The sequence below is a fragment of the Sphingobacterium faecale genome (assembly GCF_016746095.1).
GTDB classification, from domain to species: domain Bacteria; phylum Bacteroidota; class Bacteroidia; order Sphingobacteriales; family Sphingobacteriaceae; genus Sphingobacterium; species Sphingobacterium faecale.
The window spans coordinates 1-57,671 of record NZ_JAERTY010000016.1 but is presented as its reverse complement, the minus strand read 5'-3'; the positions used below and the strand labels follow the sequence as shown (position 1 = coordinate 57,671).

The following is a 57,671-nucleotide window of genomic DNA, read 5'->3' as shown; positions in this document are numbered from 1 at the left end:
CTTGGTATAAAGCAAACTTAATAAAATATGTCGGTTAAATCTAACTAGTTAGTTTTCTCTTTTATAGCCAACTGCCCACATGCGGCATCAATATCCTTTCCTCGGCTCCTCCTTACATTAGTCACGACACCTTGACTCCTTAAATAGCTTGCAAAATCCTCAATTTTATCTGCTTCAGCGTTTACAAAATCAGCTAGGGATATTGGGTTATACTCTATGATATTGACTTTACAGGGCACATGTTTACAAAACTTTGCTAGCTCTTTAGCGTCCTGTAGCTCATCATTAAAATTATGGAATACGATATATTCAAATGTAACAGGGTTTTTCGTCTTAGCATAGTAGTACCTCAGCGCTTCAGCCAAAGCGGTCAACGAATTCTGCTCATTAATGGGCATGATCTCATTTCGCTTTTTATCGTTAGCAGCATGCAACGACAGTGCAAGGTTAAAACGCACCTCGTCATCCCCGAGCTTCTTTATCATCTTAGCAATACCCGCCGTAGATACTGTAATACGTTTTGCGGCCATATTTAACCCATCTGCTGCAGTTATACGTTCCACAGATTTCATCATGTTAGCATAATTAAGTAACGGCTCCCCCATTCCCATATAGACAATATTACTGAGGGGCTGTCCATAATTTTCTTCTGCCTGTTTGCTAATAAGTACCACCTGATCATAGATCTCGTCCGCATTTAGGTTACGCTTACGATCCATATAGCCCGTGGCACAGAACTTACAGGTCAAGCTACACCCCACCTGCGAACTGACACAAGCAGTCATCCGGTCTGGCGTTGGAATCAGCACCCCCTCTATGATATTTCCATCATATAAGGAAAAACTGCTTTTTATTGTTTTGTCACTACTGATTTGTGATTCCTTGACCTTAACATAATTAATGGAAAAACACTCTTTCAATTTTTCTCTGAGGCCTTTACTGAGATTACTCATTTCCTCAAAATCTGTAACGGATTTTTGCCAAATCCACTCATAAATCTGTTTGGCTCGGAATCCCTGCTCGCCCATATCCACTAACCTGGCTTTCAATTGTTCCAATGAAAGGCTCCGTATATCTATCAATTTTGTAGTACTCAACACGATACAAAGATACGTCAATTTTCCCTTTTTCACCATTTTTTGTTTTTTGAATCGAGTCTGTTACAAGATATTCTAAAGTAGTATTCCTATATTGTGCACAAAACAGCTAAACACAATGAAACAACACTTCTTTATCTCAATTATGACTGGAATAGTATTAATGAGCTCATGTGGCTCAAATAAATATTCCGCAACGGAAAAAGTATATAAGAAAAAAGCAAAGGAGTTTGCAATACAGTATAAAGAAGCTCCTGTAAAAGGGCAATTGGAAAAAATAGCGAGCACGGATAAAGAATGGATTGCTTCTATCAATTTCGGGATTCGAAAACCGAATTATGTAATGATTCATCATACGGCACAAGATTCCTTAGCACAAACAGTAAAAACATTTCATAACGCTAAAGCAGGAGTCAGCTCTCATTATGTAATTGGTCGAGATGGCAAAATCGTGCAAATGGTCAATGATCTATATCGTGGCCATCATGCAGGCGCAGGACGCTGGGGCAACGATACAGACTTAAACTCTTCCTCTATCGGCATAGAACTTGATAATAATGGAACTACCGATCCTTGGACAGATAAGCAAATACAAGCCCTTCTTCACCTACTAAGCTCTCTCAAAGAAAGTTACAATATACCACAGGCAAATTTTATCGGACATATGGACTACGCTCCAACACGCAAAAACGACCCTTCACGTTTCCCGTGGAAAATTCTCGCTGATAAAGGCTTCGGATATTGGTACGATGAATACCTAGAAAATGTTCCCTCGGGTTTTGAGCCCAGGTTGGCTCTTAGAATAATTGGTTATGATGTGAAGAATCTAGATGCTGCAATAAAAGCATTCAAACAACATTACATTCAAAAAGACACCAATTCTGCCCAACTGACAGAATACGATCTCAAGGTTCTGTATTCCATCTTTAAGAAATACTTATAAAAAAAGGGCTAAAGCCCCTTTTTTATATAAAATTACTTTACAACCGATCCATACAGATCAAAATCCTCAGCACGCTCTATAGCAACGTTAACAAAATCCCCTATTCGGAGATAGTTGTCTTTTGCGGCGATAACAACCTCATTGTCAACCTCTGGAGAATCATACTCTGTACGTCCTATATAATAGTCCCCATCTATACGATCGACCAATACTTTATAACTATTTCCCACCTTAGATTGATTGATATCGTAAGAAATTCCCTGTTGAACCTCCATGATTGCATCTACTCGCTCTTGCTTAACCTCTTCAGGAATATTATCCTCAAGATTATGAGCATGAGTCTTCTCTTCATGCGAATACGTAAAACAGCCCAATCGATCAAAACGTGTAGTTTCTACCCAAGCTAACATCTCCTCAAAGTCCTGCTCTGTCTCACCAGGATATCCACAGATCAAGGTAGTGCGTAATGCGATATCTGGTACTTTATCCCTTATTCTATTCACGAGGTCAATTTGCTTTTGCTTCGTCGTACCCCTACGCATAGAAGTCAACATATTATCTGTAATATGTTGTAGAGGCATATCCAAATAGTTGCAGATATTGCTTCGCTCATTCATGGCATCCAATATGTCCATAGGAAATCCCGAAGGATAAGCATATTGCAGACGAATCCAATCAATTCCCTCAACATCCGACAAATGTCTTAACAAATCAGAAAGGTTTCTTTTGCCATATATATCCACCCCGTAATACGTAAGATCCTGGGCAATAAGAATAAGCTCCTTCGTACCGTTAGATGCGAGAAATTTAGCTTCTTTTACTAAATCGTCGATAGATTTTGACACATGCTTACCTCTCATCAGCGGTATGGCACAAAACGAACAGGGACGATTACATCCTTCTGCGATCTTAAAATAAGAAAAGTGAGAAGGTGTTGTCAACAATCGCTCACCTAGAAGCTCATGCCTATAATCTGCCCCAATCGATGAAAGCAAATCGGGTAAATCATTCGTCCCAAAATATGCATCTATATTAGGGATCTCCGTCTGCAACTCGGGCTTATACCGCTCAGACAAACATCCCGTTACGATTACCTTATTTACTTTACCTTGATCCTTCAACTCGGAAAATTGTAGGATCGTATCTATAGACTCTTGTTTCGCATTATCAATAAAACCACAGGTATTAATGACCACAATATCATTGGCTTGTATATTATTTGATTCATGCACGACGTCGATCTGATTTCCCTTCAACTGTCCCATCAAGACCTCACTATCGTGGATATTTTTCGAACAGCCTAAGGTCACCACGTTAACCCTTGGCTTTGCTTTCAGAATAGTAGCTTTTGTTTGCTTTGTTTTCATTATGTCGTATTGAACAGAGATACAAGAATATTCAAATAGATCTCTTGCCCTCGTTGAAAAAGGTAAACTAATCCTGAAACTGGGATTAGTCAATTGTCCATATATCTTGGACGGATGTGCTATTTAAATAAAGAATCTACAAAATCCTTTTTATTGAAGAGCTGCAAATCACCAATTTTTTCTCCCACACCAATATACTTTACCGGAATTTTAAATTGATCAGATATTCCGATTACAACCCCTCCTTTAGCGGTTCCATCTAACTTAGTGAGGGCTAACGCATTTACATCTGTAGCTTGGGTAAACTGCGTACATTGCTCTATCGCGTTTTGACCCGTAGAGGCATCCAGAACCAACAAAATCTCATGAGGCGCTCCAGGAATGACTTTTTGCATCACATTCTTAATCTTACCAAGCTCATTCATTAGACCCACTTTATTATGCAATCTTCCAGCAGTATCGATAATAGCAACATCGTCCCCATTAGATACAGCAGACTTTATCGTATCAAAAGCCACCGATGCCGGATCCGATCCCATAGCTTGAGCCACCACACGGACGCCAACACGTTCGCCCCATAATTTTATTTGATCCACTGCTGCTGCTCTGAAAGTATCCGCGGCTCCTAAAACAACTTTGTTACCAGATGCTTTCAGTTGGTGTGCAAGCTTTCCGATAGTAGTCGTTTTTCCTACACCATTAACACCAACAACCATAATAACATAAGGTTTGTGATTACCGTATTCAAAGTTTTCAAAATCATTACTATTATTCTCAGCTAATAACGACTGGATTTCCTCTTTTAGTAACCGATTCAGGTCATCCGTACCTACATACTTGTCCTTTGCAACACGTTGTTGAATACGATCGACGATTTTTAGCGTTGTCGTAACCCCTACGTCCGAGGTTACTAGCACCTCCTCGAGATTATCCAGTACTTCGTCATCTATAGTTGTCTTACCGACTACTGCCTTTGTGATCTTTGAAAAGAAACCCTCTTTGGTCTTTTCTAATCCTTTATCCAGAGCCTCTTGTGCTTCAGGAGTTTCTTGCTTCTTCTTAAAAAAATCGAATAAACCCATATTTCAAATTTAAAAAAAGTAAGAAGATCAAAAAACTTTTCTATAGACCAATGGCCTTCCGTTTTTACGTTCTTCTCATGTTTAGGAAGCAAATATACTAAAAAAGCCCTTTCGGCTTATGCACCAAAACGGCTCTTCAACTTTTTAAAGAAAAACTTTAAAAAAGGAATATCTTCTGCTTATTTATTTGCTGCAGCAACGACTTCTTTTACATTGTCATTGTGCACCATGCTCTCTTTGAAAGTATAAGCTCCTGTTTTAGGAGACTTCGTTGTGATGATTACTTTTGTAAACTCTTTACCACCACCTTTTTGTAACGATGCTACCGATTTCTTTGCCATAATTCTATTTTTAAAATGGACAAGTTACAACCTTGACCAAATATGATTTATTTAATTTCTTTATGAACAGTTACTTTTCTCAACACTGGATTGAATTTTTTCAACTCCAAACGCTCAGTCGTGTTCTTTTTGTTCTTCGTTGTGATGTAACGTGACATACCTGGAAGACCGCTTTCTTTATGCTCAGTACATTCTAAAATTACCTGTACTCTATTTCCTTTTTTAGCCATTGTTTTACTTTATTTTAATCCGTCAGCTGACGGATCGATTTCTTGAATATCTTTAATTAACAGGCAGTTATCTATTAAACGTATCCTTTTTTGATAAACTTGCTAATAACAGAAGAAATTCCGTTTTTGTTAATTGTTTTAATAGCAGACGTAGATACTTTCAAAGTAATCCAACGATCTTCTTCAGGAATGTAGAAACGTTTAGTTTGTAGATTAGGATAAAACTTACGTTTGGTTTTAACGTTCGAGTGAGATACGTTATTTCCTTTTAATGCCGTTTTGCCTGTTAAATCACAAATTCTTGACATGATATTTATTTTTAATGTTGTCTATTTACATAAATCGTCTTCGCACTCTCTGCAAAGAGTTTGCAAATATCTATATTTATTTTTGGATTTACAACAATCAAAAGCAGAATTATTTTTGAAAAAACTCTGTTTAACACAGGAATGCTGCAAAGATATATGTTTTAGAACATGATTTTTTCTTTTACCCAACAAAATAGTTTTCAACAATTAACATTATTTTCGTCAATAGGGAAGGGCTTCTAGCGCCAATACATACTATTCCCGTCGACTATTTCAATTATAAAATACTCTCAGAAATACCTAAGTTTGTCTGTTTATAGCGCATGTTACAAAAGACAAAGGGAATAGCACTTAAAATAACATATTACTCAGAAAGTAGTATTGTTGCACATATTTTCACAGAAAACCTTGGTTTGCAATCTTATCTGATAAACGGCGCTCGAAAACCTAGGGCCAAAATACCTATTAACATGTTACAACCCCTTCATATACTAGATATGGTCGTTTATGTAAAAGATGGGGCTATACTACAACGGATAAAAGAAGCATATCCCGCTCCAGCACTGAAGCAAGTACCCTTGGATATTAGGAAAAGTGCTGTCGCCCTATTTCTAAATGAGATATTATACAAAGTACTTAAACATCAACATGCAGACCCACATCTTTTCCATTTCGTTTTTCAATCGATCCTTTGGCTGGATCAGACAGAACTTTCTATACATAACTTTCATCTATGCTTTTTGATGAAACTAAGTCGTTTCTTAGGCTATCTCCCAAGTTCAACCGGCCAATCGAAGCCTTATTTTGACCTCATGGAAGGATGTTTTATAAACAATCTTCCAGCTCACGGCTACGTTTTACAAGAACCGCACACGGGGCTATTCCACTCCATTCTTACCTGTAGTTACGAAGATAGTCCGCATATAAGTATAACACACCGTGACAGAATATACATCCTACAGCAGATTGTCAATTTTTACAGATTGCATACGGAGAATTTCGGAATAGTTAATTCTCTAGAAGTCCTTGAAGAAATATTTCATTAAATTTCGAAGAAAAAAAAATTAGTTTATTTTTGACTTGTAATAGTTTTTTTACATAAATTCACTTAAAACAAAATTTTATTAATAACTACAACTATGGAATGGTATTTAAAGGTCGTAAGAGATAATTACGCAAATTTTAACGGTCGGGCTAGACGAAAAGAGTATTGGATGTTCTTTTTAGTAAACCTTGGAGTCAGTATCGTATTAAACATTATAGACAGTGTTCTAGGATTGAAAATGGGCGGAAACGAATTGGCCGCTTATGGTGGAGGAACAGGTATCCTTAGTGGAATCTATTCTCTAGCGGTATTTATACCGGGCCTTGCAGTAACCGTAAGACGTCTACATGATACAGGAAAATCAGGATGGAACTACCTGTGGGTATTGACCTGTATCGGAGCGCTCTATGTCTTATACTTGGTTATTCAAGAAGGAGACCGTGGTCAAAACCAATATGGAGAAGATCCAAAAGGAGGAGAGAACGAGGATCCATTCGCAGGTCAACGAGATATCAATAACCCTTTCTCTGGCCAGAACAATCCTTTTAGAAACGACAATCAATAATTAGATCCGTCTGTACAACAAGAAAAGCCGAAAATTTTTCAGTTTCCGGGCTTTTTCACAATAAATATATATAGAATCTACTAGATAACTTTTACATTTACCGCGTTAAGACCTTTACGGCCCTGCTCAACTTCGTAAGTGACATCATCACCTTCACGAACTTTGTCGACTAATCCTGAAACGTGAACAAAAATTTCGCTCTCGCCTGACGCAGGGATTATGAAACCGAAACCCTTGGTCTCATTAAAGAATTTTACTTTACCTTCTTGCATTATTTTAATTTGTTAATTTCTCTAAAGATAATGGATAAAAAACAAAAAGTTATCATTTATTTTAAAACTATGTTAAACATTTTAGCTTTTTCTTTGTCTATCGACATATAAAACATTTTTAAGAAAATAGTATTATGAAAAAAATAATAACCTTATTCCTTATAATCGGTTCTATAGCCATGGTAAACGCTCAAACAACAAACATCGAAAGCAGTCGCAAAGTAGCAACCAAAGGATATGCAGAAAAAGAGGTTACCCCAGATATCATTTATCTCTCTGTCAGCCTGAAAGAGTTCTATATGGATGGCAATACCAAGAAAAAAGTAACTATCGAACTTATAGAAAAACAACTATTTGATGGAGCTATCGCGGCCGGAGTAAAGAAGGAAGACATTACAATTCAAAACATTTACAGTTATAACTACGAAAACAAAAAAAAGAACAACGAGTTACTGCAATCCCGTCAATACCGCATTAAAGTAACCAACTTAAATGGCCTCAGCACCATGTTGGACAAGATTGACCCACAAGGTTTACAAAGCACATCTATAAATGGTTATGATCATTCTCAAAAGAGAGAGATTGAAAAGGAATTAAAAACAATTGCGGTAAAAGATGCTCGACAAAATGCAGAAATTCTAGCGGCTGCCGATGGTCAGTCTGTAGGCCGTGTATTGATTATTAATGACAATAGCAGCATCAACTTTAATGACTTCGCACCTGTGCCTCAAATGATGTACGCTAAAGCGTCCCGTATGGACACGTCTGGAGGCACAGAATCAAATGACCTGAACATCGATATTCGCCCTATCAAATTAACCTGTTACATTGATGGCGTTTTTGAGATCAAATAACGTGGAAACATCTTCTAACACAAGGCTTATTGAAAAGCGTAAAAAAGACTTCATTTGGGTCGAGCGCGTTTCCTATCTCTTAGACAATAAATTTAATATCGGGGGGTTCAGGTTTGGCCTGGATCCCTTATTAAATTTAATACCTTATGCCGGCCAAATCATCTCCTTTGCCACCTCTATTTTATTAGTTCTCATCATGCTTCGCAATGGTGCTGGTTCCAAAGTGGCTGTAAAGATGCTACTCAACGTAATTTACGACGCTTTCTTTGGTTCAATTCCCTTCTTTGGGCAAGTATTTGACTTTTTTCATAAAGCAAACCAGAAGAATATAATCCTTCTACGCGAGCACTACTTTGAGGAAAAACACCAGGGTAGCGCAAAGAAGCTATTGATCAGCATATTGATTATATTACTTGTTGTATGTATCGCGTTATTCTATTTCATGTGGTTACTATCCGGGTGGTTTATTCGCCTCCTAGGTACCATATTCTAAGAGTATTCTTGATACTTCTCAAGTTATTAAGTACAATACCTGTGACTTTGTTTAAATTAATTTTAATTTTGCTCCATGTCCAAAACTAGAATATTCGCATTACTAATGCTTGCTTTAATTTTCGCAAGTATTCTGACCAATCCACCCCGTGAGCAGTTTGAAAAAGCACTCACGATCAAGGCAAAAGATCTACTTGAAAAACAACTACATTATAAGGACAAAGATGCTGTGCTTTTAGGTATGACACTATTTGGCGATAAAATCGTTCAGGATTTTATTGATCGAAGTATTATCATCAAAAACTACTACCTCTTCTCCATTGTAAAGTTAAAATGGCAGGACACAGAAACTCCGATAGGAGTGGGGGCATTTAAATCCGTTTGGATTAGTCCAAAAATTGATGAAAAAGCAGATGAAATCATTACAATATTAAAAGATCTGTAATGCTAGAAATCTTATATCAAGATGAGTTCTTAATCGCGATCAACAAACCACACGGTTTACTTGTCCATCGGTCTTCCATAGCAAATGATGCCTCCGAATTTGCATTGCAGATGTTACGTGATCAAATTGGCAGACCTGTTTATCCCGCCCACCGATTGGACCGTAAGACGGGAGGGGTGCTACTCTTTACATTGGACAAAGAGACAGACCGTCTCACGCAACCGCTATTTGCTGAAAACAAAATGGATAAGAGCTATTTAGCTGTCTTAAGAGGTTTCTGCCCTGAGCAGGGCTGTATTGATTATCCGTTATTAAAGGAAAACGGCACTTCACAAAATGCTATAACACATTTTCGTCGTTTAGCGCAAGCGGAGATTGCTATTCCTCTTGGCAAGTTCGATACCTCGAGATACTCTCTAGTAGAGGCCACCCCCCAAACCGGCCGAATGCATCAACTGCGCAGACATTTCGCTCATATATTTCACCCTATTATAGGCGATCGCCCCCATGGTTGCAATAAACAAAATAAACTCTGGAAAGAACGCTTTGACATGGATACCATGCTGCTACATGCAAGCAATCTTTCGTTTCAGCACCCTCGTACTGGACAAAAAATAGAAATAAGGGCCGATCTTCAATCTTCTTTTATAAAAGCATTGGATATCCTTCAAATCAGCTTTAAAGAAGAGGAGAACTAGTCAAATTTTATCAATATTGCAAAATATAAGGTCACAATGTCAACTTTATAAGTATTTTTGTAATAAAACATTTTTATATAGCTAAAGAATGAAAAACACAGCTTTGACAGATTTGCATATATCACTAGGTGCAAAGATGGTTCCTTTTGCAGGCTTCAACATGCCTGTACAATACACTGGTATAAACGATGAGCACGAAACAGTACGTAATGGAGTGGGCGTCTTTGACGTAAGCCACATGGGAGAGTTTATCTTAAAAGGAGAAAAGGCTCTCGATTTGATTCAAAAAGTATCTTCCAATGACGCCACAAAACTATATGACGGCAAGGTACAGTATGCTTACCTTCCAAACAAAAATGGAGGAATCGTTGACGATTTTCTAACGTATAAATTGGATGACGAGACTTATCTTCTAGTTGTCAATGCTTCAAACATTGAGAAAGACTGGAACTGGATAAGCCAGTTTAATACATTTGGAGTAGATATGAAAGACATATCTGATGAAACTGCACTACTTGCAATCCAAGGACCAAAAGCGGCTGAAGCTCTACAATCGCTTACAGAAATAGAACTTGCTTCCATGGAATACTATACATTCCAAAAAGGAAAATTTGCAGGAGTGGATAATGTAATCGTCTCCGCAACAGGATACACAGGAGCAGGAGGGTTTGAAATATATGTTGCTAACGAAGATGTGAAAACTGTTTGGGATGCGATTTTTACGGCTGGAGCCCCTTATGGAATTAAACCGATTGGACTTGGTGCTCGTGATACCTTACGTTTAGAAATGGGCTTTTGCTTGTACGGAAATGATATCGATGACAATACATCTCCTTTAGAAGCTGGATTGGGATGGGTTACCAAATTCACAAAAGATTTCGTAAACTCAGAAAACTTAAAAGCCGAAAAAGAGGCTGGAATTCAAAAAAAGCTTGTTGGTTTTGAGATGATTGATCGCGGAATTCCCCGCCATGATTATGAGATTGTAGACGCAGATGGAAATATTATCGGCCGAGTTACTTCAGGCACGCAATCCCCTACATTGAAAAAATCAGTTGGATTAGGTTATGTCAACAATGCTTTTACTAAAGAAGGTACGGAGATTTACATCAACATAAGAAACCAAAAAGTAAAAGCTGTAATCAAAAAGCCACCTTTTGTAAAGTAATTGGCGAGTAGAAGATATGCGCTCATAAAAAAGGGATAACTAACATTATCCCTTTTTCTTTTTAGTAACCTTACTGTTCTTTTCTTGTTGCTTTTTGACCAAATCACTCTTGACATGCTTCAAAAGAACAATCTTCAAATAGATCAGCACTACGGAAATAGCTATAGCTGCTCCCAGAATCAGCATATTCCCACTTTGATAAGCCGCTACACCACTCATTATCAAAAAGATTATACCTAAATTCAACAATAAGTTTAGTATAAAATGTTTCTTCATCGCTTTTTGTTTTCTTTACCAATTACCCTTTCCCTAATAAATGCAAAATACGCAATCCCTCCTAGAATATTCGTCAAAATCACAAATAGGGCTAACAGTACACGCTCGGACGTGCCAATATTCATTGACAACATTATCTCTCGAAGCACCAATAGTACCCAAATCATAGATATAAGCAGCGATATACTCACCAGTACCACTGCAAACGGCATCTTTAATAGGACTGTACCAATTGCCAATACATAAAAAACCAGACTAAAATAGAACGCCTGTTTAGTCTGGTGATATAAATTTTTCATCCTCCGAAATTACAAAAAAATACTGTTACCTACGGAAAGATTCCCAGTTCTTCATAGGCCACGCCAATTTTATTAATAGCACATATAAACGCGGCAGTTCTCAAATCTTCGACTCCATCCGTATTCTTCCAGACATCTCTGATTTCTTGATAAGATCCCATCATCGTATCTTCCAGACCCGAATGCACTAAATCAATCTCATCAGGTCCTCTCAGAATCATTCTACGTTCCACTTCCGACATTTTTTTATTGGTGAGCTCTTCAACCGAATTCATGATTTCAGCATACCGATTTTCGCTGAATCTTTTTTCCAAACGTCCATACCGAACATGGCTCAAATTCTTCAACCATTCGAAATAAGAAACAGTTACTCCTCCTGCATTGAGATACATGTCTGGAATGACTAACACCCCTTTACTTTGGAGTATAACATCTGCTTCCGGAGTCAACGGTCCATTTGCTGCTTCACCGATTATTTTGGCTTTGATTCTATCAGCATTTCCCCCATGAATGACCGCTTCTAGAGCTGCAGGTATCAAGATATCACATTCCTGTTCCAGCCCCTCAGCTACATCCGGTATATTTACCGCTCCAGGAAAATTTAATAGTGACCCCGTCTGTGACCGATATGCTTGTGCCCCATCTACATCAATGCCCGTATCATTATATATAGCTCCATTATATTCAATCAATCCGACAATGATAGCTCCTGCATTTTGACAAAATTTAGCGGCATGATATCCCACATTTCCAAGCCCTTGCACAATTATTCTCTTTCCCTTTATTCCAATAGATAATCCTATTTTATCCATATCTTCCTCTATAGAACAGGCTTCCCGTATCCCGAAGAACACCCCCAAGCCCGTCGCTTCTACACGACCGCGAACACCCCCTTGAGAAATAGGCTTTCCTGTCACACAAGCCATTGCGTTAACATCATTCGGGTTCAGGGAAGAATACGTATCTACAATCCAACTCATCTCCCTTCCTCCAGTTCCATAATCTGGAGCGGGAACATCGATCCCTGGTCCAATAAAGTTCTTTTTACATAATTCCGATGTATACCGCCTAGTAATCCGCTCGAGGTCTCCGACAGTATATTTAGAAGAGTCTATTTTTATACCACCTTTACCACCTCCAAACGGAACATTGACAATCGCACATTTATAAGTCATCAGTGCCGCCAAAGCCATTACCTCATCCTGATTAACCTCCATACTAAAACGGATGCCTCCTTTACAAGGTAATTTGTGATGCGAGTGCTGTACCCGATACGCTTCGATAACCTCGACTTGGTCTCCTATACGGACCGGGAATTTAACCTGCAAAATAGAATTGCAAACTTTAATCTGCTCTAGAATCCCTTTTGAGAACCGTGTGAATTTTGCTGCTTTATCAAAGCTTCGTTCTACTCCACTAAAAAAGCTATAAGTATTACTTGTTGACATAGTATCCGTAATTAGTTACACATTCAGATACTATAAAATTAAAGAAATTAGAGCGAACGCATTGTATTTCAATAGCTTTATTTTATATAAAAAATACATTTCTAGAAACAAAATGCATTTCGCACAAAAAAAGGTGTCCTAAAACACCCATTCATTACCTTCTTTAAAGAAACTAGAATTAAAACAAAATCTAATACACATCCATTTCCGGATTAATTTCCTCTTTCCACGCTAATATACCTCCTTTAAGGTTTGCCAAATTCGTGAATCCCTGTTGTTCCAATAACATCACTGCTTGTGCACTACGCTTTCCAGAACGACACTGCATGATTACCGGTATATCTTTGGATATTTTATCGGATTCTATCAAAATACCACCTAAAGGAATATTAATACCATTCAAATTAGACACTTCATATTCAAATGTCTCACGAACATCAATCAATTGAAACTCTTCGTTTTGATCTATCATTGATTTTAACTCCTGAACTGTAACCTCTTTCATATGTGTAAATTTTAACTTTTTATTACCTTGTTGATTGATTAAAAGTAACACTTTACTTTCTCGATCGCTATTAAAAGTACTGCAAAACAGACACTTCCTATTTTACTTTTATTACAATCAAACTTAGATAAAATGCATGGCATTCACGAATCCATCATAAAAAAAATTTATGTCAATCCTATTTATTAAATTGTACGCTATATTGAACAAAATCAAAATAATGAAAAAGCTCTTCTTCATCTCTTTACTATTCGTATTTACGAGCGCTGCTTTTTGCCAAAACTCTTCGCACAATATTGTAGATCGCAGCGACATAGAAAGAATTTTAAACGTACTGGCATCCGATGATATGAGAGGTCGACACGCTTTAACAGAAGACGCGGAGCGAGCGGCTGATTTTATAGCAAAAGAATTTAAAGCCGTTGGTCTCACACCCTACACGGAGAACGATTATAGACAACGGTTTGAGATGCAACAGATATCAAAACGTAATAGCTCTGTAACCTGGAATGGAAAAGTTCAAGAACCAAATAATTTTCTGATTTTGGGACATGCTCCCAAAATCCATTGGTCAAAATCCTCTCAAATACCCATATACAGTATAAAGAAAGGAGAAGATTTTGCCCAGAGTTTTAGAAATCATGTACAGTCTGATGAAGATGCAATTATACTTGTCGACCCTAGCTTCTCTGCCTTTATAGCTCGCTACAATAAAATATATTCGCGAGAAGATCTCGTCACCAAAACAAGCCACACTCCCACGAAAGTATTTATAGTTAGCAAAAAAGCATCTGACAAGTATGAGATTATCAGCGAAAATAATATAAAAACGGTGTCTATGTCAAACGTTGCTGCAATCCTCACTGGCAAGTCTAAACCGGGTGAGTATGTTATTTTTTCAGCGCACTACGACCATATTGGTATTATCGATGCTGAAGGACAAGATTCTATTGCCAACGGCGCAGATGATGATGCTTCGGGCACTACCGCCATTATCAGTCTTGCTAAATATTACAAAGAACAAAATAATAATGATCGCACATTAATCTTTGTTGCATTTACAGCAGAAGAAATAGGAATGTTCGGATCAAAATACTTTTCGAACAATATTAATGCAGACAGTGTTATCGCCATGATAAACATAGAAATGATCGGTAAAGATGCCAAGTTTGGTCCTAATTCATTGTATATAACAGGGTATGACCGGTCCGACTTAGGCCAGCTAATGCAGCATAATCTAAGCGGTTCAAACTTTCGGTTCTATCCAGATCCCTACCTACAGCAAAATCTCTTTTACAGAAGTGACAATGCGGTATTGGCAGCACTCGGTGTCCCAGCACACACTTTCTCTACATCACAGATTGACAAAGACAAATTCTATCATACCGTAAGAGATGAAGTCAGCACGCTAAATATTGATAATATCAAATCGAGTATAGAAGCTATTGCTATTGGTGCTTCTGGAATTATTAACGGAAGCCAAACTCCTCGCCGCGTAGAAAAGTTAAAGGACTAAACCTCTTCACCTATACAAACGAATGTTTCAGTATTAAATATCAAACTAAAGAAACCGTCAGTTTCCGTCTCAAAGGATTGCCCTCCAGTAGGACGCAATCCTTCCTGAGATTTTAAAACCCTTGGATCAACAAATATTTTCTCACCTTTCGGTTTCCACTTTTCATAATATCTTTTCACAAAAACATATCTTCTGTTTTCGCAAAAAACAACCATATTAATATCCTCAGCATATTTTATTATCGTATCATCCATCTCTGAGCACAAGATATTCACTGCGGGATAGGATTTGGAGATTAAATAAGGTATTGCTGTATCGAAAAATGATCCCTCAAGCGAAAACAGCATAGTTTCTTCTTGTAGATAAGGAATAGGCATACCCGCAAAAACGATATCTACTTTTATTTCCTCCGAAAGAAAAAAATCCAGGCTATAGGTATCCGTAATTATGGTAGGGGACCATTCTAACAACTGATCTAACAGCTCCTTTTCTAATGCCCGAAAGTCTTGTACTAATAGTGCAGGTTCTTGATTCTCTCTGACAATATGATGTGACGACATTTATCTCGGATTATCGTTTTTATGCTTTGAGCTGTTGAATAGTTATATAAGCCATTAAGCCTATACTTAGCTCTAAAGCATCCTCATCAATATCGAAGGTAGATGTATGAACTGCGGAAGTAATTCCTTTACTAGCATTCCCTGTACCTAGTCTGTAAAAACATGCTGGTATTTCTTGCGAATAATAAGCGAAATCTTCTCCAGCGGGCCAAAGGTCTAACTCCACAACATTTTCCTTTCCAAGGTATTCCTCTGCAAAAGATCGCGATTGATTTGTCAAAGTGGGGTCGTTTGTCAAAAAAGGATATCCTTTACGAACCTCAAACTCACAATGAGCGCCCATTGCCTCGGCAATTCCTTCGGCAATCTGGACCATTCTTTTATGCGCCTCACCTCGCCACTTCTCATCGTAAGTTCTAAACGTTCCTTCTACGATCACCTCATCTGGGATAATGTTCGTAGCTCCACTACCTATAATCTTTCCCCAAGATACCACAGTAGGAATACGAGGGTCAGCGTATCGACTTACGACTTGTTGCAAAGCCGTTATGATTTGTGCAGTGATAGCAATAGGGTCTATATTTTGATGCGGGTGTGCCCCATGTCCTCCTTTGCCTTTGATCGTCATATAGAGTTCATCTGTCGAGGCCATATATTGCCCAGCTCGAAACCCAACCTTTCCAGCCTCAATAAAAGGCATGACATGTTGTCCTAAAATAGCCTCAGGCTTGGGATCTTCTAGAACTCCTTCTTTAATCATTAGGGATGCACCTCCTGGTAACTTTTCTTCTCCAGGTTGAAAAATAAGTTTTACAGTACCTCCAAAAACGGGTCTTAAATGTTGCAATATTTTTGCTACTCCAAGTAGGGAAGAAGTGTGCACATCATGTCCACAAGCATGCATTATGCCTATTCGTTCAGAGCCATATTCACGTCCCTCTACTTCAGTAATAGGAAGCGCATCCATATCTGCACGTAATGCAATAATCTTATTCGACTCCAAATCTCCCTTAACAAGGGCGACGACCCCCGTATTTGCCATGGACTCGTAACGGATTCCTAGCACATCCAATTGTTGCTTTACAAAAGCGGATGTCTCAAATTCTTCAAATGAAAGTTCAGGATTACGGTGTAAATGCCGACGGATATCGACTGTTTCTGAAAAAAAGGCTTTTGCCAATGCCTGTATGTCTCTCTTAAGATTGGCCATTGTGTACATATTACTATTCCCAAACCCAAATGTCTTCTTGGAATACGAAGACTGAACTGTATTGTGAACGCAATACACGCATAAAATTATTTGCTTCAGTTCGGCTAGTAAAATCCCCCACTTTAACCCTATAATTTGGTTCTTCGTAGTTTATATAACTATCCATATCTGTGTATTGGCTTCTAAAACGGCTTTGGGCAGCATAGGCATCGTTCCGGTTGGAACCAGAGTATATCTGCACTCGGAAACCCTTTCTCTTCACCCGGCTTGCTTTACTCTTATCTACCACCTTAGGGCCAAGACTAACCGTCCGTGTTGCTGTGGGATTGATTTCATGCTCTGCTCTGAAGTTTTGCAAAATTGCAATCAAGGTATCTCGAGATACTTCAACTACACCTGTTTGCTGTGCTTTGGCCGACAAGACCATTACTCCTAGAACAAAACCTAAAATCAATCCTTTTCTCAACATTATATTATTTTTTAAGCGTTTTTACCGTGACAGTTCTTGTATTTCAATCCTGATCCACAAGGACATTCGTCATTTCTGCCAACAGTTTGCTCTCTTTTTATTGGCTGCGTTACCTGAACAGTTCTAGTATCCACATCTTCTTCAGATACCCCTGTCGGCGAACTTAGTTCCTCCTTCGTCGCTACGACCTTTGGCTGTACAATTGGTTTTGCTTCTTGTACCTGTTGTGGTTGCTGTCCAGGGATTTCACCTTTGAATAGGAAACTCACAATCTCTTTGTTCATACTTGCCAACATACTCTTGAACAAGTTAAAAGCTTCCATTTTATAAATGATAATTGGATCTTTTTGTTCATAAACCGCATTTTGCACAGACTGTTTTAAGTCGTCCATCTCCCTAAGGTGTTCCTTCCAAGCCTCATCAATCAAGGCCAAAACTATTCCTTTTTCAAAAGAACGGAACACTTCAGCACCTTCCGTCTCGATCGCTTTCTTAAGATTTGTCGCAACTTGTATGCCACGAATGCCATCAGTAAAAGGAACAACGATATTTTCAATCATATCGCCTCGCTCAGCCATTACATTGGTCAATACAGGTAATGTTTGTTCTGCTAGATGCTTCGCCTTATTTTCATAATGTGTAATGACTTGATCAAAAACCTTATCCGTCAATACCTGAATATTACTTGCCGTGAACTCTTCACTACTAATGCTAGGATCTATTGCAAATAAACGTATCACCTCTATTTGGAATTCCTCGTAAGAACCACCTTCTTTCGATTCGGTTACCACATCTTCGACAACATCATAAATCGCATTATTCAAATCTACATCCAAACGCTCACCAAATAATGCATTTTTACGCTTAGTATAGATTACCGTACGCTGTGAGTTCATGACATCATCATATTCCAACAAACGCTTACGAATACCAAAGTTATTTTCTTCCACTTTACGTTGTGCCCGTTCAATAGATTTGGTCAACATGCTGTGCTGCATCACCTCACCATCTTCAACGCCCATCTTCACCATAATGTTTGAAATACGCTCCGAAGCGAACAAACGCATTAATGGGTCTTCTAATGAAACAAAAAATTGGGATGATCCTGGATCTCCTTGACGTCCCGCACGACCTCTCAACTGTCTATCTACACGACGGGATTCATGTCGTTCTGTACCCACAATAGCCAAACCACCAGCATTAATAACCTCTTCCGTAAGCTTAATATCCGTACCACGGCCCGCCATATTGGTCGCTATTGTTACCTGCCCTGGATGTCCAGCTTCGGCAACAATTTCTGCTTCCCTCTGGTGCAACTTCGCATTCAAGACGTTATGCTTAATTCCTCTCAACTTCAACATACGGCTCAATAATTCCGAAATCTCTACCGAGGTAGTACCGACCAATACTGGGCGTCCTTGTTCTGTTAAATTTTGAATCTCTTGTGCTACAGCATTATATTTTTCACGTGCTGTACGGTAGATAAAATCTTGCCTATCGTCACGTTGTATCCCTCTATTTGTTGGAATCTCGACAACATCTAACTTATAGATTTCCCAAAGCTCACCTGCTTCTGTAGAAGCTGTACCCGTCATACCAGACAACTTATGGTACATACGGAAGTAGTTTTGCAGCGTTACTGTCGCATAAGTTTGTGTCGCATCTTCTACTTTTACATTTTCTTTAGCTTCGATTGCTTGGTGCAGACCATCAGAATAGCGACGGCCATCCATGATACGTCCTGTCTGCTCATCTACAATCTTAACCTTACCCTCATCCACGATATATTGATCATCGCGTTCGAACAAAGTATATGCTTTTAATAACTGATTTATAGAGTGAATACGTTCTGCTTTTATAGAATAGTCACGCAATAATTCCTCTTTACGGGCAGCTTTTTCTTCTAATGTAGCTGTTGATTTTTCGATATCAGCAATTTCAGATCCCACATCTGGCAGGATAAAGAAACTTGGATCTTCTCCAGAAGCCGTAATTAGCTCAATACCTTTTTCAGTAAGTTCTACCTGATTATTTTTCTCATCGATAACAAAGAAAAGCTCTTTATCAGCTTTAGGCATGTGGCGATTTTGCTCCTGCATGTAGTAATTTTCTACTTTCTGCAAAATCTGACGGTGATTTCCTTCACTTAAGAACTTGATTAATGCTTTATTCTTAGGTAATCCCCTGAATGAGCGAAACAAAGCCAACCCTCCAGCTTCAGGATCTACATCACCTGCTGTAATAGCTTTTTTAGCTTCATTAAATACCGTATTGATATAGGCTTTCTGTGCATTTACCAAACGCTCTATCCGAGGCTTCAACTGATAGAACTCATGCTGGTCTCCCATAGGGATCGGTCCAGAGATAATCAATGGGGTCCGGGCATCATCGATTAATACCGAGTCGACCTCATCAATCATTGCAAAATGCAATTTACGTTGCACCATAGCGTCTGGTGTTTGCGTCATATTGTCACGCAAATAATCAAAACCAAACTCATTGTTAGTACCGTATACGATGTCACATTTATAGGCATCGCGACGTTGTGGAGAGTTTGGCTGGTGCTTGTCAATACAATCTACGCTCAATCCGTGAAACTCGAAAAGAGGACCGTTCCACTCCGAGTCACGCTTAGCAAGATAATCGTTGACAGTTACAATATGTACACCTTGACCGGACAGTGCATTTAGGTAAGTCGGCAATGTTCCTACCAACGTTTTACCTTCACCCGTGGACATTTCTGCGATTTTACCTTGATGCAGAACTATACCACCGATCAATTGTACATCATAGTGCACCATATTCCACTTCACCTCATTCCCGGCTGCTGTCCAAGAATTACTCCATAAAGCTTTATCTCCTTGAATAGTGACATTTGTTTTACGAGCGGCCAATTCCCGATCAAAATCTGATGCCGTAACTTCCAGTACCGAATTCTCCGTAAGGCGTCGAGCCGTATCTTTTACAACCGCAAAAGCTTCAGGTAATATTTCCAACAATATTTCTTCAAGCTTCTTGTCTCGGTCTTTATTCAATTTATCGATTTTCTCGTAAACTTCCGTTTTGGCCGCCATGTCTGTTTCGGTATTTTCAGACTTGCTTTTTAAATCGGCAATCTCGGCATCGATCTCCTTTAAATAGTCCTGAATACGTGCTTTAAATTCGATTGTTTTGGCACGAAGCTCGTCATTTGATAAATTGGTTAACTTGCTATATTCATCTTTAACCTTATTTACATAAGGTTGGATAGCCTTGATATCACGTTCTGACTTGCTACCAAATAGTTTACTTAAGAATTTTAACATAATTTTTTTTTATCTCTGTCCACATGCACAAAATTGAATCCAAAGACAAAACATAGGACATTTTGGCACTAACCGGGCAAATTTACTTATTCGAAACGATAACTTTCACTCTTACAATGTATTTTTTTTATATCTAGCCAAATCCCTCGTCTTTTTCTATTAAAAAGATATTTTTTTTCATCTCGGGGATCAATTGAAGAGCCTCAGCACGTTCAAACATAGTAGCTATAGCCGCTCTACCTATATCCCCCAAATCAATAGAATAGGAATTTACATACAGCTCTATATGCTTATACATCACCGTTTCCTCCATCTCTTGGGCGTGACTGCGTATATATTCAATTCCGGACTTGGGATTGGCAAACGCAAATTCTACACTATGGCGTACCAAACGGTTAATCTTCTCTTTAATGTCTAGTGGCAAATCGCGACGAATCACAATACCCCCCAAGGGGATAGGACTATTGGTTGTTTTCTCCCAGTAGTCGCCAAGATCCACCACCTTATGTAGCCCCTTCTCCTGATAAGTAAACCTGTTTTCGTGAATAATCAATCCCAAATCAACTCTACCATCCATTACTGCTTCTTCAATATCAGAAAAAACCAACTCTTGCTTATTTTGCAATTGGGGAAAAGCCAAGCCCAACAAAAAGTTTGCAGTTGTATATTTACCTGGTATAGCTATAGTCAGATTCCTAAACTTATCCGGCAGATCCTGACCTACATACTCCATTAGTTCTTCAGCTAACGCCTTATTCTTGGTAATAAGCAAGGGGCCCACACCAAACCCTAGAGCACTACCTGCATCCAACAACTCATAATCCTCGACAGCATACGCAAAGGCATGATAACTCAGCTTTGTAATAGCTAATTCTTTCTTGAAAGCCTTTTGGTTCAGCGTCTCCACATCATGATATTCGACCTCAAACTCCAGCCCGTATGTATCAATCTTTTGATGTATCAAGGCATCAAATATATAGGTGTCATTAGGACATGGAGAAAAACCTAAACTTAATTTCATTATTTTAAAACAGTGTTATACCTTTATTTTGACAGTAATCACCAAAACCAGCATTGCAATAAAAGTTACAAAAACAATCCCTTTAGCCAACGACTCTTTTCCTGCCCGATAGGTAAACCGCACAACAATCAGGTTAATAAAAGCGGCAACCACATACAGTGCAATAGGTTTATCTGAAAAGTAGCTTGTTTGTATGCTGGTATAGTTAGATAGTACGTAGGCTAGAATAGGAGCGAGGGCACCTATTGCTCCTCCAGCCCAAAAAGAATCTTTCATTTAGCTTTTGAAATTAAATGCCCAAGAATTTAATTCTTGAATTGTATGATGTGCAGTCATATCATATTGCGTAGGCACTATAGAAACGTAACCGTTTTTTAAAGCAAATACGTCTGTATCTTCTCCTCTATCACTCCACTCAAACTGTCCTGTCAACCAAAAATATTCCCTGTTATAAGGGTCCAATCGATGTTCAAACTCTTCTATCCAATGACCATTAGCCTGCCTACAGATTTTAATTCCTTTTATCTCCTTATCTATATGCGGAAAATTAACATTTAAGAGTGTGCCTTTAGGTAGTCCATTTGCCAACACTTGCTCCGCTATGGCCGAGATATAAGGTCTACAATGTGAAAAGTCAGCACCATGTGAAAAATCATCTAATGAAAAACCAATTGATGGAATCGCTTCAATAGCGCCTTCTACAGCAGCTGACATCGTGCCAGAGTATAATACATTAATTGAATAGTTCAGTCCATGATTTATTCCCGATACGCATAAATCAGGCTTCTCTCCTTTAAAAATCCGGTTTACCGCCAGTTTGACACAATCCACAGGTGTACCAGAACACTTATACATTTCGACTCCCTCATATAGCTCTATTTTATCCAGTCTCAATGGTTTTCCAATAGTTATTGCATGCCCCATTCCCGATTGAGGCCCATCTGGAGCTACAACGATCACCCGTCCCAACTTTTTCATTTCCTCCAACAAGACCTTTATTCCTGGGGCCGTTATACCATCATCATTCACAACGAGTATAGTAGGTTTCTTCTTTGTCATACTGCTAAGTTAGTAAATAATCTAATCCCGTACCACACGGAATCCGAGATTACTAAAAGAAGCCATTGGCGCTACAGAACCTATAAAAACAGTATTGAACGCGGCACAACTCGTCCTATTACACCACCAAGATCCACCTCGGGCATGAGCTACTTTGCGCCCTTTGTCCTGAGGAATCCGTCCTTCGCAAAACTCGAAGACATTTCCTAATACATCATATAGCCCCCATGGGTTAGCCTTAAAGCTTTTTACAGGTGCTGTATACATATAACCATCCGAAAAATCGGGCTTAAGATGATCGTCTTTATGCCAGATATTTGCATACTCTTCTATTTTTTCTTCAGAAGCGCCCTCAAAGTATTTTCCCGTGGAACCCGCTTTTGCTGCAACTTCCCATTCTTCAAAGGTTGGCAGTCGTACACCTGCCCATTTACAGTATGCAATAGCATCCCGATAAGAAATACACGTGACAGGATGATCCATTTTATTCACTATCCCGCCTCGGGATACGCCGTTGGGAAAACGCCAGCACGCCGTACTATCTTGTATCCACCTAAACTCTTCCAGCCCCGGTTCAAAAACCTGCGCATTACAGTATCTCTCAGCAGTAGTCCTATACCTTGTAGCTTCTACGAATAGTAGAAAAGCGGCATTAGTCAACTCTGTTGTAGCGATATTAAACTCCTTGATAAAAACAGTTCTTCTCGGATTCAGGACAGCCCCGTCTTCCCCCACGGTATATGTCCCTTCTTCAATCCGAACAAAATCCAGATCCTGTGCAAAAGAAGAAACAGTAAAACCTATAGACAACAGAAAAAAAACAATCTTTTGCATCTAATCCACTCTATTTATTATTCCTATCGAATTATTTACCTCCAGCACTTTTTTCTTTAAAGTAACCCATTGCACGTTGTAATATCAACGCTTCATTTGCCTTATTATACTCAATATACGTCTCATAATTATAGGATTGCCCATATAATTTTCGATAGGAGGTAGACTTCAGGAACTCTTCATATTCTCCTTTTTTCATCAGTAAAAGAAGCAAAGTCAATGCATCTTTATCTTTCTTATTACTTTCAAAATAAGTATTGATAAAGGGAATCATTTCCCATCCATTAATTTCGTCAATCACATCCTTATAATTCACACCCATCCGCTTGCTTCGTAAAGTAGACTCCTCTATATAGGACATTACAGAATCTCTATTCTCGCGCAAGAAAACTAGCTGTCGCTGGCTCCAGGTCTGTTCGTTTAATGTAGAAAGCAAATAGCCAAATATCTTTTGTTCTTCATTGGGCAACATAATCCGTATATCACAATTCTGCGAATATACTTCTGGATGAACCATCGTATATGTAAATTTTTCGCGTAGAGTCAACGACTTAAAATCAGCTGTAGATAAGGCCGAGAGTCCCATATCATCGTTATCATCAGACTTGATTTCGATTTTCTTGATCAAGCCCTTCACTTTATCCAGACCGTAGGGCGGAACTGTCATCTTCCTTCGGTACTCCCAATAGTCATAATCCGCTTTTGTGGGTTCATAAAGCGCCAAATCATCTTGTGCATAAGAAAACGCTACTCCACTTATACTGATCAAAACTGTTATTAAATATCTCATAGCAATAGTAAACAAGTGACCAACTTGTCGAAAGTTTTTTCCGAAAATAAAATTAATGATTTCTTCTTATTTTCCACAAAGGAATATGTGGATTAAGCCGAGATCTACAGGGGAAGTATATTCACCATAGATCGAAACGAAAGCGCCTGATAATACTAGAGATACAGGCCCTTCTTATCTATAAATTCTAAAACACGATCAGGGACAAAAAACTTAACATCCTTTCCGCCCTTGATAGCGCTTCTTACAAAAGTAGATGACAACTCCATTTGAGGTGTATCTGTCATTGTCACAGCTGGGTGATTCAACCATTCCCCAGGCTCGTATTTTGGCCTTGGATAGACAAAAATCTGAAAATCTCTTAACAAGATATCTGCATTCTTCCATTTGTGTAACCCCATTAGATTATCTTCTCCCATAATCAACACAAACTCTTTACTCGGATACCGTTCCCTCATGTAGGTCAGCGTATCTATCGTATAAGAAGGCTGTGGAAGTCCGAATTCAATGTCACATGCCTTCAGCTTTTCTGCTCCTTCAATAGCGAGGTTCACCATTTCTAAGCGATCATACATATTGCCCAGACTTTTTTTATCCTTAAAAGGATTCTGAGGTGACACAACAAACCATACCTCAGCTAGGTCTGTATATTGCGCCATATAGTTTGCAATAATCAGATGTCCTATATGTATCGGGTTAAAAGATCCGAAGAAAAGTCCAATCTTATTGCCTGCCATTATTTATCCAGAAAATCCAATACTATTTTTTCCGCATCTTGACATGCTACATCCAGATCGAAGTTATTTAATATCACGTCAAATTTATCCGCGTAACTCAACTCCAATTCCGCTTTTGCAAAGCGCTCCTTCAGTTTCTCTTGTGAATCTGTACCACGTCCAGAAAGTCGTTCTTGTAACACTTCTAGCGACGGTGGGTTTACAAAAATTGCTAACGCTTCCTCTGGGAACTTAGATTTCAATCGTAATCCACCGACTACGTCAATATCAAAAATAACACTCTTTCCTAGAGACCATACACGATCCAATTCGGACCTCAGTGTTCCGTAATAAGTTCCAGAATAAACCTCTTCAAATTCTATAAATTCTTGCTTTGCTACCTTATGTAGAAACTCCTCTTTGGAAATGAAATAATAGTCTTTACCGTTTTCTTCGCTACCCCTTGGCTCTCTGGTGCTCGCCGATATAGAAAACTCCAATTTGTCACTATATTTACTTAACAGATGTCTTACTATCGTTGTTTTTCCTGCTCCAGAAGGAGCAGAGAAGATTATCAATTTTTTATTCATAACTTACAATACATTTAGTAGTTGTTCCTTGATTTTCTCAAGCTCCTCTTTCATACGAACTACAATTTGCTGAATGTTCGCGTTATTAGCCTTCGATCCTAGCGTATTTATCTCTCTCCCCATTTCCTGAGAAATAAACCCTAGTTTTTTACCATTAGAATCCACGGCATTAAGTGCCTCCAAAAAATAGTTACAGTGACTTCTTAAACGAACTTTTTCTTCAGTGATATCAAGTTTGTCGATATAAAAAATTATCTCTTGCTCAAATCGATTTTTATCGATATTCTCTTTTCCTACAGCTTCATCCATATACTGGCTTAAGCGTTCTCTGATCAATGGGATCCGATCACCTTCGACAGCTTCTACCTGCCCTAAATAATCAAGAATCAACTCTACGCGCTTCTCCAAATCGTTTTTCAGAACCTTCCCTTCATCCATTCTAAACCCAGTGAATGATTCTACAGCTTGATAGAAAGCATTCAATAATATTTTACCCTCTTCTTCATCCACTTCGTCTTCATTGTTCGCAATCACTTCAGGCATTGACAACGCTAGATTAAATAAACCCGTTTGATCTTCTCCGAGCTGTGCAGCGATATCTTTAAGTTGATTATAATACTTTTTCAGCAGTTCACGGTTTATAGAAGATGCTTTCGCTGTTTGGTCAGCGTATTCTGATGAAATCAAAACGTTCACTTTTCCTCGTTCTATCAGTTTACTACATTCTCCACGAAGCGTAAGCTCCTTGTCCGAAACAGCCTTAGGCAAACGTATTCCTAACTCTAGAAATTTTGAATTAAGTGATTTTATTTCCACGGTGTATTTAACCTTCGCATTCTCATGCGAACCTACACCATATCCTGTCATTGATTTTATCATATGCAAAGGTAGGAAAACTAATGTTGATTTCTAACAATCTGACTATTGAAAAACCCCAAACTATGTCCTGTTATACGAAATTGACGTTTATAGACAACCATCCTACCAATCATGCTTAGCAATGATTACACATAAATAGGTTTTATAAGTAGATCCGCTCGGTGAATGGACAAAACCGATACCTATATCGACCAGAGAACCATTCCAATCGTCCATACCTAAAACATGTTTCCGATGCATAAGACCTGGAGATCCCTTTCCGATGATAAAAGCATTAATTCCCTCTATGGCCGTGACATGGTTGGCTGCTATCGATTCGAAATTATTCGCTGATTTTTTCTTCGTCCAATCGGGGTTGAGGTGATATCCAGCCTTTACCATGTAATAATTCGGTCCCAAACCTTCTGGTGTCACATGTTCAAAATAATTACGATTAGCCATATCATAAGCCCTAAATTCAGCTACTTTTGCAAGATCATCGTTCCAAATCAACATCGTTCTTTTCACCTTATTCACCGGTGAAATTCCTAATTTCTTAGCGTATTTCTCGGGATGCATACGGATGTCATTGAGTAGGGTATACGCCTCCTTTGCTTGTTGCCGGTCGGTCGTTATCATTTTCTTTTGGGCTACAGCAGAACTGGAAATCAAAATTAAAAGACATAGAATGCGCATATCAAAATTATTTCTTTAATAGACTAGATTTTGGTGTATACGTTTAATTGTAGTCCTTGCAAACGTTAGAAAGACTTCCCTACTGATTGACGACTGATTATTACTAAAATCGAATGTGATCCAATATTAAAACGCACATAATTCGGACTTTACTCGTCTAGATCCGAATGAAGTCCGAATGAAGTCCGTATAATCTCCGAATGAACTTCGGACTAAAAGCTAAGTTAGTATAAATTTGAACATAAGAGAGTCCCTATCTATACCGTACTATAACAAACCTCATCGCATACCTATCATCCTAATTATCCATTCCCTAAACGCAAAAAAGAAAGGGCATCCAAATGATTGAATGCCCTTTCTATTATAACATATATTGCCTTTAGCCTGCTTTACTTCCTTTTAGTTTTTCCTTCACTACTTCAAAAATTATCGGAAGTATAGAAAGGAAAATAATAATCAAAACCACCTTAGAAAAATTATCCCGAATTAAAGGAATGTTCCCTAAGAAATAGCCTGCCAATGTAATTCCGACAACCCAAAGAATTGCTCCAACAATATTATAGGTTATAAACGTACTATATTTCATCCGACCAATTCCTCCCACAAAAGGGGCTAGGGTTCTTACGATAGGAACAAAACGAGCAATAACGATCGTTTTGCTACCATATTTCTCATAGAACGAGTGCGTCTTCTCAAGTTGTGCATCTGTTACCATTTGCTTCCCGAACAGCCTAAACCGAGTAATACGCATTCCAAAATGCTTGCCAATCGCATAATTTAAGGAATCCCCCGTAATAGCGGCAATAAGCAACAGAATAATCATAATCCAGATATTAAGATCATTTGGTTGAGCAGCAAGCATACCTGCTGCAAAAAGCAACGAATCTCCAGGCAAAAAAGGCATTACGACCACACCTGTCTCAACGAATATGATTAGAAACAAAATCAGATACGTCCAGGTCTGATAGTCATTTACAATCTCCACCAGATGATCATCAATGTGAAGAATAAAATCTATCAATGAATATATTAAATCCAATGGAATTCGGTATTAATTAAAACTATTCAGCATTACCGGCATGACCAACATCAGGATTTCTTCGTTATCCTGTTTGATTGCTGGTAATAACAATCCTGCACGATTTGGAGTACTCATTTCCAACACCACTTCTTCACAGTTTAAGTTATTCAGCATCTCTACCAAAAACTTAGCGTTGAATCCTATCTCCATGTCTTCACCTTCAAACTGACAATTAAGACGTTCATGAGCCTCATTAGAGAAATCTAAGTCCTCCGCAGAGATATTCAATTCACTACCATTGATTTTCAAACGAACCTGATGTGTCGTTTTATTTGCAAAAATAACCACACGACGCAATGTGTTTAAAAACAAAGCACGGTCTACTGTAAGTTTATTTGGATTCACCTGAGGGATTACAGCATCATAATCCGGATAACGCTCGTCTACAAGGCGACAGATCAAATGAATGCTACCAAATTGAAAGAATGCATTTGTTGTATTATATTCTACCGCTACCGAAGTCTCATCAGAGGGTAGGGAGGATTTTAACAATGTTAATGCTTTCTTTGGAAGAATGATAGATGTTGCCTTTTCTGCACCGACATCTGTACGGCGGTATCTCACCAAGCGGTGTGCATCTGTTGCTACAAAAGTGATATTCTGTTCTCCCAACTGCACCAACACACCAGACATCGCGGGTCTTAACTCGTCATTACTTACTGCAAATATTGTTTTATTTATAGCCTCCGATAGAATGGAAGCTGTAATTTGAACTGTTGAAACATTATCTACAACAGGTATCTTAGGAAAGTCATCTGCATTTTCTCCACTGAGCTTATATTTTCCATCGCCAGCACTAATCTCTATCGCCAGCGTTTTTGTATCCACCGAAAAAGCAACAGGTTGATCAGGTAACGTCTTCAATGTATCTATCAAAATCTTTGATGGCATTGCTACTCTTCCTTCTTCTTTAGCTTCGATGGCCACAGAAGTTACCATGCTTGTTTGTAAATCCGTCGCAGAAATAGTTAAAGTGTTATCTTTTATTTCAAATAGAAAGTTCTCCAAAATAGGAAGAACAGTACTGCTACTGGATGCCCCGCTTATGGCCTGCAATTGCTTTAATAATACAGATGTGGATACTATAAATCTCATGTCTAGCTTCGATATATTTTTATATGCAATAATACAGAAAAGAATTAAATTTTTACAATCTAAGTACGGGTTTATCTTTCATCACTGACATATTCACTTCGGTTTTTTTGTACTATGTATTCGTGAATACAACGCTTTTTATCTAAGTTTGTGTAGACTTACGATATGCAATTTAAGGAAATAGTAGGACACCAAAGCATTAAAAACCATTTAATCAACTCGGTAAAAAACAATCGGGTCAGCCATGCTCAGCTTTTTTTAGGACCAGAGGGTTCGGGCAGTCTGGCTTTAGCGTTGGCATACGCCCAATACATCAATTGTGAAGACCGACAAGAGGACGATAGTTGTGGACATTGTGCATCTTGCAGAAAATATGAAAAATTAATCCACCCCGATTTACATTTTTCCTATCCCTTCTTTGCTAAAGGCAAGGAAGAAACTGCTACTACCTATATGGACGAGTGGCGCAAAGCTTTTCTTACCAATCCTTATTTAGGTTTAAATTACTGGAGAGAGCAATTAGATTCTGGCAATAAACAAGCTAATATCAATATAGCTGAGGCCCATGATATCATCAAAAAACTGAGTCTTAAATCTTTTGAAGCTGAGTACAAAGTATTGATTATGTGGCTTCCGGAATATCTTGACACCCAAGGGAACGCCCTTCTAAAGCTTATTGAAGAGCCTCCGGCAAAAACTCTTTTCCTTTTAGTTGCCGAAAATCAAGATAAAATAATAAATACGGTAATTTCCCGAACCCAATTGGTCAAAATTAACAAACTTCATCATGACGAGATGAATAGTTATTTAGTTGAGGAGCGAAAGTTAGACCCTAGGCGTGCCAAAGAAATATCCTTTATTGCAGACGGAAATATTCAAGAGGCTCTTAATTTAATCCACCAACATGGTGAAAACGAAACTTTTTCTATTTTGGTTCAATGGTTACGTTTTATAGTCACTGATAATGGGAAAGAATTAATCGGTCTTACTGAGGATAAACTTTCGAAATTAGGTCGGGAAAATCAAAAAAGTTTCTTACTTTATGCCATCAATATGATGAGACAGATCATATTAATGCAACAAGGCTTGAGAAATCTAGTCTTTTTACAAGAAGAAGAATTTGCATTTGTAGAAAAATTTAGTGGTTTATTCCAATTTGAACAATTAGAAGAAGCTATCAATATCCTAGAAAAGACACATTATGGGATTGAACGCAATGGTAACGCCAAAATATTATTTTTAGATTTATCTTTGCAATTGGTTTTATTGTTCAAATATCAAACGTTCCCGAAAAATCGGGACTCAATAATATAAAATAGAAATATGGGATGTGGCAGTTGCTCATCCGGGGGATGTGGTACAGGAAGTAAATTAGGTACAGTACCATCAGGATGCAATAACAATGGTTCTTGCATGACCAGCGGATGTAATAAATTAGATGTATATGACTGGCTTTCCGACATGGATTTGCCTTCAAATTATAAACCCTTTGACATTGTTGAAGTTCGCTTCAAAGGGTCTCGTAAGGATTATTACGTAAACACGGACAACATTTACCTAGAAATGGGCGAAATGATAGCCGTAGAGCCTTCTACAGGTGGATACGATATCGGGCATGTTTCTTTGACAGGAGAGCTCGTCCGTCTTCAATTGAAGAAAAACAATATCGCACCAGACTCCGTTGTCAAGAAAATCTACCGCAAGGCAAACGATGCCGATGTTACAAAGTTCAACATTGCGAAAGAGCTTGAATGGGAGACCATGCATCGAGCGAGAAAGCTTGCTTTAGACCTTGGCCTATCGATGAAAATATCCGATGTAGACTATCAAGGTGATAAAACAAAGGCTACTTTCTATTATACAGCAGAAGGTAGGGTTGACTTTCGCGAGTTAATAAAACGTATGGCCGAATCCTTCCGGATCCGAATAGAGATGCGACAGATTGGAATGCGTCAAGAAGCAAGCCGTTTGGGTGGTATAGGATCCTGTGGCCGTGAACTTTGTTGTTCCACGTGGCTTACCGATTTTAAGACAGTATCAACCTCTGCTGCCCGCTATCAAAATCTATCCCTCAACACACTAAAACTAGCTGGCCAATGCGGTAAATTAAAGTGTTGTTTGAACTATGAATTGGATAGCTATATGGATGCACTAAAGGACATTCCTAACGATGTAGACAGAATAGAGACCAATAGTGGAATGGCCTATCTCCAAAAAACAGATATCTTCAAAAAAACAATGTGGTTCTCTTACCCTGGTGCTGAAAACTGGATTCCATTATCCATCAGCAAGGTAAAAGAACTTGCAGAAATGAATAAGGGAGGAATTAAGCCTGACGCATTAGATTACACCCCTCAAACTGTTGAGACCAAAAAACCAGTTGTTTTTGACTATGAAAATGTCGTTGGCCAAGATAGCTTAACACGTCTGGATGATAAAAACAAAAGACGTAAAAAGAAAAAAAGCAAACCTCGACAAACTCCAACAAATCAAAAAACAGAGGGAAATACAAATCCTAATCAGGCACAAGCTCCAAAGCAAGCCCCCTCAGGTCAAAAAAAGGAAACGAACAGTGCCGTAGAAAGCCGTCCGAATAGACCTGCTCCAAATAAAGACAATAACAAAACTGCGCACCCTGCCAATCAGGGAGATGACACCGCGCAAAAAAATGAGCAGCGAAAAAAACGAAGGTATAATAACAGGAATAGAAAGAAGAATAACGATAAACCAAATAACAGTGGCGAGTAGATACTCGTCACTATTTTTTCAATATGATAAGACCCCTTCTATATGCTTTTGGTATAATTAGTTGTTTGGTTTCGTGTACCAATAGTGCTGTCTATGAAAAGAACCAGACTATCCCAGACCGAGCATGGTCATATGAAAAAACACCTCAGTTTGATGTACACATAGCTGATTCCAAGGCTAGATACAACATCTATATAAACCTACGCCACTCCAATGAATATAGCTTTTCCAATATTTTTGTACTCCTTCATGAAAAAGGCGCAAAATTAGTCGATACAGCTTATCGCAAAGAAATACCTCTTGCTCAGTTGGATGGACGTTGGTTCGGAAATTCAGCGGGATCACTATATGAAGTACAATACCTTGCAAAAGAAAATTTTGTCTTCCCTGATACCGGTGTATATACCTTTGCCGTCGAACAGAACATGCGGGAAAATCCACTCAAGGATATTGTTGATGTAGGTATTAAGGTGGTAAAACAATGATTATTACCCTTATTCGGTGGTTATTATTACCAATAAGTCTAATCTATTGGCTCATTGTATGGGCTAGAAATACACTCTATGACAAAGCTATACTAAAAGGTACTAAATTCTCCATCCCAACAATTGTCATTGGTAATCTTGCCATAGGAGGAACTGGAAAAAGCCCAATGACGGAATACATAATCCGATTGCTAAAAGATGATTACAGGATTGCAACACTTAGTAGGGGATATGGTCGAAAAACAAAAGGTTATAAACTTGTACACAGCGATTCTTTAGCGATCGAAGTAGGAGATGAGCCTTTACAATTCAAAAATAAATTTCCGGAAATTACAGTTGCTGTTTCTGAAAATCGCTGTTACGGAATTCAACAACTTAATAAAGATCATGACCTCATTATTTTAGATGATGCTTATCAGCACAGAAAATTAACTCCAGGTTTCACCATCCTTCTTTTCGACTTTAACTCTCTTTTATCCCCCATAATCCCCCTTCCTACCGGAAACTTTAGGGACAATTTTTCTGCAACAAAAAGAGCCGATCTAATATTAATTACAAAGTGTCCTGACGACATTCTCAATAGAGATAGGAACCGTATAGAACATCAAATAAGAAAACATGCTCTAGCGCCTATATTCTACACGGGAATTGATTATGGGCAACCAAAAGATAGAAATAATCAACTCCTAACAGCCCCTTTGAAAAACCTTGATATTGTTCTTTTTTGTGGTATAGCCAATCCTTTGCCATTACAGTCTTATCTCACTGCTCTGAGAAATATAGTACATATCTTACAATATACAGACCATCACAATTACACGGATAAAGACTTCGATAAAATTGCAGATTATTATCAGTCTCTACCTACTACCAATAAAATTATCATAACGACAGAAAAAGATATGCAAAGGGTCCCCAACTCGGCGTTACAGAATACACCGCTTTATTACATCCCTATCACCCTCAAATCAATGGATAAGCAGCAGGATACCTTTGATCATTTTATATTTAATTACATACAGTCCGCCACAAGTGTTAATTAGCTTTAACGAAAGTTAATCTTCACTAAAGTTAAAGCACCAACTCCCTACTAGTCAAATTATTTAATGAAATTTATGGTGTAAACACATAATTTATTCATCATGAAAACAGTATTTGCATTAGCAATAACCACAGCTTTGTCCATAAGTATTGGCCAGGCACAGCAGAGAGGTAACAGACAGCACCGTAGCCCTGAAGAACAGGCAAAAATAAAAGTTGAACGATTAGCCACAGCTCTTAATCTTCAAGACTCCCAAAAAGACTCTATTTATAACTATCTTTTAATTTTTCAAAAAGAAACAAAACCAGAGAATAGGAGAGAAACCTGGAAACAAAGAGACACTAAAATAAAAACTTTCCTAACCGAGGAACAAGTAATAAAATACGACTCTCTACAAAAAAGCTCCCAAAATAACAGAAACAGGAAAAAAACAGACTAAAACACTAAAATACAGTTACTTAAAAAGGGATAAAACTATTTTATCCCTTTTTAATTTTTGTTAAATGATGTTAAAATGTAACAAACAAGATACAATAAAAGCAATAAAATAGGCGATACGACAGTTATTAATTCAGAAAACGATTTAATAATACATTTCAAAAACTTAAAATTTAAATGCTATGAAAAAATTAATTTTAACTGGACTAAGCTTTTTATTTGCTGTAACGGTATTATTTGCTCAAGAAATAAATCCAGAAAATAAAGCAAAGGAAACGGTTACAGAGCTGACTGAAAAATTAACACTGACTGATGACCAACAGACAGCCGTATATAATATTGTTCTTGAAAAGGTAAATGCAAAAATTGCGATAAAATCAGACACAACATTATCGGCAGATGTAGTAAAAGAACAAATACAAGCTTTGACAGCCACTGCCAATGGCAAGATTAACGACTTATTGACAGACGAACAAAAACCATTATTCGTTCAATACTTGGAAGAAAAGATGGCTAATAAAAAGGAATAAATAGAATCAAATACAATAGTTTTTAATTTCATAATTACCTAGCTGAGGCGGGTCAGATAAAATACTCTGGCTCGCCTTTTTTAATCAAAAAAAGGCTGATTCCTATGAAAGAATCAGCCCTTTTGCTATACGATCTTACGATTACGACTAAGAAGTTTTTAATTTCTTCTGTATGTCCTGTACGTATGTTTTAAATTTCTTATCAGTTTCTATCAAATCCTCTACTGTCTGGCAAGCGTAAATTACAGTAGAGTGATCTCTTCCTCCAAAGAAACTCCCGATCGACTTCAAAGAGGACTTGGTATGATTTTTAGCCAGATACATTGATATTTGGCGAGCCTGTACTATTTCTCTCTTACGTACCTTAGATTTAACCATTTCTACAGGGACTTCAAAATACTCACATACCAATTTCTGAATATACTCCATCGAGATCTCCTTGTGGGTATTTTTCACAAAGTTCTTCAGCATCGATTTTGCCAAATTCAGATCAATCTCTTTCTTGTTTAATGTCGATTGAGCCAATAATGAAACTAGAGCACCTTCTAGTTCACGCACACTATTATCAATCTGTGTTGCTACATATTCTACAACATTCTCAGGCAACTCTATACCATCCGAGTACATTTTCTTTTTTAGAATAGCAATTCTAGTCTCTAAATCCGGAGCTTGTATATCAGCGGATAATCCCCATTTGAAACGGCTTAAAAGACGCTCCTCTAACCCTGAAAGATCTTTTGGGGCCTTGTCCGAAGTCAGAATAATTTGTTTCCCTGACTGGTGTAAATGATTGAACACATGGAAAAATATATCCTGTGTCTTTTCCTTTCCGGCAAAGTTATGGACATCATCCATAATAATAACATCCATTGCCTGATAGAAGTTTACAAAATCATTGATTGTATTATTCTTCAGGGAATCTACAAACTGCTGGCAGAATTTTTCACAGGAAAGATATATAACTAGCTTATCTGGCAGATTTCTCTTTATTTCATTACCAATAGCCTGTATCAAATGCGTCTTACCTAATCCCACATCTCCATACAACATCAAAGGATTAAATGAGGTACCACCAGGTTTGTTGGCCACTGCATATCCTGCTGATCTAGCTAATCGATTACATTCACCTTCCACAAAATTCTCAAATGTATAGTTCTGATTCAGTTGTGGGTCAACCTGCAACTTCTTTAGTCCAGGTATGACAAATGGATTCTTAATATTTTTATTTAGAGCGACAGGAACTGGGATAGATTGTCTCTTAGCTTCAGCCCCATTTCCATTCGAAGGTAGATTTGTCGTATAAGGAATATTGGTAGAAGATTTCTCTACTACAATATTATACTCCAACCTTCCTTGCTCGCCTAAAAATTTCTTTACAGTCTTACGAAGAATACCCACATAGTGCTCTTCCAACCACTCGTAAAAAAACAAACTCGGTACTTGAATAGTTAAAACGTTTCCCTCCAAACGAATAGCCTTAACAGGCTCGAACCATGTCTTGAAACTTTGCGCCGGAATATTATCTTTTATGACCTGAAGACAATTATTCCAAACACCTGTATACGTTTTTTCCATTCTTAAATTGTTAATAACTTGATAACCAATTAATGATAAAATAATTGTTTATAACTTTCGCTCTCAACGAAGATGACAAAAATTTCTGAGGTAAAAAAATCAAAAACCAAAAAAAACAATAACAATTGAAACACAACTAGTTACGTAGTTTTTATAGTAATTTTAACACTAATCTTTATGTCAAATTATACTTTTCCACACAGGTATCTGTTAGCAAGAATAGATTGCTTTTTTTGAAAAAAAATGGATTGCGGGTTGAAAATTGTGGAAAACTTTATGCCTCAATAATTAGTTCTTTTCTCCCATATCCACAGCAAAAAATAAGCCACAAATACTTGTGGCTTAATCAAATTTGAAAATATATTTTTAGTTTCCCATGTTGGTTAACTGACCATGGACTTTGTTGGTTGCGATTGCATTAGTTTTCGACACACTTCTACCACCGCTTTGGCATCATAATTACACAGTCTCCACAGTTCAGGTTGTTCCCCATGATCTACAATCTCATCAGGAATACCTAATCGGACAAGATCTGCAGTATACTTATGATCGGCCATAAATTCGAGTACAGCCGAGCCAAATCCTCCTGGCAGTACCCCATCTTCTATAGTAATGACTTTCTTGAACTTTTTAAATACTTCGTGTAGTAGGCTTTCGTCAATTGGCTTCACAAACCGAATATCATAATGGGCGGGATATATTCCTTCTTCATTCAAAATATGAAAAGCCTTTGACACCTCATTACCTACGTGTCCTAAACTAATAACAGCTACTTCTTCACCATCCACAAGCTTACGCCCTTTACCTATCTCCAACGCCCTAAAAGGACGCTTCCAGTCCGGCATTACCCCTGATCCACGAGGATATCGGATGACAAATGGGCCCATATCTTCCAATTGGGCCGTATACATCATATTACGTAGTTCCTCTTCATTCATTGGTGCTGCTACAGTCATATTAGGAATACAGCGCATAAATGCGACATCATATGCACCATGATGTGTTGGTCCATCAGCTCCCACCAATCCCGCTCTATCTAGGCAGAATACGACATTTAGATTCTGTAAAGCCACGTCATGTATCACTTGATCATAGGCACGTTGCATAAACGAAGAGTAAATATTACAAAACGGTACTAATCCCTGCGTAGCCAAACCTGCACTAAAAGTTACAGCATGTTGTTCTGCAATCCCCACATCGAATGCCCTATCTGGCATGGCATTCATCATAATATTCATAGATGATCCACTCGGCATTGCCGGCGTAATTCCCATAATCCGACTGTTACTTTCAGCAAGTTCAACCAAAGTGTGTCCAAATACATCTTGATACTTAGGTGGCTGAGGCTTATCATGCGTACTCTTCTTAATCTCACCGGTTATTTTATCAAATAAACCAGGAGCATGCCATTTAGTCTGATCTTTCTCTGCTAGAGAATACCCTTTTCCCTTCATTGTAACTACATGTAACAACTTAGGTCCATTGATATGCTTCAAATCTTCCAGTGTCTTCACTAGTTTATTGACATCATGTCCATCAACCGGTCCGAAATACCTAAAATTAAGTGATTCGAATAAATTAGAATTTTTTAATAATGTCCCCTTAATACTTTGTTCTAATTTTTTAGCCCATCCATATGCGTCAGGACCATTCTTAGAAATCTTAGCCAACACGGCAATAAGGTCATCGCGAAATCTATTATAACTTTTAGAAGTCGTAATACTTGTTAGGTATTCCTTCATTGCCCCCACATTGGGGTCAATAGACATACAGTTGTCGTTCAATATTACCAGTAGGTTCGATTTCTCTATACCAGCATGATTTAATGCCTCAAAAGCCATTCCTCCCGTCAATGCTCCATCACCTATTATAGCGACGTGCTGTCTATCCGTTTCCCCTTTATAGGCTGACGCTACGGCCATCCCTAAAGCTGCAGAAATAGACGTAGAAGAGTGTCCTACCCCAAAAGCATCATATTCACTCTCACTACGTTTAGGAAACCCTGATATTCCGCCTAAAATGCGATTCGTATGAAAAGAATCACGTCGACCTGTCAATATCTTATGTCCATAAGCCTGATGTCCCACATCAAATATAATCTGGTCATAAGGTGTATTCAACACATAATGTAATGCTACGGTCAGTTCGACTACGCCCAAGCTAGCCGCAAAGTGCCCTCCATTGACAGAAACAATATCGATAATATACTGTCTGAGCTCTTTACATACTTCTTCCAATTCACTATCTTTTAGATTACGTAAATCAGACGGAAATTGAATTCCTTTTAAAAGTGCTCCTGCTTCTACCTGCATACCAAAAAAATTTCAAAATAAGATACAAAGTAACAATTAATTCCATAAACTATCTACAATTATTTAGAGAATTAGTTTTGTCCGTTAAATATACCAGAGATGTTTTTCTAAAACATAAATATTAACTTTCAAATGTCTATTTTTGAGATTGTATATGGATGCGACAAACTACGAAATAAAACTGGAACAATTTGAAGGTCCTTTTGACCTTTTATTGTTCTTTATCGAACGCGATGAACTGAACATCCACGATATCCCTATTTCTAGAATTACAGATGACTTTTTGGATTATATCCAGAAAATGCAATCCTTAAATATAGAATTAGCTTCCGAATTTATTTTTGTTGCCTCGACCCTGATGCGTATCAAGGCAAAAATGTTACTTCCTCGTCCTGATTTAGATGGAAACGAAAATGAAGTAGATCTAAAAGAACAACTTGTTCAGAAACTTATCCTCTACAAACAATTCAAGGATGTCTGCGAATCGTTAAAAGTTTTGGAAACGGACCGCGAAAAATTACACCATCGCGCTAATATTGCCTATGATCTAAAACACACCCAGCGACAGACTACCGAAGAAGAACTCGCATCTTTCGATTTATATAAACTGATGATGGTATATGAAAAGATGATGTTTCATTTTACCCACAGGGTAATGCCTGTGACGCATACGGTTGTCAAATTCCCTTATACAATCGAACAGCAAAAGAAAGCCATAGCTGAACTCATTGAGCTGAATAAGAAACTGGATTTCCAACATATCCTCAAGCACTCAGAGAATAGAGTACAGTTTGTTTTCAATTTCTTAGCTATATTAGAGATGTTGCAGCAAAAACTATTAGAGATAGAGATTGGAGCAGGGTATAATAGCTTTTCTATAGAAAAGAAAGATCCAAATGCTATCGACCAAGTCATTGAAGAGGCAGATGCTAATTAGCCTCTCTTCAGATTATCCAATACCTCTTTCAGATAGGTAAACTGATCTTGTGCCGGAATTGATTTTATAGCTCGTAAAGACTTTATACCTTCTTTCAGGGCACGAACAGATCTATTTTCGAAGCTTCCTATTAATACATCCAATTCTTTCTTATCCAGAATACCATCCACAAGCCCTAGATTTCGAGCCCGTTCAAAATCAAAATACCCTGTATCCAGACATAACTGTAATACCTGCTTTTCGGACATGATCTTCAATAAACTAGCCATCACCTGAAACGGAAATATACCAAGGTCCAACTCCGGTAATCTAAACTTTACATCCGGAGTAGCAAATACATAAGTACACCCCAAGGCGATCAAAAAACCTCCCGCTATTACATTTCCTTCTACAATAGCTATCGAAGGTTTATACAATCTCTCAAATACCTCGCCCAAGGATATATTTTCATTTATAATGGTAGGATTTACCTCATCCACTCCTGCATCTTCAAAAGTCTTTAAATCCATTCCTGCACAAAAAACAGGTCCTTCAGCTTCGATGAGCACCACTTTAATAGCATCGTCTCCATTGACTTTTTGAAATACATGATTTATTTCATTGACCATAGTAGGAGTAAATGCATTTCGCTTCTCCGGTCGGGCCAATACTACTTTACATATATGACGATCTATTTCAACTTTTATATACTTATATAGCCCCATGTCTAATCATAGTTTGAAACGCATCCATAAGCTTCACATGCTGCTCTACATTTCCTTTTTCGAATCTATCTAACAATAATTCCATCGGGATATTACCTACCAGATCGTCCTTTGCAAATGGACATCCACCATACCCTAAAAATGCCCCCTCAAAACGTCTACATCCAGCGTTATATCCTGCTTCAACCTTTAATAACGCCTCTTCAACCCGTGCATGCAAATGAAGGCTCAAATCAGTATTGGGAAATTCCTTAGCAACCAGTCTATATAAGCTAGAAATTGCATCTGCAGAAGCTTCCGAAGTCGTATCAGCTATAGAAAAACGTTTTATTCCTAGCGTTGATAGACGATCCATCCATTCTATAACTAAATCTTCATGCCACAGATCGCCATAAGGATTTCCAAATGCCATAGAGATATAGACCACAAGTTCCTGTTTATTCCCTTGTATCAGGTCACATATCCCTTTCACGCGCTCAAAAGACTCGTCAACAGAAGAGTTCGCATTGCGTTGCTGAAATGTTTCCGAAATAGAAAATGGATATCCCAAGTAATCAATCTTCTCCAATACAGAAGCCGCTTGTGCCCCTCTTTCATTCGCTACTATTGCCAACAACTTCGTCTTTCCCTTTTCCAATCCCTCCAATACTTCAACCGTATCCGCCAGTTGGGGTACAGCCTTTGGCGAGACAAAGCTTCCAAAATCAATATAGTCGAATAGTCCGGAAGCTACCAACTCATTGATATAGGTGATCTTTTTTCCCGTAGGAATAAAACCACCTATACCTTGTATTGCGTCTCTAGGACATTCTATAAGTTGTATTTGTGAACTATTTAACATCTTTTCTTATTTCGCGTGCGATTACCATTTTCTGTATTGCACTAGTTCCTTCACCGATTGTACATAACTTGGCATCGCGGAAGAACTTTTCAGCAGGAAAATCCTTGGTAAATCCATAGCCACCATGTATCTGTACGGATTCATTACTAGCCTCAACAGCTACTTCCGATGCATAGAGCTTAGCCATAGCACCTTCTTTCGTCACTTTCTGATTCGTATCTTTCAAATAACCAGCCTGTCTGATTAATAGTTCCGAAGCTTCAATCTTCGTAGCCATATCGGCTAATTTAAATGAAACATCCTGAAAATCAAATATTTTTTGATTAAACTGTTCCCGCTCATTCGAATATTGCAACGCACATTCGTAAGCACCGCGCGCAATTCCCAAAGATAATGCAGCGATAGAAATACGACCTCCGTCCAGTAGTTTTAGTGCCTGAACAAAACCATTGCCGACTTCTCCTATTACCTGATCTTTGTGAACCCGACAATTATCAAAGAATAAACTAGCTGTCTCCGATGCCCGCATTCCCAATTTATCGATCTTCTTACCTGCAGTAAATCCAGGTGTTCCTTTTTCAATAATAAAAGCCGTCATCCCATGTTTATCCCCCTTCTCACCAGTACGGACAATAACTACAGCTACATCTGCACTTATTGCATGCGTAATAAAAATTTTAGAACCATTTATTACCCAATAATCACCATCTTGAACAGCGACAGTTGTCATTCCCCCTGCATCGGATCCCGATCCGGTTTCTGTCAGGCCCCAGGCACCGATCCATTCGGCAGTAGCTAATTTTGGTAAATATTTTTCTTTTTGTTCCTCACTCGCGAAGGATAGAATATGATTTGTACACAACGAATTATGAGCAGCTACCGAAAGACCTATAGAACCACATACTTTGGATATCTCATCCAATATGGTTATGTATTCCTGATAAGTAAGTCCGGCTCCATGGTATTTTTCCGGAACCAAAATTCCCATGAAACCATAATCACCCATTTTTTTAAAAAGCTCTACAGGAAAATATTGCTTTTCATCCCACTCCATCACAAAAGGTTTGATGTGCGTTTTTGCAAATTCACGTGCGCTCTCACGTATCATTACCATTTGCTCGGTATCCTTCGCATTATACATAATGAAATTTTACTTATGTTTATATTCAGTTTATAATTATTATTACAAATATCAAAAAAAACAAATAATATTTTACGATATTTATAAAAATAATTCAAACGACCTTTTGTAAATATTAAATTAATAATCCATAACATATGGAAAACTTTCTTGAAATACTAAAAGAAAAAACCGAAAAACTTTACTTAGGAGGCGGTTTAGACAAAATTCAAAAACACAAGGAAAAAGGGAAACTTACCGCTTGGGAACGTATAAAATACTTACTGGATCCGGATAGTCCTTATACAGAAATAGGAGCTTTTGCTGGGGACAATATGTATCCCAATGATGGAGGCTGTCCGAACGGAGGTGTAGCCATTGTCATGGGCTACGTACAACAAAGATTATGCATTATTGTTTCCAATGATGCTACCGTAAAAGCAGGGGCATGGTTTCCGATTACAGGAAAAAAGAACCTAAGAGCACAAGAGATCGCAATGGAAAACCACCTGCCTATTATTTATTTAGTGGACTCAGCAGGCGTATATCTTCCTATGCAAGATGAAATATTTCCAGACAAAGAACATTTCGGTCGAATTTTCAGAAACAACGCAAAGATTTCTGCTATGGGTATTCCACAGATATCTGCCATTATGGGGTCATGCGTGGCCGGTGGTGCTTATTTACCTATTATGTCAGACTATGCACTTATCGTAGAGGGCACAGGCTCTGTTTTTCTAGCTGGTTCTTACCTTGTTAGATCTTCAATAGGCGAAGTAATCGATAACGAAAGTCTGGGAGGTGCCACTACACATTCTGAAATATCAGGCGTAACGGATAATAAATATCCAAATGATGAAAGCTGCTTAGATGCCATCAAAAATATAGTGGATAAGTTCGGAGATACACCAAAAGCAGGATTTTCAAGAATAGAATCCCAATTACCTTTGTTACCTACAGATGCCGTCTATAAAAATCTTCCCGAAGATCGACTCAAACCCTATAATATGCTTCAGTTACTAGATTCTATTGTAGACAAAGGCTCCCTTGAAGAATATAAAAAAGATTATGGCAAGACTATAATCTGTGCCTTAGCCCGGATAGATGGCTGGGCAGTAGGTATAGTTGCTAATCAAAGAGAAGTAGTCAAAGCAAAGAAACCAGGAGGTACACAAGAAATGCAGATGGGAGGGGTCATCTACTCGGATTCTGCAGATAAATCGGCTAGATTCATCATGAACTGCAATCAGCAGAAGATTCCTTTAGTTTTCTTCCAGGATGTAACAGGATTTATGGTAGGTTCCAGATCGGAACAGGGCGGAATCATAAAAGATGGAGCAAAGATGGTAAATGCAATGGCCAACTCCGTTGTACCAAAATTTACCTTCGTAATCGGAAATAGTTATGGCGCCGGCAACTATGCGATGTGTGGCAAAGCCTATGACCCAAGATTGATATACGCCTGGCCAACTGCCCAAATGGCTGTTATGAGTGGCGCTTCCGCCGGTAAAACGCTACTACAGATTCAGGAAGCAACCTTAAAAGGGAAGGGCGTACAGCTATCTGAAAACGAAAAAAACAAATTGCTTTCCGAAATAGAGCAAAAATATAATGAACAGTTAAGTCCTTATTACGCGGCTGCTCGACTTTGGGTAGATGGTGTTATAGATCCTAAAGAAACCAGAAAAATTATCAGTATGGGTATTGAGGCTGCCAATAATAATCCTGATATACCAAAATATAACGTAGGTGTTATACAGACCTAATTAAATAGGCTATTAAGAGTTGGTTTTCAACCCTTAATAGCCTTAAAACCTAAATCGTATTATAAATAGAAACATACTCAGCTAGAGATTTCGGATTACGCATGATATCCGTAGAAACAACTTTAGCGACCTCTGTCCCCGAAAAAATCTTTTTGATAGGAAGTTCTAGTTTTTTACCGCTCAGTGTATAAGGGATATCAGAAACGGGGTAAATGAAATCCGGCACATGTCTTGGACTATACTGTCCCCTCAGAGTCCGTTTTATCGTATCCTTTAAGTCCTCGTTAAAATCGCTTTTATCTTCTGTCTGTACAAATAGCAACATTGACGAAGAACCATTATCATAGTCTATACAGACGACCAGACTGTCTTTTATCTGTGATAGACTATTTACTGCATTATAGATTTCTGCAGTACCTATACGCACACCACCTCGATTCAAAGTAGCATCCGATCTACCGTAGATTATTACGCCTTCATCATTTATTTTTATCCAATCGCCATGGCTCCATACCGACGGAAAATGATCAAAATAGCTCTCATGATATTTCTTATTTTCTGTATCGTTCCAAAAATAAAGCGGCATGGAGGGCATAGGTTTACGGATTACCAATTCACCTACCTCATCATATACAGCTTTCCCTTGATCATTAAAAGCCACAATATCAGCTCCTAGTGCTCGACACTGTAACATCCCGGCATATACTGGTAATGTCGGACTACCCGATAAAAAAGCCGAACATACATCAGTACCTCCACTCAAAGAAACAATATGTACATCCGGAAATTTACGCTGCAAATCTTCAAACGTAGCTATCGGCAACGGCGATCCCGTAGAGCCAATAACCTTAGGTGCATAATCAGCTATCTCTATTCCCTCTAATGAAGTAAAATAAACCGCTCCGGCTCCAAGATGATCTACTTGCGCTCTTTTCAAAAATGTCCAAAAAGTAAGGTGTTTATTATGGTTAATAATACCATCAAACAAGCAAAGGGTAGCGCCACATAAGAGCGACGACAATGCATAGTTCCACATCATCCAACCTGTTGTTGTGTACCAAAGAAAATTTTCTCCGTCCTGCACATTTTGATGTAATACTAAAGCTTTAAAATGCTCCATAAGATTTCCTCCCGTACTATGGGTAATAGCTTTTGGCTTACCTGTGGTACCGGAAGAATACAGTATCCAAATTGGGTGGGAGAAAGGGACACGTACAAAAGTTAATTGCTTTGGCACATAATCGAATATAATTTTCTTCCAATCATCTTCATATACCTGTACGATAGCTGAGAGATCCGTGAGATCCGATTTCAGCCGCTCCAATGTTTCTAACTTAGAAAATATCCTTTCATTATACTGATAAGAAGTCTCTATAAATAATACCTTTGGTTTTATTTGGGTAAATCGTTCTGAAATACTTACATCCCCAAAGTCAGGAGAGCAACATGACCATATAGCGCCTAACGAATTCACAGCTAGAAAAATAGCAATAGACTCGATTGTGTTATTCAACACAGCGGCGACACGATCACCTTTTTCCACACCTTTTTCCACAAGAAATTGTTGAATTCGGCTGACCATTTCTGCCAGTTCTTTCCAAGAGACTTCCTCGTAACCGATTGATTCGCTAGCAAATTTAAGAGCAGGTCTTTCCGTAGTAGATTGTTTGAAAATATGCTCCGCATAGCTCAACTCTATACCGTCAAACCACTGTGTACCAATAAAATCCGTCGCACTATTATCCCAAGATAACCGGTTCTTGTAAGTACCTGAATACGATATGTTAAAGTAGGAAAGTAAACTGGACCAAAACTCTGCCAAATTGTCAATTGACCATTGATGCAGTTCATGATAAGAAGAAAATTTTCTTCCTTTATCCGATTCTAAAAACTGTTGATAATGGAAAAGTCCAGATTTACTGATATAATCGGACGATGGCGTCCATAAAGCTTTGCTCATATTGTTTATTTTCGGCTATTGTAATTGCAAAATTAGCAATTTAAGCAACAAAATAAACAACAATAATATATATATCGTAATATAACGGTCCTATTCTTAACTATTTATTGAAAGCATTCCATCCTTGAGCTTTTATTTCGTGTACATGTCCAGACTTCGATATCATGCCACATCCTGCAGCTGCTTCTGTGACATACCCTATTACGGAAATATCCAATTGCCCTTTTATTTTGTCGTAGTCAGATTGTGGAACTGTAAATAGAAGTTCATAATCCTCACCACCACTCAACGCACATACTGTAGGATCCAACCCAAATTCCCGAGCAGTCTCATAAGTCATTGGATCAATAGGGATTTTATCCTCATACAGTTTACATCCTACATTTGAAGCTTTACAAATGTGCAATATTTCTGAAGCCAATCCATCCGACACATCGATCATAGCGTGAGGTTTCACGTGCAACGCATCCAATAATTGAACGACGTCTTTGCGGGCTTCAGGTTTTAACTGCCGCTCGATAATATAATCCTTTCCCTCCAGGTCGGGCTGAATGTTAGGATTTTCCAAATAAATCTGTTTTTCGCGCTCTAACAATTGTAATCCCACATAAGCTCCTCCTAAATCGCCCGATACACAGATCAAATCTCCTTCCTTAGCGCCTGATCGATAAGCTATTTCACTTTCCTCTGCATAACCAATACTGGTTACGGAAATCACCAAACCCTGCGCCGAAGCAGAGGTGTCACCACCAATTAAGTCGACATTAAACTTTTTACAAGCTATTAAAGCACCTTCATAGATTTCTTCGACGGCTTCCAACGGAAATTTTGAAGACAATCCGATAGAAAATGTAATCTGAGAAGCCATACCGTTCATGGCATAAATATCGCTCAAATTCACTTGTACAGCTTTATATCCCAAGTGTTTTAGCGGAACATAACGTAAATCAAAATGAATTCCTTCGAGCAAAAGATCGGTAGAAATCAGCGTTTTCTTATTCGCAAAGTCCAATACTGCGGCGTCATCCCCGATTCCTTTCACGGTTGAAGACTCTGTTAATTCCACAGCTTGTGTCAGATGATCAATTAAACCGAATTCTCCTAACTCACTAATATTTGTTTTATCTATATTATCAAACATATTTTTTGCTCGTATTTTCTATTATTTATCTACTATAATCCCAATTGAGCTGATATTTCCAACATCCGTTCGATAGGTTTTTGAGCTCTAGCAATCACATTTTCCGGCAGAATAATCTCAGGTTGCTCATAATAGAGACAATTGTACAATTTCTCCAATGTATTTAGCTTCATGTGAGGACAATCATTACAGGCACATGCATTATTTGGAGGAGCCGGAATAAACTTTTTATCTGGACTAGCCTTTTGCATCTGATGTAAAATTCCTGATTCCGTCGCTACAATATACGTTTGACTGGCATCTTCGATTGTAAATTTTAACATTCCTGACGTAGATCCGATATAATCAGCTTGGCTCAGAATGTGTTCTTCACATTCTGGATGGGCTATAAATTTAGCTCCAGGATTTTCGTCACGCAATCTTTCTATCTTTTCCTGAGAAAAAATTTCATGTACCATACAAGCACCATTCCACAAAACCAAATCCCTACCTGTTTTTTTCTTTACATAGTCGCCCAAATTCTTATCAGGGCCAAAAATAATCTTTTGGTCACGTGGCAAACTCTCAACAATCTGTACAGCATTACTTGATGTACAGACAATATCCGATAGCGCCTTCAATTCAGCTGTACAATTCACATAGGTAATCACCAGATGATCTGGATATTGTTCTTTAAATTTCGCAAACAAATGTGGAGGACAACTATCTGATAACGAACACCCTGCTTTCAAATCCGGTAAAAGTACTTTTTTACTGGGGGACAGTATTTTAGCTGTCTCAGCCATAAAGTGAACACCTGCAAATACAATGACATCAGCATCTGTCTTAGCGGCCTGTTGTGACAATCCTAAGCTATCCCCAATATAATCTGCTAAATCCTGTATTTCAGAATCTTGGTAATAATGAGCTAGAATAACAGCATTCTTTTCTTTCTTCAATCGTTTTATTTCATCGACCAAATCAATACTAGGATCAATAGCAACATCGATAAAGCCTTTGGCTTCTAAGTCTCTCTCAAAAGTAATATTCATCTCTCTTCTTTATTTGTCAATCATTGGAACCAAATCAACATCACAAAAGTAAACAAAGAAATTCAAACGAAATCCACATTCCTTTTTTTCAATAATTAATAATCTATTTTATATAAATCAATCTTATTGTTTATTAGTCTGTGGAAAATGGGGATAAGTGAGTTAAATTTTATTTTATTTTTGAGATTATGCTGTTTTATCCACAAGTTATCCACAGGATCTATTAGGATATAGCTTGATTTTCAATCGAGTAATTTTTATGTCTTTATTTTTTCCATATTCAGATGTGAATTGATTTATGTTTACAATTTGTTAATATCTGCTTCATATTTGTAGAATTATTGAGGTTAGGATGTGTGTATTTATAGGCGATTGTGGAATAATAAAAAGTTTTACAATTTAATTCACTATTTGTTTACACGTTTTCCACATATTTTGTTAATTTGTTAACGTATAAAGGTTCTAGATTTAAGTTTTTAATATGTCGGAGAGAAAAGTTGACTTTTTAATAGTAGGCTCGGGTATTGCAGGGTTGAGTTTTGCATTGAAAGCAGCTAAGTTAGGTAAAGTATTGATAGTCACTAAGTCTAATGAAGATGAGTCCAATACAAAGTACGCTCAAGGAGGCGTAGCGGTCGTTACAGATCATACCGATAGCTTCGAAAAGCATATACAGGATACCCTGATTGCAGGGGATGGACTTTGTAATCCACAGGTTGTGGAAAACGTGATCAAAGAGGGGCCTGCCCGTATAGAAGAGTTGATAGCTTATGGGACTTCGTTTGATAGAGAAGATTCAGGTAGTTACGATTTAGCGAAAGAAGGAGGTCATTCTGCGCATAGAATCCTTCATTATAAGGATATTACGGGGTATGAAATCGAGCGTGCGTTACTCGAGAAGATTCATCAGGAACCGAATATAGAGATTCTAACGCATTATTTTGCAGTAGACCTCATTACACAGCATCATTTAGGAAAACATGTGGATAAGAAGTCTACAGATACCGCTTGCTACGGTATTTACGCTTTCAACACTTTTACTAACAATGTGGAAAAGTTCCTCGCAAAGGTCACTTTGATGGCTACAGGAGGAGCGGGGCATGTTTATTCGAGTACGACAAATCCCACAATTGCTACAGGCGATGGCATCGCTATGGTATATAGGGCTAAAGGAAAGGTTAGGAACATGGAGTTTATACAGTTTCATCCGACAGCTTTATACAACCCGAGTGAATACCCTGCTTTTTTAATTTCTGAGGCCGTGCGTGGTTTTGGAGGTATCTTACGAAGATGCAATGGCGAGTCCTTTATGGAGGAGTATGACGAGCGTGGTTCGCTTGCTCCAAGAGATATAGTCGCTCGGGCTATAGATAGCGAGATGAAACGGTCAGGAGTAGATTATGTTTATTTAGATATTACCCATCGCAATAAAGCTGATCTGCTTTCTCATTTTCCAAATATTTATGAGAAGTGCCTTTCGATCGGATTGGATATGACCAAGGATTTTATACCAGTTACCCCAGCAGCTCATTATTTGTGTGGTGGAATACTAGTGGATGAGTTTGGCGCCAGTTCAATAGCCAATTTATATGCCTGTGGAGAGTGTGCATCTACAGGTCTTCATGGTGCTAATAGGTTGGCTTCCAATTCTCTATTAGAAGCAGCAGTGTATGCACATCGTATATTTTTGAATGCAGAAGCCAATTTTGCTTCCCTGACTTATCAAGAATCAGTTCCGGATTGGGACGATTCGAATACCAAACTATCTAATGAAGATATTTTGGTAACTCACAATTTGCGTGAGACACAAAAATTTATGAGTGATTACGTAGGTATTGTTCGTTCCGATTTTCGTCTTGATCGAGCTATGCGTCGTTTGGGGTTATTGCACGAAGAAACCGAATCTTTTTATAAAAGGACGCGTTTATCTGTTAAACTTTGTGAGCTTCGGAATGTTATACAAGTGGCTTATTTGGTGGTCAAATCGGCCATGAATAGAAAAGAGAGTAGGGGATTACATTTTACAACAGATTATCTTCAACATGCTGAGCAGTTGGAAGATACAATTTTATAGATTATGGCTACAATTCTCCCGGTTAAAGCGAGTTTTCCATTTATAGGTGATGATACCTATCTCGCGCCTAATTGTACGATTGTCGGTGACGTAACAGTTGGAAAAAACTGTTCCATTTGGTTTAATGCGGTAGTACGTGGTGACGTAAATTATATTAAAATAGGAGATTATTCCAATATTCAGGATAATGTAACTATTCACGGTACCTACGAACGCAATGGAACCGATATAGGTACTTACGTTAATATAGGACATAATGCAATAGTTCACGGTTGTACCATAGATAGTCATGTACTGATCGGTATGGGTGCTATCGTAATGGATAGAGCACATATACAAAGCAATGTAATCATCGCTGCTGGCGCAGTGGTTTTAGAAAATATGATCTGTGAATCAGGCTTTCTTTACGCTGGCGTTCCGGCAAAGAAAGTCAAGCCATTGACAGAAGACCAACTGTCTCTATTACAGAATCTTCCACACAATTACGTGATGTACGCCTCCTGGTTTAAATGATAAAGACGCTGCTCTAAAAACTGATTTTTATTCAAATTGTAGCACTATATTTTCATTCTGCTCCCAATTCGCACGTATTGTAAACGGTTTGTCTAAGTACCAGATCGGTTCAGCCTGTATTTTATTATAGACGTCAGCACCGTCCCATCTTTTATTTTTATTTAAGTCTTTTATTACTCGAAGTATATACTTACCTCCAGGAAATTTTTGGTATATAATCTCATCAGAATTAGTAATATATCGCGTATCAAATACTTTTTCCTTTTTGTCGTCAGTTAATTGCACGATATATTGGATATTAGGTTCTATACCGGTTATTTTGAATTTTATATCACCATAGTTTTCTGATTCATCTAGTGTAAACTTTGTTTTGAACTCTTTATTAAAATCTTCGAACGGACTTAATATTGCTTTTTCTTCTAGAACGAGTTCATAGTCTTTTTTAGGTTTCCAATTATAGCGTATATGATAGATATTTTTATTTATACTATCTTGTTGCAGTTGAAAATTTCGTCTGGAGGTACTATCTTCATTAATTGTGATTTTACTTTTATCTATATTTTCTATTGGAAATAAGCTTGTTAAAGTAATATGTTTAATCTTATCTACTTTGTTTTCTATATTAAGCTGTGGTTCGATAATTCGCTCGTATTTTTCATTTTTGGATCGTCTCAATAAAATAGTATCTAATACAATATTCATATCGCTTAACTCAAATTTTATAGAGTCAAAATCTAATTTTTTTAGAAATATAAAACTAGAATCCTTATAGTTAGAAAAAGAGATTTTCTGTTCGTTATCGGGAATTATTGGTTCTATTATTTTTATTAATGGGCTATCTAATGGTTGATTGAAAGTGAGCAAGATCCTACTATTTTTTTCTATTTTCTTTTCTATAGTTCTAAATTTTGTAGGCTTTCCTACCGAATACTCGATTTTTATATCGTCGATGTTCCTGTTTAAGACGATACTGTCTAGGATGAATCCTATAGCTTCTTCCGGATTGTTATATATTCTATCGTTATTTTGTTCCTTCAGTGCATATATTCTATAGGTATCTTCTCTAAGGTTTCTGAAAGTAAAATTACCTGACGAATCTACTAAGGTAAAGATATTTGCTTTACGTTTACCAAATATTGAATCTTGGCGAGTAGGAATGAGTAGTACTTTCACGTCCTTATCTATTTTTTCATCAAATACTTTAGTGTAAGCATTTCTTACAGAACCTGAGATTTGTAATGAGTCGAGTTCAGGACCAGTAGAAAAGACATAGTTATAGTTCAATATAGGATTTCCTTCATTATAATCCACAAGACCTTTCCCAAAGTTTATAGTGTATGTCGTGTTCGTTTCTAAAGAATCAGGGAGGCGTATATGTAATGTTTTCTTTTTAATTTTATATTCGGGTTGTTTCTCTAGGTCAGGAGAGATACTGAACTCTTTGAATTGATTATTGAGTTTGATGTATTCATCCATAGTGAGCATTATATCTTTTGCATCAAAATTCCTAGTATAGTTTGCTGGAGACTCGTTTAATATTTTTGGTGGAAGCGAATCTTTTGGCCCGCCTGTAGGACGTTGCATGTTTGCACATCGAAAAAAAGTGAGCGATATAAGCGATATAAAGCCTATTATTATCAATTTTTGAATTAAACTTGTTTTAAGGCGTTTTGACGCAATATTATCTTTAGTGGGCTCCAGTATCATAAATTTATAGATAATCTCTTATATCGCTTTATTTTAAGTCGATTTTGTTTTATGTAAACTATTGATATATAATTAATTAACTCATATGAACCATTAAAACGCTAATATCCGAAGGTGATACCCCAGATATTCGTGAAGCTTGTCCAAGTGTTCGAGGTTTTACCTTGAGTAACTTTTCACGTGCTTCTATCGATAGCGAAGTTAATGAAGAATAATCAAAATTAGGGTTAATTTCTTTATCCTCCATTTTTTTCATCTTATTTACAATTTCCATTTCTTTTTCAAAGTAACTTTCATATTTTACTTTGATCTCCGCCTGTTCTATCGTTTCTTCATTATATTTCTCAAGAAGGGTAGAAAACTCGGCATTCGATTCTGCAATATGGCGTATGTTTATCTGCGGGCGACTCAATATGCCAAACATTTTACTCTTTTGAGTCAATGGACTCGAGTGTTCTCGTGATAATATTTCATTTATTTCGATCGGACTTACCGACAATTGTTTCATGTAGTTCACCAGTCTATCAGAATTCTCTATTTTCTCCTGAACCTTTTTTAGTCTCTCATCAGATACAAGTCCTAATTTATGCGCGATAGGAGTAAGTCTGATATCTGCGTTATCCTGTCTCAGAAGTAAGCGGTGTTCAGCTCTGGAGGTAAACATTCGGTACGGCTCTTCTGTACCTTTTGTTACTAGATCATCTATGAGTACACCGATATAGGATTCTGATCTTTTTAGAATAAGCTCATGCAGATCATTTATCTTTTGATGTGCATTTACTCCCGCCACAAAACCTTGTGCTCCGGCTTCTTCATAACCAGTCGTTCCATTTATTTGACCCGCAAAGAATAGATTTTTTACCTTCAATGTTTCTAGAGTTAGATCCAATTGCATAGGAGGGAAGTAATCATATTCTATTGCATACCCAGGTCTGTACATTTTTGCATTTTCAAAACCAGGTATAAGTCGTAGTGCTTTTTGCTGTACCTCCTCTGGGAGCGAAGTTGAAAAACCGTTTACATATATTTCGACAGTTTGAAATCCTTCTGGCTCTACGAAAATTTGATGTCTATCTCGTTCAGCAAATCTGTTTATTTTATCTTCTATGGATGGACAGTATCTTGGACCTAGGCCTTTGATTCTACCGGTAAACATTGGAGATTTCTCAAAACCGGTTTTGAGAATTTCGTGTACTTTGTCGTTTGTGTAGGTTATCCAGCAACAACGTTGTTCTGTAGGTAATGGAACATCTGTGAAAGAGAATCGTCCTTTTTCTTCATCGCCCCATTGTTCTTCCATGAGTGCATAGTTTAAACTTCTTCCGTCTATGCGCGGGGGAGTTCCCGTTTTCATTCTCCCTGATTCGAATCCTAGTGAAACCAGTTGCTCTGTCAGTCCTGTCGCAGATTTTTCGCCGGTTCGGCCACCACCGAATTTCTTGTCACCAATATGTATTAAGCCATTTAAAAAAGTTCCATTTGTTAGTATGACAGCATCCGCTTCTATACGTATACCTAGCGAAGTTATCACGCCTTTAGCAGTACCATTTTTTACAATTACTTCTTTGACTGTATCCTGCCACATATCCAGATTTGGAATTGCTTCGAGTTGTAATCTCCATTCTTCTGCAAAACGCATCCGGTCATTTTGCGTTCTTGGACTCCACATAGCTGGACCCTTGGATTTGTTGAGCATCCGGAATTGAATCGTAGACTTGTCAGCGATAATACCAGTGTATCCACCCATGGCATCTATTTCTCTTACGATTTGACCTTTTGCTACTCCACCTATTGCAGGGTTGCAACTCATTTGAGCTATTACTCCCATATTCATAGTGATTAATAGGGTAGAGGATCCTAGATTTGCTGCCGCAGCGGCGGCTTCACACCCTGCGTGACCAGCGCCTACAACGATTACGTTATATTTATTAAACATATTAGTAAGTAATGTTTCACGTGGAACAGGTGTTTTTTTAATGTTCCACGTGAAACAGTTTAAATGTATTCTGATAATTCTATCCAGCGATCTGATTTTTTATCAAGTTCCTTCTGTAGGTTTTGTATCTCGTTTGATATTTCAGTTAACGCTTCGTGTTCTGTTGTGTTGTTTAGTAAATTTGTTTTTTCAGTTATACTTTTTTCAAGCACATCTATTTCTTTCTCTATTGTCTCGTATTCAAATTGCTCTTTGAAGCTTAATTTCTTTTTATTACTTTGACTAGTTGTGGTAGGGGAGTCTTTAGTAGTTTTGTCTATAGATTTTTCTTCTTTTAGTTTTAACTCTTGTTCTGCTTTATAGTCTGCATAGTTTCCATTGTATATGGTTACATCTCCAGCTCCATCAAAAATAAAGAGCTGCTCTGTGAGTTTATCTATTAAGTATCTGTCGTGCGATACCAATATTAATATTCCAGGATAGTTTATTAGGAAGTCTTCCAGTACATTTAAGGTGTCTATGTCTAGATCGTTGGAGGGCTCATCTAGTATTAGAAAGTTAGGGTTGGCCATGAGTACACGCATCAACTGCAGACGTTTCTTTTCTCCACCGCTCAATTTACTTACCATTCCGAATTGTTTTTCTGGAGGAAAGAGAAATAGCGTTAGCAGTTGGGAGGCTGTTAGCGTATCGCCGTTAGCCATTTTTATATATTCGGCTACATTCTTTACGATGTCTAGTACACGGTCTCCACTATCGAAATTTAGTCCGCCTTGTCTGTAATATCCGAATTTGGTTGTTTCTCCGATATCTACAGTCCCTGCGTCAGGAGGGAGGGTTCCGGTTAGTAAATTTAGAAAAGTACTTTTGCCAGTGCCATTCTTGCCAGCTAGCCCAATCCTATCTCCTTTTTTAAATATATAGGAAAAGTTATTAATAAATGTATGTCCATCAAACGATTTTGATACATTGTTTAATTCCAGTATTTTGGAACCTTGACGGGATACTTTAACACTGAGTTCTACTTTGTCGTTTGCTCTAGGTCCCTTCGATTTCTCTTCTAGGGCATAGTAGGCATCTATTCTTGATTTTGATTTGGTACCTCGAGCCTGGGGTTGTCTGCGCATCCATTCGAGTTCTCTCCTTAATAGATTGCGTGCTTTTTCAGCCTGTATAGCATCGTTATATTCTCTTTCTGCTTTCTTTTCTAAGAAGTAGGCATAGTTTCCTTTATACAGGTGTACTTTAGCTTTATCCAGTTCACGTATCTCTGTACAAATATTATCTAAAAAGTATCTGTCGTGGGAAACTGTAAGAACAGTTTTTTGACCTGTTGTTAGCAGTTTTTCTAACCATTCGATAGTTTCAATATCCAAATGGTTGGTCGGCTCGTCCAATATATATACATCAGGTTCGTCGATAAGAAGCTTGGCCAAGGATAGCCTTTTCTTCTGTCCTCCAGAGAGGCTATCTATCTTTTGGTCAAAATTCGAAATCTGTAACCTGTTTAAAATAGTTTTTATATTGTATTCATATTCCCAGGCATTGAGTGCTGTCAGCTGATCAGTTATGATCGCCAGCTTGTGTTCGTCTACAGTAGGGGAGTCTATGAGTTCTTCATATTCTTTAATCAATTGTTGTTGCTCATTGTCCGCACTGTAAATAAAGTCATTGATCGTATTTAAACCTGAAAAATCAGGCTCTTGAGGTAAATATCCTATGCGGATTCCTTTCTCTTTTACAATCTTGCCTTCCTGTGGAGGAAAGACTTCTGCCAGTAATTTTAATAAAGTAGATTTGCCTGTCCCATTTATTCCGACCAGAGCTATGCGATCGCCTTTCTGCAAGCCAAAATGCAACTCTTTAAATAACCATTTGTCATTGAAAGAGTGACCAACTTGTTCTGTACTAACTATACTCACGTTTTCCTAATTATTTTATTATCGTACTATAAAAAACCTACTATCTGAATCGTACTGTTCTTGGGATCCTTCTGTGAAAAGTCGTGACCCAATACGCCGGATGATTATTAGATTAATTTATATTTATCTAATAATCAGTAGTTTGTGTTTTGCTTAGGAAAGCTGAACTTGCTTTACCTATAACTTTGGATTACAGCATTATAGTCTTTCGTCTGTAGGCATATTTATCCAAGCACAAAAGTAAGCAAATTATCTCTTGCAGATTAGAAAAAGAATGTAGAGAAGTGTATTTTACAAATAACTGTCAGTTTAATCTAAACGAAGCAGTGAGATTGAATCTCGGGATATTCACTTTGAATTGTTTGCCATCTATTTCCCGCGTCATGGTATAGTATCCTTCCATATAGCCAAGTTCACTTTTTAGATTACATCCGGATACATATTGGTGCGATTGACCTGGTTGCAGGATGGGTTGTTCACCAACAATTCCTTCTCCATCTACTTGTTTGTGTTCGCCTATAGAATCAAATATTTCCCAATGTCTGCTAATTAACTGAGCGGTGTAATCTGAAGTATTCTCTATAGTGATTCTATAGGCGAACATGAAATGCATATTATCAGCATTAGAATATTCTGGCTGATAGACGCATTCTACAGATATATTGATTCCCGCAGTTGATTGTGTGATCATAATGTCAAAATTATGAACTATGATTTAAAAATCATAATTCTACTACCTCTTGATAATAAATAGTTTAAATATATTAGATTCTTTTGACTATTGCGGTTTTAGGGTATGCTTTTTGATAGAAAAAAACAATATCCAAACTAATGATAGAAATGAAAATAAAGAATGTGATGTTGGCTTCTTTGATCGGAGCTGGGTTGATGTATTCCTGTGGAAACAATGACGCTAAAGAACAGGATGCTGAAAGTAATGAAAAAGGAGTTTTAGAGCAGATCGGCGAGTCTGCAGAAGCCATAAAAGGATTAAGCAAGCTGGAAGAATATACCAAAGAGCTTGAATCTCGTATGGATGAGTTAAAAGCGATGACTCCAGTATCCAATGAAGTTTTTAAATCGGTATTACCAGATACTTTTCAAGGGTTAAAGCGTACTTCTCTACAAGTGGGGGAGATGAGTGCACTCAATCTAGCGAGTGGTAAGGCAGAATATAAAAATGATGATCAGTCTAAGACTATAGTGATTGATATCATGGATGGGGCAGGAGAAGGAGGGGCGAGTATTGTTTCGCTTATGTTTATGGGGATGATGACCGATAAAGAAGAAATAACAGAAACAGGCTTCGAGAAGACGATGGATATTAATGGTACGAAAACTATGGTTAAGGAGCGTAGTGATCAAGGGACGAAGGATTCAGAGATACAATGGATACATAATAAGCGTTTTGTAGTAAAACTCGAAGGTAGGGGTTATTCATTGGATGAATTGACTTCTATGTTTAAAGAGCTGGATTTGGCAACCCTTAAATAAGCGGGATCATTCAATAAAAAAAGGAGCACGTTTTGCAATGCCCCCAAAAAGTTAGACACTTTCTGGGGGCATTTTTATGAGAAAAAACAAAAAACATAGTTTGGAATTCAAACTTAGTATTGTCGATCGGATCGTTCAAGGTCACGGTTCAGTAAGAACC

The 57,671-nt window shown here is 37.9% G+C and carries 58 protein-coding genes; 20 read left to right on the top strand and 38 right to left on the bottom strand.

Translation table 11 applies throughout. From position 1 onward, the window contains the following. Positions 1-44 precede the first annotated feature (44 nt). Positions 45-1,136 (bottom strand): 23S rRNA (adenine(2503)-C(2))-methyltransferase RlmN, encoded by a 1,092-nt coding sequence (gene rlmN, locus JKG61_RS21840; protein ID WP_202105130.1) that lies wholly within the window; start codon positions 1,134-1,136, stop codon positions 45-47. A gap of 106 nt (positions 1,137-1,242) precedes the next feature. Between rlmN and JKG61_RS21835 the strand changes: the two genes are divergently transcribed. Continuing rightward, the gene (locus tag JKG61_RS21835) at positions 1,243-2,040 is read left to right on the top strand and encodes an N-acetylmuramoyl-L-alanine amidase (RefSeq protein WP_237249577.1); all 798 of its coding nucleotides are present in this window, start codon (positions 1,243-1,245) and stop codon (positions 2,038-2,040) included. Between the two features lie 32 nt (positions 2,041-2,072). Here the strand turns inward: JKG61_RS21835 and rimO are convergent, their stop codons facing one another. The 5 genes from rimO to rpmB form a co-directional block, all read right to left on the bottom strand. Then, positions 2,073-3,407 (bottom strand): 30S ribosomal protein S12 methylthiotransferase RimO, encoded by a 1,335-nt coding sequence (gene rimO, locus JKG61_RS21830; protein ID WP_202105128.1) that lies wholly within the window; start codon positions 3,405-3,407, stop codon positions 2,073-2,075. 119 nt (positions 3,408-3,526) lie between these two features. Continuing rightward, positions 3,527-4,489, bottom strand: coding sequence for a signal recognition particle-docking protein FtsY (gene ftsY / locus JKG61_RS21825; protein ID WP_202105127.1), 963 nt, complete (start codon positions 4,487-4,489; stop codon positions 3,527-3,529). Between the two features lie 179 nt (positions 4,490-4,668). Further along, positions 4,669-4,830, bottom strand: coding sequence for a DUF4295 domain-containing protein (locus JKG61_RS21820; RefSeq protein WP_021069553.1), 162 nt, complete (start codon positions 4,828-4,830; stop codon positions 4,669-4,671). A gap of 47 nt (positions 4,831-4,877) precedes the next feature. Further along, on the bottom strand, positions 4,878-5,060 hold the full coding sequence (rpmG, locus tag JKG61_RS21815; protein WP_002998409.1) for a 50S ribosomal protein L33: 183 nt from the start codon (positions 5,058-5,060) through the stop codon (positions 4,878-4,880). 74 nt (positions 5,061-5,134) lie between these two features. Beyond that, entirely contained in the window at positions 5,135-5,368 is a 234-nt protein-coding gene (gene rpmB / locus JKG61_RS21810) for a 50S ribosomal protein L28 (RefSeq protein ID WP_202105126.1), read from the bottom strand. A gap of 323 nt (positions 5,369-5,691) precedes the next feature. Between rpmB and recO the strand changes: the two genes are divergently transcribed. Beyond that, positions 5,692-6,414, top strand: coding sequence for a DNA repair protein RecO (recO, locus tag JKG61_RS21805; RefSeq protein WP_202105125.1), 723 nt, complete (start codon positions 5,692-5,694; stop codon positions 6,412-6,414). A 93-nt stretch (positions 6,415-6,507) separates the two neighbouring features. After that, entirely contained in the window at positions 6,508-6,978 is a 471-nt protein-coding gene (locus tag JKG61_RS21800) for a DUF805 domain-containing protein (RefSeq protein ID WP_202105124.1), read from the top strand. Positions 6,979-7,058: 80 nt separating this feature from the next. Here JKG61_RS21800 and JKG61_RS21795 read toward each other — a convergent pair whose 3' ends face one another. Further along, complete coding sequence (locus tag JKG61_RS21795) at positions 7,059-7,250, bottom strand: cold-shock protein (RefSeq protein ID WP_133586755.1); 192 nt, start codon at positions 7,248-7,250, stop codon at positions 7,059-7,061. A gap of 134 nt (positions 7,251-7,384) precedes the next feature. Between JKG61_RS21795 and JKG61_RS21790 the strand changes: the two genes are divergently transcribed. The 5 genes from JKG61_RS21790 (at position 7,385) to gcvT (ending at position 10,907) form a co-directional block, all read left to right on the top strand. Then, on the top strand, positions 7,385-8,104 hold the full coding sequence (locus JKG61_RS21790) for an SIMPL domain-containing protein (protein ID WP_202105123.1): 720 nt from the start codon (positions 7,385-7,387) through the stop codon (positions 8,102-8,104). Then, a complete protein-coding gene (locus JKG61_RS21785) occupies positions 8,082-8,597 on the top strand; it encodes a DUF4112 domain-containing protein (protein ID WP_202105122.1) in 516 nt (171 codons plus the stop codon). The genes JKG61_RS21790 and JKG61_RS21785 overlap by 23 nt, the downstream gene beginning before the upstream one ends. 75 nt (positions 8,598-8,672) lie before the next feature. Next, positions 8,673-9,041, top strand: a complete 369-nt coding sequence (locus JKG61_RS21780) for a hypothetical protein (RefSeq protein WP_202105121.1) — start codon at positions 8,673-8,675, stop codon at positions 9,039-9,041. Continuing rightward, positions 9,041-9,739, top strand: coding sequence for a pseudouridine synthase (locus JKG61_RS21775; protein ID WP_202105120.1), 699 nt, complete (start codon positions 9,041-9,043; stop codon positions 9,737-9,739). The genes JKG61_RS21780 and JKG61_RS21775 overlap by 1 nt, the downstream gene beginning before the upstream one ends. Before the next feature lie 88 nt (positions 9,740-9,827). After that, positions 9,828-10,907 (top strand): glycine cleavage system aminomethyltransferase GcvT, encoded by a 1,080-nt coding sequence (gcvT, locus tag JKG61_RS21770; RefSeq protein WP_202105119.1) that lies wholly within the window; start codon positions 9,828-9,830, stop codon positions 10,905-10,907. Between the two features lie 45 nt (positions 10,908-10,952). Here gcvT and JKG61_RS21765 read toward each other — a convergent pair whose 3' ends face one another. The 4 genes from JKG61_RS21765 to JKG61_RS21750 form a co-directional block, all read right to left on the bottom strand. Then, on the bottom strand, positions 10,953-11,183 hold the full coding sequence (locus JKG61_RS21765) for a DUF6358 family protein (RefSeq protein WP_202105118.1): 231 nt from the start codon (positions 11,181-11,183) through the stop codon (positions 10,953-10,955). After that, positions 11,180-11,482, bottom strand: a complete 303-nt coding sequence (locus JKG61_RS21760; RefSeq protein ID WP_202105117.1) for a hypothetical protein — start codon at positions 11,480-11,482, stop codon at positions 11,180-11,182. The genes JKG61_RS21765 and JKG61_RS21760 overlap by 4 nt, the downstream gene beginning before the upstream one ends. 29 nt (positions 11,483-11,511) lie before the next feature. Further along, entirely contained in the window at positions 11,512-12,930 is a 1,419-nt protein-coding gene (locus JKG61_RS21755; protein ID WP_202105116.1) for a Glu/Leu/Phe/Val family dehydrogenase, read from the bottom strand. A 190-nt stretch (positions 12,931-13,120) separates the two neighbouring features. Then, entirely contained in the window at positions 13,121-13,435 is a 315-nt protein-coding gene (locus JKG61_RS21750) for a rhodanese-like domain-containing protein (protein WP_202105115.1), read from the bottom strand. 220 nt (positions 13,436-13,655) lie between these two features. Between JKG61_RS21750 and JKG61_RS21745 the strand changes: the two genes are divergently transcribed. Then, positions 13,656-14,951, top strand: a complete 1,296-nt coding sequence (locus JKG61_RS21745) for a M20/M25/M40 family metallo-hydrolase (RefSeq protein ID WP_202105114.1) — start codon at positions 13,656-13,658, stop codon at positions 14,949-14,951. Here the strand turns inward: JKG61_RS21745 and JKG61_RS21740 are convergent. The 15 genes from JKG61_RS21740 to dnaN form a co-directional block, all read right to left on the bottom strand. After that, the gene (locus JKG61_RS21740) at positions 14,948-15,511 is read right to left on the bottom strand and encodes a thiamine diphosphokinase (RefSeq protein ID WP_202105113.1); all 564 of its coding nucleotides are present in this window, start codon (positions 15,509-15,511) and stop codon (positions 14,948-14,950) included. The two genes, JKG61_RS21745 and JKG61_RS21740, sit on opposite strands and share 4 nt — an antisense overlap. A gap of 19 nt (positions 15,512-15,530) precedes the next feature. After that, entirely contained in the window at positions 15,531-16,721 is a 1,191-nt protein-coding gene (locus JKG61_RS21735; protein WP_394371103.1) for a M20 metallopeptidase family protein, read from the bottom strand. Between the two features lie 13 nt (positions 16,722-16,734). After that, positions 16,735-17,190, bottom strand: a complete 456-nt coding sequence (locus JKG61_RS21730; protein WP_133586767.1) for an SPOR domain-containing protein — start codon at positions 17,188-17,190, stop codon at positions 16,735-16,737. An 11-nt stretch (positions 17,191-17,201) separates the two neighbouring features. After that, positions 17,202-20,495 carry a preprotein translocase subunit SecA gene (gene secA, locus JKG61_RS21725; protein WP_202105111.1) on the bottom strand — a complete coding sequence of 1,098 codons (3,294 nt, stop codon included), beginning with the start codon at positions 20,493-20,495 and terminating at the stop codon, positions 17,202-17,204. Positions 20,496-20,628: 133 nt separating this feature from the next. Continuing rightward, entirely contained in the window at positions 20,629-21,516 is an 888-nt protein-coding gene (locus tag JKG61_RS21720; protein WP_202105110.1) for a 1,4-dihydroxy-6-naphthoate synthase, read from the bottom strand. 15 nt (positions 21,517-21,531) lie between these two features. After that, positions 21,532-21,792 (bottom strand): hypothetical protein, encoded by a 261-nt coding sequence (locus JKG61_RS21715; RefSeq protein ID WP_202105109.1) that lies wholly within the window; start codon positions 21,790-21,792, stop codon positions 21,532-21,534. Continuing rightward, positions 21,793-22,575, bottom strand: a complete 783-nt coding sequence (surE, locus tag JKG61_RS21710; RefSeq protein ID WP_202105108.1) for a 5'/3'-nucleotidase SurE — start codon at positions 22,573-22,575, stop codon at positions 21,793-21,795. A 21-nt stretch (positions 22,576-22,596) separates the two neighbouring features. Then, a complete protein-coding gene (locus JKG61_RS21705) occupies positions 22,597-23,409 on the bottom strand; it encodes a formylglycine-generating enzyme family protein (protein WP_202105107.1) in 813 nt (270 codons plus the stop codon). A gap of 31 nt (positions 23,410-23,440) precedes the next feature. Beyond that, entirely contained in the window at positions 23,441-24,199 is a 759-nt protein-coding gene (locus JKG61_RS21700; RefSeq protein ID WP_202105106.1) for a hypothetical protein, read from the bottom strand. Between the two features lie 155 nt (positions 24,200-24,354). Next, the gene (gene nadD / locus JKG61_RS21695; RefSeq protein ID WP_202105105.1) at positions 24,355-24,936 is read right to left on the bottom strand and encodes a nicotinate (nicotinamide) nucleotide adenylyltransferase; all 582 of its coding nucleotides are present in this window, start codon (positions 24,934-24,936) and stop codon (positions 24,355-24,357) included. After that, positions 24,936-25,505, bottom strand: a complete 570-nt coding sequence (gene gmk / locus JKG61_RS21690; protein ID WP_202105104.1) for a guanylate kinase — start codon at positions 25,503-25,505, stop codon at positions 24,936-24,938. Before gmk ends, nadD begins: the two co-directional genes overlap by 1 nt. 3 nt (positions 25,506-25,508) lie before the next feature. Further along, complete coding sequence (locus tag JKG61_RS21685; RefSeq protein ID WP_202105103.1) at positions 25,509-26,384, bottom strand: YicC/YloC family endoribonuclease; 876 nt, start codon at positions 26,382-26,384, stop codon at positions 25,509-25,511. Between the two features lie 102 nt (positions 26,385-26,486). Beyond that, positions 26,487-27,059: a CAP domain-containing protein gene (locus JKG61_RS21680; protein ID WP_202105102.1), complete on the bottom strand. Its 573-nt coding sequence runs from the start codon at positions 27,057-27,059 to the stop codon at positions 26,487-26,489. 379 nt (positions 27,060-27,438) lie between these two features. After that, a complete protein-coding gene (locus JKG61_RS21675; RefSeq protein ID WP_031301503.1) occupies positions 27,439-28,098 on the bottom strand; it encodes a DedA family protein in 660 nt (219 codons plus the stop codon). A 12-nt stretch (positions 28,099-28,110) separates the two neighbouring features. After that, positions 28,111-29,235, bottom strand: a complete 1,125-nt coding sequence (gene dnaN, locus JKG61_RS21670; protein ID WP_202105101.1) for a DNA polymerase III subunit beta — start codon at positions 29,233-29,235, stop codon at positions 28,111-28,113. Between the two features lie 165 nt (positions 29,236-29,400). Between dnaN and JKG61_RS21665 the strand changes: the two genes are divergently transcribed. From JKG61_RS21665 to JKG61_RS21640, 6 genes are all read left to right on the top strand, one after another. Beyond that, positions 29,401-30,549, top strand: coding sequence for a DNA polymerase III subunit (locus tag JKG61_RS21665; protein WP_202105100.1), 1,149 nt, complete (start codon positions 29,401-29,403; stop codon positions 30,547-30,549). Between the two features lie 9 nt (positions 30,550-30,558). Then, entirely contained in the window at positions 30,559-31,983 is a 1,425-nt protein-coding gene (locus JKG61_RS21660; protein WP_202105099.1) for a PSP1 domain-containing protein, read from the top strand. A 23-nt stretch (positions 31,984-32,006) separates the two neighbouring features. Next, positions 32,007-32,468: a gliding motility lipoprotein GldH gene (locus JKG61_RS21655; RefSeq protein WP_237249576.1), complete on the top strand. Its 462-nt coding sequence runs from the start codon at positions 32,007-32,009 to the stop codon at positions 32,466-32,468. Then, positions 32,465-33,511, top strand: coding sequence for a tetraacyldisaccharide 4'-kinase (gene lpxK / locus JKG61_RS21650; protein ID WP_202105098.1), 1,047 nt, complete (start codon positions 32,465-32,467; stop codon positions 33,509-33,511). Before JKG61_RS21655 ends, lpxK begins: the two co-directional genes overlap by 4 nt. Positions 33,512-33,610: 99 nt before the next feature. Then, positions 33,611-33,949, top strand: a complete 339-nt coding sequence (locus JKG61_RS21645; RefSeq protein ID WP_202105097.1) for a hypothetical protein — start codon at positions 33,611-33,613, stop codon at positions 33,947-33,949. A 181-nt stretch (positions 33,950-34,130) separates the two neighbouring features. Beyond that, entirely contained in the window at positions 34,131-34,478 is a 348-nt protein-coding gene (locus JKG61_RS21640; protein WP_202105096.1) for a hypothetical protein, read from the top strand. A gap of 147 nt (positions 34,479-34,625) precedes the next feature. Here the strand turns inward: JKG61_RS21640 and dnaA are convergent, their stop codons facing one another. Both dnaA and dxs read right to left on the bottom strand, forming a co-directional pair. Further along, the gene (gene dnaA / locus JKG61_RS21635) at positions 34,626-36,053 is read right to left on the bottom strand and encodes a chromosomal replication initiator protein DnaA (protein WP_133586785.1); all 1,428 of its coding nucleotides are present in this window, start codon (positions 36,051-36,053) and stop codon (positions 34,626-34,628) included. A gap of 383 nt (positions 36,054-36,436) precedes the next feature. Next, positions 36,437-38,365 (bottom strand): 1-deoxy-D-xylulose-5-phosphate synthase, encoded by a 1,929-nt coding sequence (dxs, locus tag JKG61_RS21630; protein WP_202105095.1) that lies wholly within the window; start codon positions 38,363-38,365, stop codon positions 36,437-36,439. Positions 38,366-38,507: 142 nt separating this feature from the next. On the opposite strand from dxs, the gene JKG61_RS21625 reads away from it, so the two are divergent. Further along, positions 38,508-39,302, top strand: a complete 795-nt coding sequence (locus JKG61_RS21625) for a segregation and condensation protein A (protein WP_394370183.1) — start codon at positions 38,508-38,510, stop codon at positions 39,300-39,302. Here the strand turns inward: JKG61_RS21625 and JKG61_RS21620 are convergent. Genes JKG61_RS21620 through JKG61_RS21610 form a run of 3 tightly spaced genes read right to left on the bottom strand, consistent with a single transcriptional unit; the run spans position 39,299 to position 41,988 of the window. Continuing rightward, positions 39,299-40,006, bottom strand: coding sequence for an enoyl-CoA hydratase/isomerase family protein (locus JKG61_RS21620; protein ID WP_202105094.1), 708 nt, complete (start codon positions 40,004-40,006; stop codon positions 39,299-39,301). The genes JKG61_RS21625 and JKG61_RS21620 overlap by 4 nt on opposite strands. Then, positions 39,993-40,847 (bottom strand): beta/alpha barrel domain-containing protein, encoded by an 855-nt coding sequence (locus tag JKG61_RS21615; protein ID WP_202105093.1) that lies wholly within the window; start codon positions 40,845-40,847, stop codon positions 39,993-39,995. Before JKG61_RS21615 ends, JKG61_RS21620 begins: the two co-directional genes overlap by 14 nt. Then, a complete protein-coding gene (locus JKG61_RS21610) occupies positions 40,837-41,988 on the bottom strand; it encodes an acyl-CoA dehydrogenase family protein (RefSeq protein ID WP_021069594.1) in 1,152 nt (383 codons plus the stop codon). The genes JKG61_RS21615 and JKG61_RS21610 overlap by 11 nt, the downstream gene beginning before the upstream one ends. Before the next feature lie 137 nt (positions 41,989-42,125). Between JKG61_RS21610 and JKG61_RS21605 the strand changes: the two genes are divergently transcribed. After that, positions 42,126-43,733 carry an acyl-CoA carboxylase subunit beta gene (locus JKG61_RS21605; RefSeq protein ID WP_202105092.1) on the top strand — a complete coding sequence of 536 codons (1,608 nt, stop codon included), beginning with the start codon at positions 42,126-42,128 and terminating at the stop codon, positions 43,731-43,733. Positions 43,734-43,782: 49 nt separating this feature from the next. Here JKG61_RS21605 and JKG61_RS21600 read toward each other — a convergent pair whose 3' ends face one another. The 3 genes from JKG61_RS21600 to nadA all read right to left on the bottom strand — a co-directional run bounded on the left by JKG61_RS21600 (position 43,783) and on the right by nadA (position 47,865). Then, on the bottom strand, positions 43,783-45,693 hold the full coding sequence (locus JKG61_RS21600) for an acetoacetate--CoA ligase (protein ID WP_202105091.1): 1,911 nt from the start codon (positions 45,691-45,693) through the stop codon (positions 43,783-43,785). A gap of 100 nt (positions 45,694-45,793) precedes the next feature. Then, positions 45,794-46,834 carry a thiamine-phosphate kinase gene (thiL, locus tag JKG61_RS21595; protein ID WP_021069597.1) on the bottom strand — a complete coding sequence of 347 codons (1,041 nt, stop codon included), beginning with the start codon at positions 46,832-46,834 and terminating at the stop codon, positions 45,794-45,796. A gap of 32 nt (positions 46,835-46,866) precedes the next feature. After that, positions 46,867-47,865 (bottom strand): quinolinate synthase NadA, encoded by a 999-nt coding sequence (gene nadA / locus JKG61_RS21590; protein ID WP_202105090.1) that lies wholly within the window; start codon positions 47,863-47,865, stop codon positions 46,867-46,869. A gap of 481 nt (positions 47,866-48,346) precedes the next feature. Here nadA and nadB point away from each other — a divergent pair, with 481 nt between their 5' ends. Then, a complete protein-coding gene (gene nadB / locus JKG61_RS21585) occupies positions 48,347-49,939 on the top strand; it encodes an L-aspartate oxidase (protein ID WP_202105089.1) in 1,593 nt (530 codons plus the stop codon). Between the two features lie 3 nt (positions 49,940-49,942). Continuing rightward, positions 49,943-50,452 carry a gamma carbonic anhydrase family protein gene (locus tag JKG61_RS21580; protein WP_202105088.1) on the top strand — a complete coding sequence of 170 codons (510 nt, stop codon included), beginning with the start codon at positions 49,943-49,945 and terminating at the stop codon, positions 50,450-50,452. A 27-nt stretch (positions 50,453-50,479) separates the two neighbouring features. On the opposite strand, the gene JKG61_RS21575 is transcribed toward JKG61_RS21580, so the two are convergent. The 4 genes from JKG61_RS21575 to apaG all read right to left on the bottom strand — a co-directional run bounded on the left by JKG61_RS21575 (position 50,480) and on the right by apaG (position 56,708). Further along, positions 50,480-52,036: an Ig-like domain-containing protein gene (locus JKG61_RS21575; RefSeq protein WP_237249575.1), complete on the bottom strand. Its 1,557-nt coding sequence runs from the start codon at positions 52,034-52,036 to the stop codon at positions 50,480-50,482. 199 nt (positions 52,037-52,235) lie between these two features. Then, positions 52,236-54,095, bottom strand: coding sequence for a tRNA uridine-5-carboxymethylaminomethyl(34) synthesis enzyme MnmG (gene mnmG, locus JKG61_RS21570; protein WP_202105086.1), 1,860 nt, complete (start codon positions 54,093-54,095; stop codon positions 52,236-52,238). A 59-nt stretch (positions 54,096-54,154) separates the two neighbouring features. Continuing rightward, on the bottom strand, positions 54,155-56,017 hold the full coding sequence (locus tag JKG61_RS21565) for an ABC-F family ATP-binding cassette domain-containing protein (protein WP_202105085.1): 1,863 nt from the start codon (positions 56,015-56,017) through the stop codon (positions 54,155-54,157). Positions 56,018-56,321: 304 nt separating this feature from the next. After that, entirely contained in the window at positions 56,322-56,708 is a 387-nt protein-coding gene (apaG, locus tag JKG61_RS21560; RefSeq protein ID WP_202105084.1) for a Co2+/Mg2+ efflux protein ApaG, read from the bottom strand. A gap of 149 nt (positions 56,709-56,857) precedes the next feature. Here apaG and JKG61_RS21555 point away from each other — a divergent pair, with 149 nt between their 5' ends. Further along, positions 56,858-57,511 carry a hypothetical protein gene (locus JKG61_RS21555; RefSeq protein ID WP_202105083.1) on the top strand — a complete coding sequence of 218 codons (654 nt, stop codon included), beginning with the start codon at positions 56,858-56,860 and terminating at the stop codon, positions 57,509-57,511. The last annotated feature ends 160 nt before the right edge of the window (positions 57,512-57,671 follow it).

Bases quoted from the DNA above. Each gene is read 5' to 3' on its own strand.
- JKG61_RS21705 (WP_202105107.1), bottom strand. From the start codon at position 23,409: ATGCAAAAGATTGTTTTTTTTCTGTTGTCTATAGGTTTTACTGTTTCT.
- JKG61_RS21600 (WP_202105091.1), bottom strand. From the start codon at position 45,693: ATGAGCAAAGCTTTATGGACGCCATCGTCCGATTATATCAGTAAATCT.
- JKG61_RS21755 (WP_202105116.1), bottom strand. From the start codon at position 12,930: ATGTCAACAAGTAATACTTATAGCTTTTTTAGTGGAGTAGAACGAAGC.
- JKG61_RS21750 (WP_202105115.1), bottom strand. From the start codon at position 13,435: ATGAAAGAGGTTACAGTTCAGGAGTTAAAATCAATGATAGATCAAAAC.
- JKG61_RS21665 (WP_202105100.1), top strand. From the start codon at position 29,401: ATGCAATTTAAGGAAATAGTAGGACACCAAAGCATTAAAAACCATTTA.
- gmk (WP_202105104.1), bottom strand. From the start codon at position 25,505: ATGAATAAAAAATTGATAATCTTCTCTGCTCCTTCTGGAGCAGGAAAA.
- JKG61_RS21680 (WP_202105102.1), bottom strand. From the start codon at position 27,059: ATGCGCATTCTATGTCTTTTAATTTTGATTTCCAGTTCTGCTGTAGCC.
- dnaN (WP_202105101.1), bottom strand. From the start codon at position 29,235: ATGAGATTTATAGTATCCACATCTGTATTATTAAAGCAATTGCAGGCC.
- recO (WP_202105125.1), top strand. From the start codon at position 5,692: ATGTTACAAAAGACAAAGGGAATAGCACTTAAAATAACATATTACTCA.
- JKG61_RS21760 (WP_202105117.1), bottom strand. From the start codon at position 11,482: ATGAAAAATTTATATCACCAGACTAAACAGGCGTTCTATTTTAGTCTG.
- mnmG (WP_202105086.1), bottom strand. From the start codon at position 54,095: ATGTTTAATAAATATAACGTAATCGTTGTAGGCGCTGGTCACGCAGGG.
- JKG61_RS21640 (WP_202105096.1), top strand. From the start codon at position 34,131: ATGAAAAAATTAATTTTAACTGGACTAAGCTTTTTATTTGCTGTAACG.
- JKG61_RS21685 (WP_202105103.1), bottom strand. From the start codon at position 26,384: ATGATAAAATCAATGACAGGATATGGTGTAGGTTCGCATGAGAATGCG.
- nadB (WP_202105089.1), top strand. From the start codon at position 48,347: ATGTCGGAGAGAAAAGTTGACTTTTTAATAGTAGGCTCGGGTATTGCA.
- JKG61_RS21740 (WP_202105113.1), bottom strand. From the start codon at position 15,511: ATGTCGTCACATCATATTGTCAGAGAGAATCAAGAACCTGCACTATTA.
- surE (WP_202105108.1), bottom strand. From the start codon at position 22,575: ATGACAAAGAAGAAACCTACTATACTCGTTGTGAATGATGATGGTATA.
- gcvT (WP_202105119.1), top strand. From the start codon at position 9,828: ATGAAAAACACAGCTTTGACAGATTTGCATATATCACTAGGTGCAAAG.
- JKG61_RS21720 (WP_202105110.1), bottom strand. From the start codon at position 21,516: ATGAAATTAAGTTTAGGTTTTTCTCCATGTCCTAATGACACCTATATA.
- JKG61_RS21620 (WP_202105094.1), bottom strand. From the start codon at position 40,006: ATGGGGCTATATAAGTATATAAAAGTTGAAATAGATCGTCATATATGT.
- nadA (WP_202105090.1), bottom strand. From the start codon at position 47,865: ATGAATATTACTTTTGAGAGAGACTTAGAAGCCAAAGGCTTTATCGAT.
- JKG61_RS21615 (WP_202105093.1), bottom strand. From the start codon at position 40,847: ATGTTAAATAGTTCACAAATACAACTTATAGAATGTCCTAGAGACGCA.
- JKG61_RS21605 (WP_202105092.1), top strand. From the start codon at position 42,126: ATGGAAAACTTTCTTGAAATACTAAAAGAAAAAACCGAAAAACTTTAC.
- JKG61_RS21785 (WP_202105122.1), top strand. From the start codon at position 8,082: ATGGCGTTTTTGAGATCAAATAACGTGGAAACATCTTCTAACACAAGG.
- JKG61_RS21795 (WP_133586755.1), bottom strand. From the start codon at position 7,250: ATGCAAGAAGGTAAAGTAAAATTCTTTAATGAGACCAAGGGTTTCGGT.
- JKG61_RS21645 (WP_202105097.1), top strand. From the start codon at position 33,611: ATGAAAACAGTATTTGCATTAGCAATAACCACAGCTTTGTCCATAAGT.
- thiL (WP_021069597.1), bottom strand. From the start codon at position 46,834: ATGTTTGATAATATAGATAAAACAAATATTAGTGAGTTAGGAGAATTC.
- JKG61_RS21800 (WP_202105124.1), top strand. From the start codon at position 6,508: ATGGAATGGTATTTAAAGGTCGTAAGAGATAATTACGCAAATTTTAAC.
- apaG (WP_202105084.1), bottom strand. From the start codon at position 56,708: ATGATCACACAATCAACTGCGGGAATCAATATATCTGTAGAATGCGTC.
- nadD (WP_202105105.1), bottom strand. From the start codon at position 24,936: ATGGCAGGCAATAAGATTGGACTTTTCTTCGGATCTTTTAACCCGATA.
- JKG61_RS21575 (WP_237249575.1), bottom strand. From the start codon at position 52,036: ATGCAACGTCCTACAGGCGGGCCAAAAGATTCGCTTCCACCAAAAATA.
- JKG61_RS21555 (WP_202105083.1), top strand. From the start codon at position 56,858: ATGAAAATAAAGAATGTGATGTTGGCTTCTTTGATCGGAGCTGGGTTG.
- ftsY (WP_202105127.1), bottom strand. From the start codon at position 4,489: ATGGGTTTATTCGATTTTTTTAAGAAGAAGCAAGAAACTCCTGAAGCA.
- JKG61_RS21655 (WP_237249576.1), top strand. From the start codon at position 32,007: ATGATAAGACCCCTTCTATATGCTTTTGGTATAATTAGTTGTTTGGTT.
- rimO (WP_202105128.1), bottom strand. From the start codon at position 3,407: ATGAAAACAAAGCAAACAAAAGCTACTATTCTGAAAGCAAAGCCAAGG.
- secA (WP_202105111.1), bottom strand. From the start codon at position 20,495: ATGTTAAAATTCTTAAGTAAACTATTTGGTAGCAAGTCAGAACGTGAT.
- dxs (WP_202105095.1), bottom strand. From the start codon at position 38,365: ATGCAGGTAGAAGCAGGAGCACTTTTAAAAGGAATTCAATTTCCGTCT.
- JKG61_RS21780 (WP_202105121.1), top strand. From the start codon at position 8,673: ATGTCCAAAACTAGAATATTCGCATTACTAATGCTTGCTTTAATTTTC.
- JKG61_RS21765 (WP_202105118.1), bottom strand. From the start codon at position 11,183: ATGAAGAAACATTTTATACTAAACTTATTGTTGAATTTAGGTATAATC.
- rpmG (WP_002998409.1), bottom strand. From the start codon at position 5,060: ATGGCTAAAAAAGGAAATAGAGTACAGGTAATTTTAGAATGTACTGAG.
- JKG61_RS21660 (WP_202105099.1), top strand. From the start codon at position 30,559: ATGGGATGTGGCAGTTGCTCATCCGGGGGATGTGGTACAGGAAGTAAA.
- JKG61_RS21735 (WP_394371103.1), bottom strand. From the start codon at position 16,721: ATGGCCAATCTTAAGAGAGACATACAGGCATTGGCAAAAGCCTTTTTT.
- JKG61_RS21700 (WP_202105106.1), bottom strand. From the start codon at position 24,199: ATGAGATATTTAATAACAGTTTTGATCAGTATAAGTGGAGTAGCGTTT.
- rpmB (WP_202105126.1), bottom strand. From the start codon at position 5,368: ATGTCAAGAATTTGTGATTTAACAGGCAAAACGGCATTAAAAGGAAAT.
- JKG61_RS21610 (WP_021069594.1), bottom strand. From the start codon at position 41,988: ATGTATAATGCGAAGGATACCGAGCAAATGGTAATGATACGTGAGAGC.
- JKG61_RS21775 (WP_202105120.1), top strand. From the start codon at position 9,041: ATGCTAGAAATCTTATATCAAGATGAGTTCTTAATCGCGATCAACAAA.
- dnaA (WP_133586785.1), bottom strand. From the start codon at position 36,053: ATGGAAAAAACGTATACAGGTGTTTGGAATAATTGTCTTCAGGTCATA.
- JKG61_RS21820 (WP_021069553.1), bottom strand. From the start codon at position 4,830: ATGGCAAAGAAATCGGTAGCATCGTTACAAAAAGGTGGTGGTAAAGAG.
- JKG61_RS21745 (WP_202105114.1), top strand. From the start codon at position 13,656: ATGAAAAAGCTCTTCTTCATCTCTTTACTATTCGTATTTACGAGCGCT.
- JKG61_RS21790 (WP_202105123.1), top strand. From the start codon at position 7,385: ATGAAAAAAATAATAACCTTATTCCTTATAATCGGTTCTATAGCCATG.
- lpxK (WP_202105098.1), top strand. From the start codon at position 32,465: ATGATTATTACCCTTATTCGGTGGTTATTATTACCAATAAGTCTAATC.
- JKG61_RS21730 (WP_133586767.1), bottom strand. From the start codon at position 17,190: ATGTTGAGAAAAGGATTGATTTTAGGTTTTGTTCTAGGAGTAATGGTC.
- JKG61_RS21835 (WP_237249577.1), top strand. From the start codon at position 1,243: ATGACTGGAATAGTATTAATGAGCTCATGTGGCTCAAATAAATATTCC.
- JKG61_RS21715 (WP_202105109.1), bottom strand. From the start codon at position 21,792: ATGAAAGATTCTTTTTGGGCTGGAGGAGCAATAGGTGCCCTCGCTCCT.
- rlmN (WP_202105130.1), bottom strand. From the start codon at position 1,136: ATGGTGAAAAAGGGAAAATTGACGTATCTTTGTATCGTGTTGAGTACT.
- JKG61_RS21580 (WP_202105088.1), top strand. From the start codon at position 49,943: ATGGCTACAATTCTCCCGGTTAAAGCGAGTTTTCCATTTATAGGTGAT.